We start from the raw sequence: 56,969 nt of genomic DNA, 5'->3' as shown, positions 1-56,969 counted from the left end.
CCGGGGGCGGTCGCGGATATTTCGAATCGCCGAACAAGCCAAGAAAGCGTGGCAACGACGGTTTTCCCGTCATTCCACCACAACCGGTACGAATCTCTTCAGGAGGACTCATGAGCAAACTGAGCGCGTCCGCGCTGGCACTGTTCGCCGCGGCCGGGCTGAGCCTGGCGGCCGTTCCGGCGGCGCAGGCCCAGTCCGCCGCCCAGCCGGCAGGCGTGACCGCGCAGGTGCTGGGCAACGCGCCCTCCTGCGTCACCGTCTGGCAGAAGACAGGCAGGATCACCAAGACCGGCTACGCCCGCAACGACTGCAGAGGCCGTACCCTCAACCTCAAGATCGTGTGGGCGCACGGCGCGGACGGCTCCTGCCAGACCGTGAGGCCGGGCGGGACCATCAGCAGCAAGGTCGCGCGGGGCGGCCGCACATTCGACGGCGCGAACATCTGCTGAACCGAAGGCGCGGGGCCCCTCCGGAACCACTCCGGAGAAAGGCGGTGAGATCCCGCTCCCGGTCGTCCCGGCCGGGCGGGATCTCCAGGGAGGCCGCCGGACGAGGGACGTGGTGACACGAGGACGGGGGCCGGTCATGGCCCGCCACGGTGGCGGGCCATGACCCACGGCGTCCTCCTCCGGCAGGAGGGTCAGTGGTCGATGACGTAGAAGGCCGGGGAGGTCGTGGTGAGGCGGGTGGCGCCCTGGGGGGCGCAGACCGCGATGTCGGCCACCCTCGCGCCGAACAGCTCCGGCAGGTAGATCGACGGCTCCAGGCACACCGTCATGCCGGAGGTCAGTACGGTCTCGTCGCCGGGGACGAGCCAGGGGGCCTCGTCGGGGCCGAGGCCGACGCCTCGTCCTGGGCGTGGCCCGGCGTAGTTGCCGTAGCCGCTGCCCTCGATCACCTCCCGCGCGATCCGCCCGACCTCCGCCGCCGTCACGCCGGGCCGCAGCGCGTCCAGGGCGGCGTGTTGCGCGGCGAGGACGACCGAGTACATCGCCTCGAAGTCCTCCGGCGGCTCGGCGACCGCGAACACGCGGGCCACCTCGGAGCAGTAGCCGCCCCACCTGCCGCAGACCGAGACCAGCAGCGCGTCGCCCGGGTTGATCACCCGGTCGCACGGCACGTGCCGGGGCAGGGCGGTGTGCTCACCGGCGGCGACGAGCACCGACAGCACCTCCTCGCACCCCGTCTCGACCATCATGGCCCACAGCCTGCGCGCCATCGCTCGCTCGGTGGTGCCGAACCACGCCAGCTCGCGGGCCATGAGCAGGACGGCGTCCGCCGCCGAGGCCGCGCGTTCCGTCGCCGCGACCTCGGCGGGACCTCTGCGCGACCTGAGCGGGGCCAGCACGGCCGAGGCCAGCACGACCTCGGCCTCGACGCGCAGGGAGAACAGCTCCCACGCGCGCATCTCCGGGTCCACGCCGACGCGGCGCGCCGAGGGCGGGATGAGCGCCGCGGCCTCCAGCGGCTCCGCCGCGGCGGTGGGCGGACGGTCATGGGTCAGGACGAGGTATCCGTCGCCCTGGCCGCCCAGATAGCGGAAGTCGGGGGAGGGGCGCAGCACCAGGGCGTCGATCCCCTCCTCGGCCATCCTGAGCCGCACCTCGTCGATCATGCGGCGGTCACGCGGGCTCGTGCAGCCAGCAGGCGACCGGTCCGAAGGCCGGTTCGCGCTCCCGGCACACGTCCATCGCCACCGGGCAGCGCGGATGGAAGCGGCACCCCGGCGGCGGGGCGGCCGGGTCGGGCACGTCACCGGGCAGCTCCGCGGGCAGCGTGCCCGCGCCGTCGGGGGCGGGGATGGCGCTCAGCAGGGCCCGGGTGTAGGGGTGGCGGGGGTCGTTCCACACCTCCTCGGTACGGCCCACCTCCACGATCTTCCCGAGGTACATCACCGCGATCCGGTCGGCGATCAGCCGTACCACCGACAGGTCGTGACTGATGAACAGCAGGCCCGCGCCCGAGGAGACCGCGAGATCGCGCATCAGCCTGGCCACCTGCGCCTGCGCCGAGGCGTCGAGGGCGGAGATGGGCTCGTCGCCGATCAGCAGGGACGGCCTGGCGGCCAGGGCCCTGGCGATCGCGATCCGCTGCCGCTGCCCGCCGGAGAACTCGTGCGGGTGCCGCCCGGCGAAGTCGCGGGGCAGCCCGACCCGTTCGAGCATGTCGGCGGGGGAGGAGGCGGTGTCGCGCCCGGTGCGCAGGCCGTCGGCGATCTGGGCGCCGACCCGGCGCCGGGGGTTCAGCGACGAGTAGGGGTCCTGGAAGACCATCTGGATGCCGGACAGCGCCGGGTTCCTGCGGCGCAGTCCCAGCGGGGTCACCCGGTGGCCGTCGAAGGTGATCGACCCCGAGGTCACGGGGTTGAGCCCGCACACCGCGCGGGCCAGTGTCGACTTGCCGCAGCCGGACTCCCCGACCAGGCCGACGACCTCGCCCGCCGCGACGCTCAGGCTCGCCCCGGCCACGGCACGGACCAGGGGACGGCCGGGGGTGCGGTGTTCGACGACCAGGTCGTCCACGGTCAGCAGCGTCGTGCTCTCCGTCATGCCTTCTCCCCGGGCAGCGAGTCCAGCAGGGCACGGGTGTAGGGGTGCTCGGGATCGCGAAGCACCCGCCCGCGCGGGCCCGTCTCGACGACCAGGCCCTCCTTCATCACGCTCACCTCGTCGGCGACCGCCGACATCACGCCGAGGTCGTGGGTGACGAGCAGTACGGCCAGCCCCAGGTCGTCGCAGAGGCCGCGCAGCAGCCGCAGCACCCCGGCCTGGACCGTCACGTCGAGGGCGGTCGTCGGTTCGTCGGCGATGAGCACCTTGGGCGAGCAGGCCAGCGCGATGGCGATCGCGATGCGCTGGCGCATGCCGCCGGAGAACTGGTGCGGGTAGCGGTCGATCGCCGACTCCGGGCCGGGGATGCGCACCTGCCCGAGCAGTTCGATCGCCCTGGCCCTGGCCTGCTTCCTGTCCAGGCGCAGGTGGTGACGCATGTGCTCGGTGAGCTGGCGGCCGATCGACAGCATCGGGTGCATGCTCGTCGCCGGGTCCTGGAAGACCATGGCGACCTCGCCGCCGCGTACCGTGTTGAGCTCCTTGGCCGACATGCCCAGCAGGTCGCGCTCGCCGAGGGCGATCCGGCCGGTGGCCCTGGCGCCGTGCGGGAGCAGGCCGAGCACGGCCAGGCCGGTCATCGTCTTGCCCGAGCCGCTCTCGCCCGCCAGGCCGTGCACACGCCCCGGCTGCAGGTCGAGGTCGACGCCCCGCAGGATCTCCCGGTCGCCGACGGCGACCTTCAGACCGGAGATGGTGAGGGTCATAGCGCACGCTCCTTGATGGCGCGGGCCGTACGGGGGTCCAGGGCGTCGCGCAGCGTGTCGCCGAGGAAGTTGAAGGCCAGGACGACGGTCAGGATGGCCAGGCCCGGGAAGGTCGCCACCCACCAGCTGTCGAAGACCTCCACGCCGGAGGCGACCATGGCGCCCCACTCGGGGGAGGGCGGCTTGGCGCCGAGCCCGAGGAAGGACAGGCCGCTCAGCAGCAGCAGCGCGGTGCCGATGTCGAGGGTCGCGAGGACCAGGATCGGGCCGGTGATGTTCGGCAGCACGTCGACGCGCAGGGAGCGCCAGGCGGAGAAGCCCAGCAGCCGCCCGCTGATCACGAACTCCCGCCCGCGCACGCCGAGCACCAGTCCGCGGGTCACCCTGGCGTAGGAGGGCCAGGCGACGACGAGTACGGCGAGCACGGCGTTGGCCAGGCTCGCGCCGAGCGCGGCGGCGACGACCATGGCCAGGATGACGGTGGGGAAGGCGAAGACGAGGTCGGCGAACCGCATGATCGTCTCATCAGCCCATTTACCGAAATATCCGGCGCAGGCGCCGAGCAGGCCACCGACCAGCACCGAGAGCGTGACCAGCAGCAGCGTCAGCGGGATCGACAGGCGCGCGCCGTACATGACCCTGCTCAGGATGTCGCGGCCGAGCTGGTCGGTGCCGAACCAGTGCCCGGGGCCGGGCGGGGCCAGCCTGGGCAGGTCCTGAGCGAGCGGGTCGTGCGGCGCCAGCAGCGGGGCGGCCACCGTGATCACGATCCAGGCGAGCGCCACAACCCCGCCGACGATCGCCAGCGGCTGCCGCCAGGCTTGGGGGAGTTTCACCGTGCTCCTACAGCGTGGATGCCCCGTGTTTCAGGGCGGGGAGGAAACGCGGCACGGTCGGGCACTTCGGTCTCCTGGTTTTGTCGGTGGCGTTCGGTAGGTTCGGGGGCGTGTCCCGCTATCGGCTCCGGCCCACGCCTGCTCAGGAGCAGGCGCTGCTGGAGCATTGCGGGCATGCCCGATACGTGTGGAATCTGGCCGTCGAGCAGCACGCCCACTGGAGGCCGGGACGCACGTCCGCGCCGGGTTTCGCCGAACAGTGCCGCCAGCTGACCGAGGCACGCGCCGAGCACGAGTGGCTGCGTGGCGGGTCGATCATCGTTCAGCAGCAGGCGCTGAAGGACTTCGCGCAGGCCATGGCGAAATTCTTCGGCATGACCCACCGTCGGCCGACGTGGCGCAGGCGCGGGCGGAGTGAAGGGTTCCGGATCGTCGCCGTCAAAGCGGGCCATGTGCGCCGCCTGTCGCGCAACGTGGGCGAGGTGAGGGTCCCGAAGGTTGGCTGGGTGCGGTTTGGCTGGTCGCGTGCCGTCCTGGACGGTGTGAAGTCCTACCGGATTACCCGGGACCGAGCGGGCCGCTGGCATGTGGCGTTCGCCGTGATCCCGGAGCCGATCCCTGCGCCGAGCACGGGGGAGGTCGTCGGCGTGGACCGGGGTGTCGCGGTCAGCGCGGCGCTGTCCACGGGCGAGCTGTTGAACGTGCCGACCCCGCGTGAGGCGGAGAAAACCCGGCTTCGGCGTCTCCAGCGGAAACTGGCCCGGGCGAAACGGGGCTCGAACCGGCGTGGCAAGGTTAAGGCTGCGATCGCGAAGCTGAAGGCCCGCGAGACGGACCGCCGCAGGGACTGGGTGGAGAAGACCTCCACCGACCTGGCTCGGCGCTTCGATGTGATCGCTGTCGAAGACCTGAAGATTGCCGGCATGACCCGATCCGCCAGGGGCACGGTTGAGGCGCCCGGCGGGAACGTCCGCCAGAAGGCGGCCCTGAACCGGGGCATTCTGGCGGCAGGTTGGGGCTGGCTGGTGCAACGCCTGGAGCACAAGGCGCCTGGGCGGGTTGTGAAGGTCAACCCCGCGTACACGAGTCAGCGGTGCTCGGTGTGCGGGATCGTGGATCGGACGTCGCGCGAGAGCCAAGCCGTCTTCCGGTGCCGGTCCTGCGGATACGCCGGCAACGCCGATGTGAACGCGGCCGGGAACATTCGCCACGCGGCAGGGCATGCCGTGTCCGCACGGGGAGGCCCACCGTTGGGTGGGCCGGTGAACCGTGAACCTCAACGCGACCTCCTCCTCGTGGGGTAGTTGCCGTTGGAATCCCCCGCCTTCAGGCGGGGGAGGATGTCAAGTGAGTCTCACTCTGGGGTCGATGACGCCGTACAGCACGTCGACGATCAGGTTGATGACGAGGTAGACCGCGCCGATGACCAGGCCGACGCCCATCACGGCGGGCAGGTCGAGGCCGGTCGCGCTCTTGTAGGCGTACTGCCCGACGCCGGGCCAGGCGAAGATCGCCTCGACCAGGACGGTGCCGGACAGCAGGCTGCCGAAGGCCAGGCCCGCGACCGTGATGATCGGCACCAGCGCCGAGCGCAGCACGTAGCGGAACAGGATCACCCGGCCGGGCAGGCCCTTGGCCCGCGCGGCGCGCACGTAGTCCTGACCCATCACCTCCAGCACCGCCGACCTGGTGAAGCGGGTGAGCAGGCCGATCGTGTAGAGGGCGAGCACCAGCGCGGGGGTGGCCAGGTGGCCGATCGCGGAGGAGAACACGTCCCACTGCCCGGCCAGCGCGGCGTCCACCGTGTACAGGCCGGTCACGTGGGGCGGCGCGGTCATGCCGGGGTCGATCCGGCCGCTGCCCGGGGTGATCTGCAGGCGGTAGAAGAAGATGTAGAAGGTCGTCAGCGCCAGCCAGAACGTCGGCACCGAGATGCCGACCAGGCTGAGGACGCGCAGCACGTGGTCGGAGAGCCGGTCACGGCGCAGCGCCGCGATCACGCCGAACGCCACGCCCGCCACGAGGGAGATCAGGATCGCGGTGCCCGCGAGCTCCAGGGTGGCGGGGACGGCCTCGGCCAGGTCGTCGAGCACCGGACGGTGGCTCTGCTGGCTGGTGCCCAGGTCGCCCTGCAGCACGCCCTGCAGGTGCAGCAGGTACTGCTGAGGGAGCGGCTTGTCCAGGCCGTGATCGGCCCGCCACTGCGCCACGATGGCCGGGTCCCCGAGGGCGCGCTGGCCCAGGTTGGCCGCCACCGGGTCGCCGGGGACGAGGTTGGTCAGGACGAAGGTGACCAGCGTGATGCCCACGGCCAGCAGCAGCGCGGTGAGCACCCTGCGGACCAGGAAGCGCACCAGCGGGTTGGGGCCGCCACCCCGGCCCGGGCGGCGCGCGGCCGTACCGGCGCCCCCCGGGCCGGAGGCCACCTTGGCGCCGTCGCGCTCCGGGGTGGCCTCCGGGTCCTTACTTGGCACCGAGGTCGGCGACATCGATGGTCCAGACCGGGTGGAACTCCATGCCGGTGACGGAGGCGGCCGTCACGATGTTCTGGCTCGGCTGGATGAGCGGGATGAACGGGCTTGAGGCGTTCAGCTTCGTCTGGACGTCGACGTAGGCCTGCTTGCGGGCGTCGTCGCCGATCGCGGCCGCGGCCTTGTCACCGGCCGCCTCGATCTCCTTGTCCGCGCCCGCCTTCCAACCGGCCCGCAGGCCGACGGTCTTGCCCGGCAGGAACACCAGGTAGTCGCTGGGGTCGGGGTAGTCCGGACCCCACCACCACAGGCCGAGCTCCTCCTTGCCGTTGCGGTAGTTGTCCAGCGCGGTGGTGACCGGCGAGGGGGCCAGGTCCACGGTGATGCCGACCTCCTTGAGGTTGGCCTGGATGCGCTCGGCGATGCCCTGCAGGGACAGGCCGTTGAGGGTCAGCTCGCTGGGGTACTCCAGCTTGACCTTGGGGTCGGTGACGCCGCTCTCCTTGAGGGCGGCCTTGGCTCCCTCGACGTCGCGCTTGGCGGCCTGGTCGGCGGGGAGCGCGCCCAGGAACATCGAGGGGATGACGCCCGGCGCCTGCACCGAGCCCTCACCGGCCAGTTCGAGCAGGCCCGTGTAGTCGATGCCCTTGCGGACGGCCTCGGCGAACTTGGGGTTGGAGGTGATCGCGCTGACCGAGGAGTTCCGGTTGGCCAGCAGGAAGACCACGTTCGCCGACGGCGTCTTGGTGACCTGCAGGGTGCCCGGCAGCCCGTTGACCTGGTCGCCGGACAGGTCGAGCGCGACCTGGCTGTCACCGCGCGCGACGTTGAGCTTCTGCGTCGCCGACTCGACGTTACGGATCACGACCTTGTCGTAGACCGGCTTCTTCGGGCCCCAGTACTTGGCGTTGGCCTTGAGCACGACCTGGCTGCTGATGTTCACCGACTCGATCGTGTACGGTCCCGAGCCCAGCGAGGTGGAGTTGAGGTACTGCTCGGCCTTGTCGCCGGGGTCCGCGGTGGCGCCGTGCTCCTTGGCGACCTTGGAGTTGATGACGCCCAGCGCGGGGTTGGGCAGGATGTACGGCAGCGCCGGGTTGGGGTTCTTCGAGGTCAGGGTGACCGTCGTCTCGTCGGTCTTGGCGACCTCCACCCCGTCGAGCAGGAAGGACGGGGTGCCCTTCATGTCGCGCACCCGGTTGAGGGAGAAGACGACGTCGTCCGCGGTGACGGGGGAGCCGTCGGCGAAGGTGGCGCCCTGGTGGAGCTTGAGGGTCAGCTTCTTGCCGTCCGCCGACAGCTCGTAGGAGTCGGCGAGGGAGGGCACCGGCTTGGTGACGTCGGAGCCGTCGAAGGTCAGCAGGGTGTCGTAGGCGGCCTTGCCGACGGTCAGACCGGTCGGCTCGTAGGTGCGCCCCGGGTCGGCCGTCTTGAGGTTGAAGGACGTGTCGACCACGAGCGTCTTGGCGGCGGTGCCGCCTCCCTGCGACGCGGGGGTGGACGAGCCGCCGCTGGAGCAGGCGGCAAGGGCGAGGGCGCCGGTGAGCAGCACCGGCAGCAGCGCCGCCTTCGCCGTGGGGCGCCGGGAACGGATCGCCATTTTTGTGTCCTCCGAAAAGGGGCCGTGGTGGACGTTTAGTGGTCGATCGTCCAGGATTGACAGGCAGAAAGTCCAGGTCATGGCAGTAAGCTGAGACAAATCCGACCCGAAGGGTAAGATCATGACCGAAACGTCAAGAAACGGGTCTCCAGATGGCGGTCAGGCTGGACGGATCGGTATCGGCCTTGACCTCGACGCGACGCACCTGAGAATTCTGGAGGTACTGCGGGAGAACGGCAGGATCTCCGTGGCCGCTCTGGCCGAGCGTGTCGGCATCTCCAGGGCGAACGCCTACACCCGTTTCGAGGCGCTGCGCGCCGACGGCGCGATCAGGCGTTTCACCGCGGAGATCGACCACGTCCGCGCCGGTCTCGGCATCACAGCGCTGATCTTCGTCACCGTCAGGCAGCAGATGTGGCGCCAGTTCCGCGCCCAGCTCGCCCACATGCCCGAGGTCGAGTACTGCGCGGTCACCACAGGCCAGCACGACGCGATGATCCAGGTCCGCATGACGGACGTGGCCGCCGTGCACACGATGGTGACCGAAAGGCTGGCCAGCATCCCCGCCGTCAAGGCGACCGAAACCGTCTTCATCCTCGACGAGGTCATCAGGCGGCCCTACGTCCTGCCGAGCGACCGGGGCCCGGCGTGGTCGACCCGCCGCCCGGCCCCCGATCCGGCGGGCGGCGAGGTCCCCCTCGGCAAGATGCGTTTCGTGGGCGCGGCGGAGGGCCGCGCCCAGCTGCAGCGCGACGTCTGACCCGGTTTTCGGTCGGCCAGAGGTCAGAAGGCGGTCAGGCGACCTCGGCGCACACGCTCACGTGCACCGTGTCGTCCCCGGCGAACTGGAACTCCTCGACCAGGCGCAGCCGCCCGTCGGTGAGCGGCTCGATCCGGCTTCCGCTTTTGCCGCTCGCGCGTTCGCCGTTCTTGAGCAGGTGCACGTAGGTCAGCTCGATCCGGTCGCCGTCCCGGACACCGACGAACCGCCCGGTGACCACGGTGTCGCCGGTGTAGTCGCCCCAGATGAGGCCGTCGGACTCCTGGTAGGTGAACGAGGTCGGCCCGTCCGGGTCGACGGCGCTCGCGGTCGAGCTGACCATGACGAACCTGCGGCCGTCGAGATTGAGAAGATTGTTGTCATCCACGGTCCGCATGGTGCCGTTCCGTCCGCCGTACGCAACCCGGGCTGGACGTTTCTCCCGGCGGAGGAGGAACAGGATGGTGATCCGTCCAGCGGGAGGGGTCTCCCACGCCCGGCGCCGAGATCCGGCGACCGGGTGCTTCGGGCGCCGGAGAGGCCGCCACGCCCTGCGCCGGGCTCCGGCGTGACGGCTCAGTCGGTGCTTGAGGCGCCCTCACGGGAGCTGACACCGACGACGTCGGGCATCTCCCCGAGGGCGGCGGTCAGCTCGGGGATCGACCCCTTGCCCTCCAGGACGAGCGTCACCGCGACGGTCCGCCGCGGGGGCCGTGGCTCACGGTCACGCCCGTGATCACGGCCGCGGTCGTGTCCCGGCTCCGCCGTCTCACCGGGCACCTCACGCTCGACGGAGACCTCGGCCACCACGAAGTCCCGCTGGGTGCACTCCACCAGCACCCGGCGCAGCGCCCCGGTCCCGTCGAGGTAGACGATGCGCAGCTGGATCGGCGCGCGCCGCGAGAGCGGCAACCTGCGGCCCAGCGCGTTGAGGCCGTAGACGGTGAGGAAGTGGCAGGCGGTCACGGCCACGGCGAGCACCGGCAGCCCGCCCCCGCAGGCCATCCCGACCGCCGCGGTGACCCACACGACCGCGGCGGTGGTCAGCCCCCGTACGGCGTCGCGCCGTACGAAGATCAGGCCGCCTCCGATGAACCCGATGCCCGAGACGATCTGCGCGGCCACCCGTGAGGGGTCGAGGGAGACGTGCGCTCCGGGCACGTCGCTGAAGCCGTACTTGCTGACCAGCATGAACAGCGCCGCGCCCAGGCCGACGAGCGTGTGGGTGCGCAGCCCGGCGCTCTTGTTACGGGCCTCGCGCTCCAGCCCGATGGCGAAGGAGAGCACCAGCGCCAGCACGAGCTCGGCGATCTGCGGCAACCCCTGACCGGGCGACAACGTGATCACCTGAGGGTTCTACCCACTTATCGGTGCCGGGGTCAGCCACCCTCGCCGTCACCGGGAGAGGCCCCGGTGACGGCCTGTATCTCCCGCTGGATGATCTCCTGGAACGGCGCTCCGTCGTGGTTGCCGAGGACGACGCCGACCCAGCCGGTGTACGGATAGATGTTCCAGCTGGCGAAGCTGCCGGGATTGACACCGGCACGACCGAACACCCACTGACCGCCGACGATCGCGACCGGCATCGAGTAGGCCCCGAAGGCGTCCTTGCCGAGAGGGACCTTGGCCCCGGTGAGGATCTCGGCGTGGGGCCGGTCCAGCAGGGTGCCGTCGCCCAGCGCGTGCGCGAACCGGACAAGATCCGGCGCGGTGGCGAAACCGCCGTCCCCGGGGGCGTCGACGAAGAGGCGGCCCGGGTTCTTGCCCAGCTGGTACGGGTCAGGGCTGCCCTTGTCCAGATTGCGGACGGCGTCCACCACACCGCCGTCGGCCTGCCGCATGTACGAGTGCGCGATGTGCCCGTCGGTGAGCCACTGCGGCCTGGTGAAGAACGCCGTGCCGGTCATGCCGCAGCGCCGGAAGACGTGCTCCTCGACGTGGTCCCAGTACGTCCTGCCGGTCACGGCCTCCACGATCAGCGCGGGGATGGCGACCTCGGCCCCGGCGTGGTCGGTGGGAGTGCCGGGGGGAGCCACCTGCTTCGCGCGCCGGGCCCACTGCTCGTAGAACTCATGCACCTCCTCCCGGCTCTGGAAGACACGCTGCAGGTCCTCCTCCGGGCTGCTCAGCCCGGAGGTGCCGGAGAGCAGGTGGTGGACGGTCACCCGCTCGGCGATCTCCTTGGGGAAACCCGTCAGGTAGGTGCCCACCGTGTCCGACAGTTTCACCTTGCCCTGCTGTACCAGCTGCAGGACGGCCACTGCGCCGAACGGCTTGCCCGCCGAGCTGAGGTTGAAGGCGACGCCCTTGTGGTTGCGGACCCCCTTCTCCCTGTCGGCCATGCCGTAGCTGCGGGACAGCACGGTCCGGCCCCGGTGCGACAGCAGTACCACGCCGGAGAACCTGCCTTCGGCGGCCAGTTTCGCCACATACCGGTCGTAGGCCCCGCCGGGTCGGGTGTCCGGCGGGACCACGCCGCGGGTGGCCGGGGGAGCGTCACGGGTGGACGGGGAAGGGGAGGGGCGACTGAGGGGGGCGCCGACCAGCGGCGCGCCGGCCGCCAGGCCGCCCCACCTGAGCAGCCGCCGCCGGTCGACACCGCGTACGGAGTCCGAATCCATGATCATGATCCTTTCTTGGATGAGCCGTGGGTTCTCTGACACGCCGGGCCTCGGGCTCAGGAAGCCGGCGCGAGCCTGCGGGGGGAGGGCACCGCGGCGGAGATCGCGACAGCCCGGTCACCCCAGACGTCGAACGGCTCGTCCGTCCGGTATCCGGGGAACACGCCGGGATGGGGCAGCCGCCGGGGCGGCACGCCTTCGCGGTCCGGGCGGTACTCGAAGTGCCACCACTCGTTGTCGTAGACGCGGTAGAGGTCGTGGCGGGCGCCGTGTTCCTCAAGCCATCGCGCGCCCTCGTGCGGGCGCACGTCCAGCGCGAGGCCCTTGACGTGGCTGGACTCCGCCGGTGGCAGCACGAGCATCCGGGCCAGGGCCGGGGAGCCGGAGCGACGCACCTCCTCGTCGAACATCCGCTGCTGGACGGCGGGGTCGCGGTACCCCGAGGTGAGGCCGATGAGCTGGCCGTGCCGCCAGAACGCCTCGGTGCGCGCCGCGGTGAACGCCGCCAGGGCGCCGTCGGTGAGCCCGGTCAGATCCTCGGCGGGGAAGCGCATCCGCAGCGCCCAGCGGCAGGCCAGTTCGAGGGCGCGGCCAGGACGGCAGGCGAGCGCCACGGGCAACAGGAGTACGGCGAGCACCAGCGTGACCACGGCGAACAGCCGGTCTCGGGGCCGAGAGGGGATGGTGCGTGGTTCATTCATGGCGATTACGATTGGCGCCAAATGTGTGTGCTTTGTCTGCCGTATGTCACCGTTTCTCGACGGCGATCGTCGGCACGACCGTGACACAACCAAGACATCGCGCGGACGGGGCGGTGACAGGGCCGGTCGACAGTGGACGGAGTCGACCGGCGGACAAGGTACGGAGCGTGCGGTGAAACCCGGCAACGTGTCACGAGTGCTGTTGATCGAGGACGATCCGGCCGTGCGGGAGAGCCTTGAGCTGGCCCTGACCCGGCACGGACACCGGGTGCGCGGGGTGGAGTCCGGCGAGCAGGGGCTGGAGTGGCTGCGCGCGGACCTTCCCGACGTCGTCGTGCTCGACCTGATGTTGCCTGGAATGGATGGGTTCGAGGTCTGCCGCCGCATCCGGGCCGCCAGGGAGATACCGATCATCATGCTGACCGCGCGCGGCGACGACATCGACGTGGTGGCCGGGCTTGAGGCGGGCGCCGACGACTACGTGGTCAAGCCGGTGCAGCCCAGGGTGCTCGAAGCGCGCATCCGCGCGGTGCTCCGGCGGGTCGGCCGCGACCAGGCCGAACTTGAGCGGTACGGGGACCTGACCATCGACCGGGCCTCCCTGGTGGTCTCCAAACGAGGCACGCAGGTCGGCCTCACCCCGACCGAGATGCGCCTGCTGCTCGAACTCTCCGGCACACCGGGCCGGGTGCACAGCCGCCAGCAGCTGCTGGAGTCGGTGTGGGAACACGGGTACTTCGGCGACTCACGACTCGTGGACGCGTGCGTGCAGCGGTTGCGCGCGAAGATCGAGGACGACTCGGCGGCGCCCGTCTACGTGCAGACGGTCCGTGGGTTCGGGTACCGGTTCGGCCCGGTGTGACACTCCGGCTGAACCTGGGACTGCGCGCCCGGCTGCTGGCCGCGTTCGCGCTGCTGTGCGTGGTCACCGCGGCCTCGGTCGCCGGAGGGATGTACGTCGTGGCCCGCAACGAGATCCTGGAGCGGACCCAGAACGCCGCGGTCGAGGCGATGAGAGACCGCCTGCAGGCGCTCTTCCCGTTGCGGGACCCGACGCCGGGCCCGGACGAACTCAGCGAGATCGTCAGCGTCGTGGCGGAAAGGAACAGCGACGCGGTCGCCGTCTACCACGGGACACGCTCGCCCGCCGGCCCCGCCCGGCCCTGCCTGCCCTTCGGCCGCCCGTGCAGGCAGGGTCTGGCCCCCGGGACGATCCCCGGCGAGCTGCGGCGGGCGGTGGCCGACGGCGTCATCGCGTGGCAACGCGTGGTGTGGGAGGACGGACCCTATCTGATCATCGGCACGCCGTTGCTGATCGTCGAGGAAGATCGGTCGACCCGGGCGTCCGGCATCGAGGTCTACGTCGCGCGCAGCCTGGCCTCCGAACAGCGCGCCATCGACAACCTCGCCGTGCTCGCCTGGCTCATGGGCGGGGTGGCCTTGGCGTTCGCGGTCGTTCTGACGGCGCTGGCCACCCGTGGTGTGCTGCGCCCGGTGCGCGAACTCGGCCGGGCGGCGCGGCTGCTGGGCGAGGGCGAGCTGCGGACCAGGATCGCGGTGCGCGGCTCCGACGAACTGGCCGAGGTGGCACGCACGTTCAACGACACCGCCGCCGAGCTGGAACGACACGTCGAACAGCTCCGTGAGATGGAGGCCGACGCCCGCCGGTTCGTGGCCGACGTCTCCCACGAACTGCGCACCCCGCTGGCCGCGCTCACCGCGGTCGCCGAGGTCCTGGACGAGGAGGCGGCCGAACTGCCCGAACACGCGGGCAGAGCCGCCAGGCTGGTCAGCCAGGAGACGCTCAACCTCACCGCCCTGGTGAACGACCTCATCGAGATCAGCAGGTTCGACTCCGGCGTCGCGGCCCTCGCGCTGAACGAGGTCGACGTGGCCGAGCTGGTACGCGCGACCCTGCGCACCCGGGGCTGGTCGGAACAGGTGAGCACCGAGTTCCCACCCGGGGTGACGGCGCGGCTGGACCCGCGCAGGGCGGACGTCATCCTCGCGAACCTGGTCGGCAACGCCCTGCGGCACGGCGAACCCCCGGTGTCGGTACGGCTGCGCGCCGACCCGCACTGGATCACCGTCGAGGTCCGCGACCACGGGCCGGGGCTGGACGAGGCGGTGCTGCCGCACGTGTTCGACCGGTTCTACAAGGCCAGCGCCGCCAGGGCCAGATCCGAGGGCAGCGGCCTGGGCCTGGCCATCGCGAGGGAGAACGCGCGCCTGCACCAGGGCGACATCACCGTCACCAACGCTCCCGACGGCGGCGCCGTGTTCACCCTGCGCCTGCCACGTGGAGAACACAACCCGGAAGGAGGTCCCGAATGAGGGCTGCCACACCGGGCGCACGTCCGGGCCGAGGGTCCCGAACGGGGACCGTCACGCCGGGCACCCGCTCGGGACAGGGGTTCCGAGCGAGGGCCGGGATCGCCCGCCGCGCGCTCGCCGCGGGTCTCGTGTCGCTCGTCGCCGTGGCCGGTTGCGGTGTGCGCCCCAGCGACGGCGCCATCGACGCGGGCGAGTCGCCGCGCGGAGTCGTCGCGCCCGGCTGGAAGATCACCCTCTACCTGGTGAGGGACGGCAGGCTCAGCGCGGTGACACGGCCCAGCGACCGGCCGGTGTTCCGGAAGGACACGCTCGCGCTGCTGGCGGCCGGACCCACCGTGATGGAACGGTCGGACGGGCTCACCACCGACGTCCCACCCGGGGCCGCCCCGTTCTCGGTCACCACCAAGCGGGCGGGCCACCTGGTGGTGACCCTGTCCACCCCGGCCGGTGAGCTTTCCCGACTGGCCATCGAACAGATCGTGTGCACGACCGCCGCCACACTGCGGGAAAGCCCCGCCCAGATCACGGTCACCGGCGCCAGGAAGAGCATCGACCCCCACGACTGCCCGGCGTGACGCCTGCCTGCTCTGGTGTCCGAGGCCGCACCGGGGATTTTCTTCCCCAAAGTGGCTGCCCCTGAGTTTCGCCATACCGTGGAAAATGATGAATCGCTTTTCATGAGACTGTTGAGGATATCGCTGTGGTGTCCTGAGATGTCGACGGGCCTATTGTGGAAGCTGTCCTTCCTGGCTTCAGGGCCACGCCACGAGTTCGAACCAGACGGATTTGCCGTGGGGGTTGGGGAGCCAGCCCCAGGCGTGGGAGAGCTCCTTGACGACGGTGAGTCCCCTGCCGGAGGCCTCCATGGAGGCCGCGCTCCTGATCTGGGGGACCGCGCTTGAGAAGTCGCAGGCTTCCACCACCATCAGCCTGCCCTCTCTCATGACCGAGACCTGGACGGGACGCGCGGCGGCGTGGACGACGGCATTGGTGACGATCTCCGAGGTGAGGAGTTCGGCGATTTCCGGGATGCCTTCGGCCGCTTTCCAGTCGACGGCGATCTCTCGGACGAACCGGCGGGCGGACGCCACATATCTCGCCTCATGAGGAATCCACCTCTCGCCCAGCACGGAGAGGGCCAGATCCATTGAGTGGAGACGTTCGCTCGGTGCCACGCTCGTTTCGAGAATCTCTTCCATGGGGTTTCTCTTCCGCTCTCGGTTTTGTATGTTCAGGATGCCGAGCGGTGACTACGCTTGGTGATAGAATGATTACCAAGGTCGGGCTCTGGGATTCAAGGCGCCGTCATTGAATTCCGGCAAGGGGGGGCATCGTGGTCAACCTCTACACGCCTCAGGCGATATGGGGCAGGGAATTGCGTCACTACCGGAAGGCCGCGAGTCTCACCCAGGGGCAGCTCGCCGAGCGGATCCACTTCAGCGAGTCCCTGATCAGCGGGGTCGGGACAGGCCAGCTCCCGGCCAGCCCGGACTTCGCCGAGACATGCGACAGGGTCCTCGACACGGGCGGAGCCCTCCACCGCCTCCTCGACTGGCGGAAGGGCCAGGTCTTCCCCTCCTGGTTCGGAAAGTGGCGCGACAAGGAGCAGAACGCTGTAACTCTGCGGATATACGAGCCGATGGTCGTGCCGGGACTGCTGCAGACCGAGGCCTACGCGCGTGCTCTGTTGGATGACGCCATCGCGGCTGCGGCCCGACTTGAGCGGCAGGCCATCCTGACCCGCGAGGACCCTCCGCCGCCCACCCTCCGATGCGTGATCGACGAACTGGTTCTGCACCGTCTGGTGGGCAGCCCGGAAATCGTCTACGAACAGCTGAAGCATCTGGTGGAAATCGCCGGTCCTCAGATCAGCGTTCAGGTCGTTCCGCATGGCTGCGTGCGCACGGGCATTCTGGCGGGGTTCGCGATCGCCACCCTGCAGGGCGGTGTCGAGATAGCGTATTTGGAGACGGCCATTCACGGGTTGACGACCGGCGACCGGGACGAGGTGGCGGCGGCCGTCAAGCAGTTCGAGGCCATTCGGATAGAGGCGTTGCCTCTGAGCATGTCGTTGGATCTCATCAAGAGAACGGCAGAGGAAAAATGGACGTGAGCAAGGTGCGGTGGCGTAGGTCAAGCCTCAGCGGCAACAACGGCGGGAACTGTGTTGAGGTCGCTGAGTTGAAGGGCGCCGGGCACGCCGATCTGGTCGCTGTGCGTGACTCGAAGGACCCTGAGGGCCCGAAGTTGTTCTTCACTCCTGCTGAGTGGGACGTCTTCCTCAACGGTGTGAAGGCCGGGGAGTTCGGCTCGTCCCTCGGCGACTGAGAAACCCGAGGTCACTCTTCCGTCCCGGCTCCATGGAGAACCGCAGGAGCTGGGCGGAAGAAACGGTTCCGGTCTCCATCTGGACCAGCACCCCGGGCGGAGCCGCACCGTCATCGACGTCTCGTCGAAAGCCACGAAGCCTGGCCAGCGGGGTGAAACCGTACGCTCCGTTACGTCCGCCTGTACGGCGGTGCCGGACTAAGATCACTTTCCGTGCTTTCGGATGGTTTCTGGCGTATCACCAGGATTGGGTTAGTAAGCCTGTCCCTTGTGGCGGCGGTCGTGGGCCTGGTGCTCGGCGACGCCTGGCTCTGGGCGGCCGTCGAATGGACATCGCCGGTCTACGCGAGGTTCTACGTGGACGGCGAGTTCGACGCCGCGACAGTCGTGGCGCTGCTCGTGGCCGCCCTGGTGAAGGCCGCGCTCCTGTGGCTGATCCTGCGTACCCCCGCGCCGGGGCCACTGGACCGCCGGACGAGGGTGTTGCGCCGGCTGCTGTACCTGGCGGTGGCGTACTCCCTCGTGCTGTGGATTCCGATCGGGATGCTCCCCGACGCGGTCGATGTGGCATTCCAGCTCGTACTGTGGACCGCGATCGACGTTCTTTACCTGCTCGTCATCCGCTGGCGATCCCGCATGCTGCGCGTGGTGGCCGGAGCGATCTTCGCGGTCGAGCTGGTTGGAATCGCCGACGAACTCCTCGACGAACTCGACCTCCCGGAGATCGGGTCGGGCAACGTTTTCGGATTCGGCATGATGCTGGGCGGAGTGGCGGCGACCGTCATCACGATCGTCGGACAGCGGCGCGACGGCCGGTGGAGCCGTGGTACGCAGATCGCGGGGTGGTTGTCGGTCGGTGACTACGCGCTGATGATCGCGATCAGCGTTCTCTTCCGATGGGACTTCTACGCCAATCCGGTGGCACCGGTTGTAACGGACGTGCTGGAGCTCGTCAGCACCGTGTGGATCGCGGCGACCGCTCGTGAACTGTCCGTTGGGGGCCGGCCGGTGGGCCTTCCGCCCACGCGGCAGCGAGCGGTCCGCATCGTGGTGGCGGCCATGGTCGTACTGCCGATCATCCTGCTGATCCACCCGGAGCAGACCCCGCATCTCACCTACACCGGCGGGTCGATGGACTGTTATGACCGGCCCAGCTTCGGAGACCTGAAGCCCACCGAACGCGACGACGTGTTCCTGTGCCGGGCACGGATCACAGCGGACGGAATGCCATCCCTGTTCCCGGACAGCCTGTCGGACCAGGGAATCCTCGGGTACGGGCGGGCCCTGTGCCGTACGAAGGATCGCGATGAGCAGAAGGCGATCCTGACGCGGGCCGGGAGCGAGCGGCCCGCCTGGGGCGTGGACCCGTGGGACCTCGTCTACATCTGCCCGGAGATCATCGGCGCGACCAATCCCGAGCTGCTGCAGTCGACCAAGGAGACGGAGGACGCGGGTGCCGCCTACGTCGCCGAGGAGAACGCGAAGTGCCGCGACCCGTGGCCCCGGACGAAGGGCGTCGTCCAGGCCACGGCCAAATACTTCCTGTTCGCCGACGGCGACCACGGCTACCTGGTCCACGACCCGAAGGTCGAAGAGGTCGAGAAGGCGGCGGAACAGGCGACGGACAGGCTTTACGACGACAACACCCTCGTCGGGGCGTTCGACAGCGCGGTGCTTGTAGGACACCTCGAAGACGTCATCGATCTGTGCCTCACAGTGAAGGCCTTCCGTACCGCACCACCACAGCGGATAGCCGGGTGGGACCAGGTCACCGAGGTACCGGTCGTCAGTCGCAGCGGCTGGCTCAAGGTGCCGGAGGCGGACGGGGGAGACGTGGGCGCGGGCGCCCCGATGCCGAACCTGGCGATCGCGGGAAAGGGCCACTACCGGCTCCGGGCCTACATACGGATGGGCAAAACGGGAGAGGAACATCTGGTCACCGTGTTCCCGGGCACGTCAAGAAAGAAGCTCAAGCTGAAACCGTGAACGGTGATGGAGCACGCTCCCCTTTTGACCTGCGTGTCGAATACGGCCACGGCCATCCCGAAATCCAGGGAACCCGCCGACCTGGAACGTTAAGCCGGTTCACGTCGTCGCGGTGAGATCGTCGGCTGTCACTTCCGCACGAGATCGGCCCTTGCGGGCCCGGCCCCGGGATCTCTGTAGCCAAACGACTGGAAACTCCACCGAACAGTACGCCGGTGGAGCCTCCAGAGCTGATGGAACGGCCCGGCGCTACCCCAAATTGCCGAGGGTTTCCTGTGGGCCATCCGCCACGATCGCGCGGAAAGCCTCGACCATGGCCGGCACTCCACCCTTGGGAACGATCACGAGATCAGAGCACCGGAAGAAGACTCCACCGCCGTACTCACCGGTTTCCCTCCAACGGTTCATCACCGTTTCGACCGCACCGAGAGTCATGAAACTCGCACTCCACCGGGTGCCGTCAGGGAGTCGCAACTCGGCATCAACGTCCTCTACGGTCTCCACCAAATCGTCGGCACCGAGCAGGAAAAGCGCAGTGAACTCAGGTTCCCTGACGACGTGGTAGATGTCATATTCCACGGGTTCGACGTGACTACCGTCCATAAATCTGCCTCAGCCTCGCGATCGCCTTGGACTGGTTCTTCTTGTCTGATGTGTCGACAACCATGATCGGCCCCGCATCTTTCGCCGGTCCTCGATTGGCCTGATCTTGGTGTCGGTCTGTCACCCCGACCCGGAGCACCTCGCCGTTTGACACCGGTACGGCGACCTCATGAGAGGCGGCGGTGACAAGTCCGCCTCGGCGATGATCCCATTGCCGATGACGGTCGCCGCCACGCACCTCGTCGTCTCGCGGAAGTCGTCTCGGGGACTCGCGAAAACCCCCGGGGGAGTAAAATCCTCCATTGCTCGACGGATCGGCTGGAGAGCGCCGGAAAGACCTCCATGAGCACTCCGTCGATTTTATGCTGACCTCGGCGGCTGTCGCGTCCCCACCCCCTGCATCGGGCATTCTCGGCTGCGCCCCCACGTGAAAGACATAAGCAGCGGCACCGCGTTGGGAGACGACCACATAAACGACTCGCTCAGTGCTCCGTCCCCGGGTCGGGGACGGAGCACCGAGCAGTCTATGCCCGGCGGTGAATGACCCGCTGGGTTCTCGTTGGCCTTGTCCTCGGACGGCGCTGCTTCCCAGTCTTTACTGGAAAATCCTCCAGGACTCCCGCTCTATGATTTCCCTGTCCTCTTCAAAGGCTGCCATCTCAGCAGGGGAATCGTCGAAGTAAGCCTCCCAGAAACCCTCCTTGAGCCACCGGGAAGGGCCGATCGTGAGCCCTCCCCGGTCCTCGATCTGACTCACCCATATGGAAGGGACGCTGTCTGAACTCGTGGTGAACATTTCCGCTTCAAACAGACCTGGGGATCCGCCGTCGTCATCTACGATACGCAGCCTGCAGTAGCCGTTGGGGGTGACGCTGATGGAGAGGACGACATATTCTGCCCCGATGGTAAGGTAAGGGCTGTATTCTAGAGGCTCTCCGGTCGTTGAACTCATCAGTCTTTGGCATCTGACTATCATCTGACTTGCCTTCCTTGCATTAGCTCCAGGCGACTCGGGTCGATTACGATTTCTTCACCTTGTGGTCGTGATCGTAGTTCACCTACCTTTCTTCGGGTTGTAACAGAATTAGACCTCTGTGTGACCGGAGTGGGCGTCGAGTCTGATCGAATTTTCTTTTATTCGACGTTCGGGCGACTTCCAGGGCGAATCGGTCTGTTTATTTTAGGATTTTTCCGAACTTGACAGGTTCCGTGTTCATTGATTTGGAACCGCTAACCATCGAGAGGACCGCGGTTCCGGAAGCATCGTCGGTGACTTTTTCTCCGTCGCACCGGGCGAGGCAGGCCGAGGGTGACCAGGACGGCGGCGAAGGCCAGCAGGAGCGCGGCGGCGAGGACCGCGGGGCGCAGGCCGAGAGTGGAGCCGAGAACGCCGCCGAGCAGGCCGCCGAACGGCATGCCGCCCCAGGCGAGGACTCGGTACGCCGCCGTCACCCGGCCGACGAGCGCGTCGGGAATGCGGGCCTGCCGTTCCGACACCGTCACCACGTTCCAGACGACCACCATGAGCCCGTTGAGCGCCAGCAGCACGGCGCCGATGATCGCCGAACCGGTGGCCGCCAGTCCGGCGAAGGCGATGCCGGAGCCTGCGGCGGACCCGGTCAGCAGCAACCGGGTCGGAAGCCTTCGAGCCAGTGGCGCGGCCAGTAGGCTGCCGATCACACTGCCGACCGCGCTGCTCGTCAGGAGCAGTCCGTATCCCGTGCCGTCCAGGCTCAGGCGCTCCTCGGCGAGGAGAACCATCACGCCCCAGGCCGCTGCGCTGCCCACCCCCAGCAGAACCGTGGCGGCGGCCAGGACCCGGACCACCCGGTCACCGCGCAACCAGCGCAGACCTTCGGCCACGCTTCCGAGCAAGGACCGCACCGATGTCCGGTCCGCTGTGGAGGGTGCGGTGTCCGCAGAACGGAATGTTCCGGAGATGCCGGCCAGCAGCGCGACGCCGAGCGCGAAGCTGACCGCGTCGACCGTGAGGGGTAGCGCCGGTGCGGTGGCGAAGAGCGCGGCGCCCGCCGCCGGGCCGGCGAACTGAACGAGCACCGTCGCACTGCCCTGCAGAAGACCGTTGGCGCGGACGAGCGACTCCCGGCCCGCGACCCGAGGGATGACGGCCTGCGCGGCGCTGTCGAAGAAGGTCTGCGCCGTTCCGAGCAGGAACAGAACCGCCAGCATCACCCAGATGTCGCCCACGTCGAAGGCCACCAGCGCGGCCAGGCCACCGACGAGGACGGTCCGTACGATGTCGGCGCGCAGCATCGTCACCCGCCGGTCCCAGCGGTCCACAAGCCCTCCGGCCAACAGTCCGAACACCAGCCATGGCGCCTGCGCCGCCGCCGAGATCCCGGAGACCGTGAGCGGGTCACGGGTGTAGTGGACCGCGAGGAGAGGGAAGGCGCTGAGCATCAGCCCGTCGCCGAGTCCGGAGACCGAGGATGCGGCCCAGAACCGCCAGAAGTCCCAGGGAAGTTCGAGTGGCCCGCCGCGCTGTCTGACCCGTACGCCGTGCTGCGTGGCCGGGGCCGGCCTTCGACCCATGGGCGTTCACCAACCTCCCGTGCGGGAACCGGAGTCGGGAACCAAGTTATCTATTGATGGCGTACATTCAACCTATTTAGCTTCCGTGTGGACTCAATCCATCCACTGGCGGCGTACATTCAATCTGTTTACCCTCGCTGGGTCATTCCGTCTAGAGAACCCTGCCGGTCAGGAGGTGGTGCAACTGTCGGCCGCTTAACCCCGACGAACCTGGAAGGGAGGCGAAACCGGACGCCATCCACGGAGTGCTCCGCCCGCACTGGTGAACGGAGGTCCGACGAGATCGTTTATCTTCTTTCGAAGTGCGGCATTGTAGAACTTCAATTCTTCTCCTTGTCGGCCGAGTAGAGACTCGTTGGCCCTATTCTGGCGAGCCGACCTGAGGGAGGGGCGATCATGGTTGTCTTCCGCCCCTACGGGAATTCGGTCGCCGCCCCGCCGTACATGAGTTAAGGGGGCGCCTAAAAGATCTCTGGGGATGTCCGTACAAGTCGGGACAGTGGGGTGATGGCTCTATACACTCCGGGTACGGCTGGCCTCGGGGCGAGGAGGGCGCTTTGCGGGAGAAGTCCCCGAAAGAGGATGAATCCGGGGTAAAGGGGATCGCGGAGCGGCGGGATTTCGCCCGGGAACTGTCTCTCCTGCGGGAGAGGGCGGGGTACACGGTCAGGGAGGTGGCCCGCGCGACCGGGATTCCGGACAGTACCGTCGGCGGGTATTTCTCCGGGGCGCACCTGCCCTCAAGGAAAACACTCGTCGACGTTCTCGGCGCCTGCGGCGTCCGTGACCCGGACACGCTCGATGAATGGGTTCAGGCGCTGCTGCGGATACGCCGGAGCCCGGGGCGACGACCCTCAAGTGCTCCGGTGCCCTACCGGGGGCTGGCGAGCTTCCAGCCCGAGGACGCCGACTGGTTCCACGGCAGGGACGGGCTCGTCCGGCTGCTGCGGAAACGCGTGGCCATGCTCGCCGGGGACGGCGGTGGCGTACTCGCGGTGGTCGGGGCCTCGGGGTCGGGCAAGTCGTCACTCCTGAGAGCGGGACTGATCCCGGCACTGACCCGCGACGGGTACGGGCAGGTCACGGCGCTGCCCAACGACGGGCATGGAGTGGACGCGCTGCGGCCCGGTGACGCGGACGGGCCGGTCACGGCGTCGGTCCGCGAGGGGTACGGGCAGGTCGCGTCGCCGGCCCGCGACGGGAGCGGGCGGGCCACTCCGGTGACCCGTGACGGGTACGGGCACGTCACGTTGCTGACTCCCGGGGAACGGCCGATGGAGCGATTACCCGGGGAATGGGGGGAGGCCGGCGGCCACGTCCTGGTGGTGGACCAGTTCGAGGAGGTCTTCACCGAGTGCCGGGACGAGGAGGAGTGCCGGAGGTTCGTCGCCGCGCTCACCGGCGGCGCCAGGCCGGACGCCCGGCCGCCAGGGGGAGGCGTGGTGGTGTTCGCGCTACGCGCGGACTTCTACCCCCAGGCACTACGGCACCCGGCACTGGCCCGCGTCCTGCAGGACTCCCAGGTCCTGGTCGGGCCGATGAACCGCGACGAGGTGCGTGAGGCGATCGTCAAGCCCGCGCGGCAGGCCAAAGGCGACGTCGAGGACGGCCTGGTCGAGCTGGTCCTGCGCGACCTGTCGCCCGCTGACCCGGGAGCGACGGGCGCCACGGCGCACGACGCGGGGGCGCTCCCGCTGCTGTCGCACGTGCTGCTCACCGCCTGGCGTGACGGCGGACGGCGGAGGCTGACCGTCGCCGGATACCAGGCGAGTGGAGGCATTCACGGGGCCGTCGCGCAGTCGGCGGAGGAGGCCTACGAGGCGCTCGACGAGACCGGCCGCGCGCTGGCCGGACGGCTGTTCCTGCGGCTGGTACGCGTCCCGGGGGAGACGTCAGGGAACGTTCCGGGCACCCGCCGCCCGCTGCCCTGGCGTGACCTGCGGGAACACGAGCACGCCGAGCAGCTGGAGCGGATCGTGGGCGCGTTCGTCGCCCTCAGGCTGCTCACCGCGGGCGCGGAGACCGTCGAGATCACCCATGAGGCGCTGCTGTGGTGCTGGCCCAGGCTACGCGGCTGGATCGACGCCGACCGGGCCTGGCTGCTGACCGCGCAACAGCTGGAGGAGGCCGCCGACCTGTGGGAACGGGAGAACCGGGACCCGGCCGCCCTCTACCGGGGGACGCGTCTTTCCGCGGCCAGGTCTTGGCTGGAGAGTGCCTCCCACCACCCGGTCAGTCCGCGCGTGCGCGACTTCGTCTCCGCGAGCGGGCGGCGCGAGCGCGGACGCGTCCGCAGGCTCTACCGGCTCATCGCGTTGCTGAGCGTGCTCGTCCTGGTCACCGCGGGCACCTCCGTCGCGGCGGTGCGCGCCTCCGACACCGTCGGGCGCCAGCGTGACGAGGCGCTGTCGGGCAAGGTCGCCAACGAGGCCGACGCGCTGCGCGCCGCGAATCCGGCCCTGGCCGCCCAGCTCGCCCTGGCCGCCTACCGTCTCGCGCCGACCAGGGAGGCACGCGGCAGCCTGCTCAGTTCCTTCGCCAACCCTTACGCGGCCCTCGTGCCCGGCCACACCAACGCCGTCTACGCCGTACGGCTGAGCCCCGGCGGGCACACCCTGGCCAGCGCGAGCATGGACGGCACCGTCCGCCTGTGGGACCTGACCGATCCGCACCGGCCCACCCCGCTTGCCGTACTCACCGGGCACACCAAGGGCGTCACCAGCGCCGTCTTCAGCGCCGACGGCCACCTGTTGACCACCGGGAGCGACGACGGCACCGCCCGCCTGTGGGACGTGGCCGACCCGCGCCGTCCCCGTGCCCTCGCCACTCTGACCGGCCACACCGGCGTCGTCAGGGCCCTGGCCCTCAGTCCCGACGGTCGCACCCTGGCCACCGCGAGCTATGACCGTACGGCACGGCTGTGGGACGTCGCCGACCCGGCGCACCCCGCCTCGCTGGCCGTGCTGCGCGGTCCCCGCGATGGGCTGTCCTCGACGGCCTTCAGCCCGGACGGCCGTTTCCTCGTGGTCGCGGGAGCCGAGCCGGTCGTGCGCCTGTGGCGGGTCACGGATCCGCACCACCCCGTACGGTTGCCCGACCTGCGCGGCAACGGAGCCCGCGTGCTGTGCGTCGCCTTCTCTCCGGACGGGCGCCTGCTGATGACCGGGGGATTCGACAACACCGCCTACCTGTGGGACGCCACCGGCCTTGAGCACCCCAGGCGCCTTGCCGCCCTTGAGGGGCACACCGGCGGGATCGTCGGCGCTGTGTTCAGCGCGGACGGCCGCACCCTGGTCACCAGCGGCTACGACCGCACGATCCGGATGTGGGAGGTGGGCGATCCGCGCCGCGCCGGTGCCCCCGTCGTGCTGGAGGGCCACTCGGGCACCGTCTACTCGGTCGACCTCGCCGCGGACGGGGCGGTCCTGGTCAGCGGCGGCTTCGACGAGACGATCCGGGTGTGGGACCTGCGCAGGCCGGTCCTCGGCGGCCACGAGGGCGAGGTCAGCGCGGTGGCCTTCAGCCCGGACGGCCGCACCCTGGCCACCGGGACCTACCGGTCGGTCCGGCTGTGGGACGTCTCGGATCCGTACGGGGTCCGGCCGCTGGTCACCCTGACCGGCCACACCGACAACGTCGGGGCGCTCTCCTTCAGCCCGGACGGGCGTACCCTGGCCACCGGCGGCCTGGACGGCACGGTCCGGCTGTGGGACGTCGCCGTTCCGGCCACCTTCCGTGCCGCCTCGGCCGTTCCCCGCGCGACCCCGGTAGCCCCCCGGGCCGTCCTGACCCCAGGGCTGGGCAACGTCTTCACCGTCGCCTTCGATCCCGGCGGTGGGAGGCTGGCCGCGGCGGGGGAGAACGGCGCGGTCGTTCTCTGGGACACCGCCGACCTCGGCCGCGCGCCGGTCACGCTGACCGGTCACACCTCCGGCGTCTACGCGCTGGCCTTCGATCCGGCGGGCCGCCTCCTGGCGACCGGGGGCGCCGACCACACCGTGCGGCTGTGGGACCTCACCGGCACACGCCCCCCGGTCACGCTGACCGGCCACACCAACACCGTCAACGCGGTGGCCTTCAGTCCCGACGGGCGTACCCTGGCCACCGCCGGAGCCGACCGCGCCGTGCGCCTGTGGAACACGGGCACGCAGGCCGGGGGTCCGGCGACGGTCCTCGGCGGCCATGGCGACGCGGTGAACGCGGTGGACTTCAGCCCGGACGGGCGAACCCTGGCCACCGCAGGGGCCGATCGCGCCGTCCTGCTGTGGGACCTGACCACCCCCGGCGGCCCGGTGCCGGTCGCCACCCTGACCGGCCATCTCGGCGCGGTCTACGCCCTGGCCTTCGACCGGCGCACCGGCCTGCTGGCCACGGGCGGGCAGGACGCCACGGCCCGGCTGTGGACCGTCGACCCCGCGCCGGCCGCCCGGCGGCTGTGCGCGCTGTCACCCCCGCCGATCACCCGGACCGAGTGGGAACAACACCTGCCGGGCATCCCGCCGCGAGGGCCGTGCCCCTAACCAGGTGGCCGGGAGCCGTAGATCTCCGGGAACCCGCGCACGATCGCCGTCACCGTCTGGCCGGGTGTCATCGCCGTGCTGTCGACGGCGAGATAGCGGTAGCCGTCCTGGTCGGCGGCGATCGTCGTGTCGGCGGTGTCGGCTCGGTCCACCCTGTCGCGCCACTCCTGGGTGGTCCGTTTGGCGCGGGTGAGGCGTCGGCGCAGGCGTTCGTCCGGCTGCACGAGCAACTGGACCATGAACACCTCGTCCACCTCGGGGACGAGTTCGCGGAAGCGCAGGAAGTCGTCGCGCGTGGTGAGGAAACTTCCCGTGATGACGTTCTCGAAGCCGGCGGCCCAGTAGTTGCGGACGAGGGCGGCGACGTTGGCCCGGAGCAGCCGCCAGAACGCGTCGTCGAAGAGGCACGGATTGACCTGGCCCAGGTCTTCGGCGTCGACCCTCGCGCCGCTCGGCGTGTGGGGCAACAGCGCACGGATGATCGTGGTCTTGCCCGCGCCCTCCTGTCCCGAGACAAGGATCAGGCGGCGGACGATAGGGCGGTCTGGACGTGGGGTTCGACCGGGGCGGGTCACGGTCATCCACCCTGCCACAGACCGTGAGACCTGCGCCGACCCGGGAAGCCCGGATCCGCGGGTGTTCCACCGAGGACGCACGGGTGCCGTCCCGGCAGGCCGGTGAAGCGGTGGCCTCCGGTGCCGACCGTACCGGGCGGACTCCGGGGTGCGGGGTGACGGCCGGACGTCCCTGCGGGCCTACGGCGATCGCAGGTTGCCGAGCATGCGTTCCAGCAGTCCGGTGAGCGCCCGGAGTTCCTCGTCCGACACCCCGTCGAGCATCCGCCGGTTGACCTGGCCGAAGACGGGCGCGATCCGGGGCGCGAGCGCCCGGCCCGCCTCGGTCGCCTCGATCACCACGGCGCGCCGGTCGCTGGGATGCCTGCTCCGGCTGATCAGGCCCTTGGCCTCCATCCTGTCCAGGAGCCTGGTCGTCCCCGCGGTGTCGGTGCCGAGCACGACGGCCAGCTGGGCCGGACCGGTCTGCCCCCGCAGCACGTTGAGCAGGAGCGCCGCCTGCTGCGAGGTGATGTCGAAGGGCGCCAGCCGCGCCTCCACGGTGTTGCGCAGCTCCCGGCCGACCTGCTGGACGAGTCCTCCGGCGGCGAGCACGGCGATCAGGGAAGGATCCATGGCGGCAAGAATAGCTGCTCAAGCAGTTGCTGTCGCGGCAGTTAAATCGTAGGGTCGCCACCGTGAGAACCCATGTACTGATCATCGGTGCCGGCGTCGGCGGGCTCTGCCTGGCGCACGGCTTACGGCGGGCGGGCATCGAGGTCAGCGTCTTCGACCGCGACGCCTCGGCCGACTTCCGCGGCCAGGGCTGGCGGCTGACCGTCAAGGAGACCGGCAGCCGGGCACTGCGCGCCTGCCTGCCCCCTCATCTCTTCGACCGCTGCGTCGAGACGTCACTCGAACCCGCCACCCGGCTGGTGGTCGCCGACCACCGCCTCAACCCCAGGTTCGCCAACCCGGTCCCGCCGTACCCCCGGGACCAGGTGTTCGGCGTCAACCGCCTCACGCTCAGGGAGATCCTGCTCAACGATCTCGACGTGCGCTTCGGCAAGACCTTCACCGGTTACCGCACCACCGAGGACGGCGGGATCCGGGCCGTCTTCGCCGACGGGAGCCAGGCGGACGGGGACCTGCTCGTCGGCGCCGACGGTGTCGCCTCCGCCGTACGCGGACAGCTCGTCCCCGACGCGGAGATCGAGGATTTGGGCCGCATGATCTACGGCAGGACGCCGCTCACCGAACGCACCCTCGACTGGCTGCCCGGCGTCTTCACCGACGGCTTCAACATCACCTCCGACCCGGCGGGCACCTCGTTCGGCGCCGTCGCCTGCCGCGCCCGCGGCGGTCACCCCGGCCTCACCCCGGTGCCCGACTACCTCGCCTGGTCCCTGCGCGGCTGGCCGGGGGCGAGCACGATCGCCGCCGACGAGTTCAGGCGATGGGACGGCGAACGGCTGCGCGGCCTGGCCCTGGACACCCTGCGGCGGGCCGGCTGGCACCCCGGAGCCGTCCAGGTCGTCGCCGAGGCGGAGGCCGAGGCGACCTTCCCCGTCAACCTCCACTCGGCCCGGCCCGTACGGCCATGGCACGAACCGGGGGTGACGCTGCTGGGCGACGCGGTCCACGCCATGTCACCCGGGCAGGGCGAGGGCGCCAACACGGCGCTGCGCGACGCCGCCCTCCTCACCGAACTGCTCGCCACGCTTCCCCCGCCCGAGGCCAAGGCGCGCTACGAGAAGGAGATGCTGGAGTACGGCTTCGCCGCCGTCGCGGCCTCCCGCACCAGACCGCTCTTCACCCGGTGACCGGTCTTCGAGGAGTCCGGGCGCGGGCGGCGACGGCGTGACGACCTCCCACGGCCCCGGCCGTGAGAGAGGTCAGTTGGTGTGCGGGTTGGGCAGGTGGTCGCCCACGTGTCCGACCCAGACCTTGCCGGTGAGGCCGCCGGAGTCGTCGTGGAAGTGGATTCTGGGCGCCGGGCAGCCGCCCTTGCGGATCTTGATGTGCGCCTCCATCATCACCTTCCCCGACGGGTGCACCTCGGCGGGCACGGAGAAGGTCCGCCTTGTGCTGTATCTGCCGTTGGTGTTGACGGTCTTCGACTCGCTCATCGCGACCATCCCGGCCGGGATGGTCAGGACGGCCGAGCTCCTGCACCAGTCGAAGAACCCTCCGGAGAACTCGCCCGACGATCTGGCCTGGGCGAAGGCGTCGAGCGCGCGCAGCGCGTCCCAGGTCTTGGAGGCCCAGACCCTGGCGAGTGTGGGGTAGGTGAGGTCGAGTTTCGCGGCCTCGGTGTCGGTGTCGCCGATCTCCACGTGGACCAGCTTCTCCCGCGCCATGTTCAGGGCGTCCATGAGGCTGGTCGGTTCGAAGACGGCGTCGTCGGGGGAGAGCCCGAAGGCGGGACTGCCCGCCCTGGCCAGCCTGCCCTCAAGCCAGCGGACCCGTTCCTGGAGCTTGCGGGCGGACGCGACGGCCTCGGCGTACTCCTGCTGGAGGATCTCGTGCTCGGTGTGCAGGCGGTCCATCTCACCGGCCAGCCTGTCGCTCTCGTCCTCGGCCTCGGCCAGCAGCTGGTCGCCGCTCTGCCGTACGACGACCAGATCGCGCAGGCCCTCGACGTGCGCGCCGAGGGTGCGCATCTGACGCAGGATCTCCCCGTTGCCGGAACCACCGCCGGAACCGCCGCCGGAGGCCCCGGATGAGGAGGCCGCCAGGCCGAGGGCGGCGTCCAGCTCGCCCCGCAGCTCCCTGACCACCACGGCGGCGACCAGGCGGGCCAGCTCGTCCACGTCCAGGGAACGCCGCTCCTGCGCGGGCTCCGGCTCGGCGGCCGGGACGGCCGTCGCCGCGGGCTCGGGTTCGGCGGGGGGTTCCGCGCCGCGCGCGGGGACGGGTTCGGCGGGGGCGCTGCGGGGGCCCATCGCCATCATCCAGCGGCGCAGCCCGTCTCCCGGGGAGCCGGTGGGCGCGGGACGCGGGGTCATGGCCTCGGCCAGGTCACCGGCGGTCGCCTTGCCGACCAGGATTCTGGAGACGACCCGGTAGGCCCGTTGCACGTCGTCGGGGAGCGCGCGCCGCGCCGTCTCCCCGATGATGCCGTCCGCGGCCAGGTCGAGGGCCTGCCTGCCCTGCTTGCGGACCATCGCCCCGCCCATCGGGCGGTGCCGGTAGGGGTAGCTCTCCCCGCCCGGGTCGAACGGGGCCACGTAGGTGCGGATCCCCCCGCCGAACACCCCGAGGTCGGAGCCCATGGCCTCGTTGAAGCGCTGCTGGGCGTGCAGGTCGGCGAAGCGTGCGACCATCCCGGCCCCGGCGACCGCGCCCGCCAGGTATTCGGCCCGGGTCCTCGCCGCCCGCGGGTCCTGCGGATCGACCGAGACGACGGCCACCGGGACGCGGCGCCTGCGTTCGGAGAGCACCGAGACCAGCCGGTGGACGGCGTCCTCGTCGACCTCCTCTGCGGCGTCCGGCAGGTGCGTGCCGCCGTCGGTGATCCTGGCGGTGCGCAGGTAGGCCTGGACGAACCCCGGGGCGTGTCCCGCACCGCTCTCACCGTCCCCCTCGACCGTGACGACCACCCAGCCCGCCGGTCCGCCCGTCCGTTCGGCGTAGGCGACCCGGGTGCGCAGCAGGCCCTCCGCCCGGTTCTCCTCGACAAGGTAGCGCCCGCACTCGCCCGAGCGCTCGACGCGGACCCGGACTCCGTCCCGCTCGAACTCCTGCGCCTCCCTGCCCGTCTCCGGGGCCGGCAATCCCCTGGCGGCGAGCCACTCCCCGAAGGTGCGTCGCAGCCGGGGGGATATCGGTGCGGTCCTGTCCCGGAGGACCGCTTGGTACAGGCGACTTACGTTCGGCGACATGGCAGCGACTTCCATACTCACGAGGGGCGGCGCCCGCCGCGGGGGCGGGCACCGCCTGAACGGCCGGGCGGGCGTCCGCGGGCGCGCCGGGGCAGGCGTGCTCGCGGACGGTGTGCAGGGAGCGGGGAAGGTCATCAGATCACGAACGTGAGGGCGACGGCAGGCAATCAGGCGATTGCCCACCGTACGGGGATGTGTCCGCCGTCCGTCACCTCCGGTGCTTCCGGCCTGCCCGGATCGGGTTGGAGGCCGTCCGTAATTGCATTTATTTCCTATCTGTATAGTATGTTTTGCGCCGAATCCCCGGAAAGGAACATCGATGACCGTCCCGCCCGCCCAGCTCCTGTGGTACCTCACCGCCCCCGACGGGCCGTACCCCTGGGAGGAGCGCGGCCGATGGGCCACCGACTTCGACCACCTGCGCCACGTCGCGGAGACGATCGACCGGCTCGGCTACTACGGCGCGCTGCTGGGCACCGGCCGGGACGACGGGCTGACCGTCGCGGCGGCCATGGCCGGGGCCACCCGGAGGATGCGGTTCCTCACCGCCGTCTACCCCGGTCTGACCTCACCCGCCAAACTCGCCCAGATCGCGCACACCATCGACCGCTTCTCCGGCGGGCGGCTGCTGTTCAACGTGGTCAACGGCAACGACGCCACCCTCGCCCAGTACGGCCTGCACCTCGGCCACGACGAGCGCTACGACTTCAGCGCCGAGTACTGGGACGCCTTCCAGCGCGTCTACCTCGGAGAGCCGGAGCCGTACGAGGGCAGGCACGTCCGGCTGGCGGGCCGGGCGGGGCCCGGGGGACCGCTGTCTCCGTGGGGCACGGCCGTACGCCCGACACCGCTGTGGGGCGCGGGCACCTCACCCGCTGGCGTCGCCCACTCGGCGGGCCTGCTCGACGTCTACCTCAGCTTCGCCGACACCCCGCAGCGCCTTGGCGAGAAGTTCCGCCGCGTCGGTGCCGAGGCCGCCAAGCACGGCCGCACCCTGAGGTACGGCACCCGCCTGCAGATCATCGTGCGCGAGACCGAGGAGGAGGCCTGGGAGCACGCCGCCTCGCTGCTGCGCGCGACCTCGGTCGAGACCGCCCTCGAACTCGCCAAGTGGAACCTGCCCGAACCGATCGAGACCTACCGGAGCCAGGACCAGCGGGTCAACCGGCGTCTTGAGGCGCTTCGCTCCGGGCGCCTGCCCGACGTGCGCGACCTGGAGATCCACCCCAACGTCTGGACCGGGCCCAGCCTGTTCGGCTTCGACGTGGTCTCACCGAGCTCGGGCACCTACCTGGTCGGCAGCGCGGAGAACGTCGCCGCCCGCATCCGCGAGTACCAGGAGCACGGCGTCCAGTCCTTCATCCTGTCCGGCTTCCCGCTGATCGCCGAGGCGCACCGGGTCGCCGACCTGCTCTTCCCCCTGCTCGACCTCGACCACGGCTTCGAGATCCCCTCGCTGCGCGCGGACGCGTAACCCCTCAGGAGACACTTCGATGAACGGCCAGATCACCCGGCGTGGCTTCCTCGGCGGAGCCGTACTTCTCGGCGGGGCGGCGCTCGTCGGCTGCGCCCCGGGGCAGGAGGCCGCGCGCCCTGGAACGATCCAGCAGGCCACCCAGTCGACCGCCGTCGCCGACGGCGCCCCCAGGCGGGGCGGCAGGCTCAGGCTCGGCGTGGTCGACGGCGACAGGGCGGGCACGCTCGACGCGCACAAGCCGCTCACCATCGGCTCGATCATCAGGGGCTTCGCGGTCTACAGCAAGCTGTGGGAGTGGGACGCCGAGATGAACTGGTCCCCGGCCCTGGCCGAGGAGACCGAGGCGAACGCCGACGCGACGACCTGGACCGTACGGCTCAGGCAGGGGCTCGAGTTCCACAACGGCAAGACCATCACCGCCGACGACGTGATCTTCTCGGCCCGGCGGCTCACCGACCCCGCGCTCGGCTCCCCCTGGGCGGCGCTGCTGTTCACCCTCGACCGGGAGCGGATCGACAAGGTCGACGAACGGACCGTGCGCTTCCACTTCAAGGACGGCAAGGGCTTCGTGCCCTTCCCCGACACCTTCACCAACTTCGGCGCCGTCGTCCCCGTCGACTACGACCCGGCCAGGCCGGTCGGGGCGGGGCCGTACAAGCTCAAGGAGTTCACCCCGGGGCGGCGGTCGCTGTTCACCCGGTTCGAGAACTACTTCAAGGACGGCCGGCCGTACGCCGACGAACTGGAGATCATCGACTTCCAGGACGAGGCGTCCCGGATCGCCGCGCTGCAGGCCGGCCAGATCTCCCTCGCCAACGGCATCGGCGCCGACCAGGTCAGGCTGCTGCAGGGCGACCCGAGGGTCAGGGTGGTCGTCTCCGAGACCAGCAACTGGCAGTCCTTCGACCTCAACCTCAGCAAGGAGCCCTTCCGCGACGAGCGGGTGCGTGAGGCGTTCCGGCTGCTGACCGACCGGCAGGAGCTGGTCGATCGCGCCCTGTCCGGCCACGGGCGCCTCGCCAACGACCTCTACTCGCCGCAGGACCCCACCTTCGACCGGAGCATCCCGCAACGTCCCCACGACGTCGAACGGGCCAGGGCGCTGCTGAAGGAGGCGGGCCGGGAGAACCTGCAGATCGAGCTGGTCTCCGGCGAGGGCGGGGACGCCGCCGCGCTGGTCTTCGCCGCCCAGGCGAAGAAGGCCGGGATCACCGTCACGGTGAAGAAGGTCGACGCCGCGACCTTCAACGGCCCGCGGCGCCTCGACTGGACGATGAGCACCGGCGGCCTGCTGACCGAGTCGTTCCTGTCCAGCGCCCTGCACCTGGACGCGCCCGTCTCGGCCGCGAACAAGACCCACTTCTCCGACCCGCGCTTCACCGAGCTGTTCGAACAGGCCGTCACCCAGCCGGACACCGCCAGGCGCGCCGAACTGGTCCACGAGATGCAGCGCATCCAGCACGCGAAGGGCGGAATGGTCATCTGGGGCTTCAACAACGCCCTGGACGCGGTCTCGACCGGCGTCGGCGGCGTCACCCCGGAGCACACCCAGTTCGCGACCTGGCGTTTCGAGAAGCTCTGGGTCAAGGAGACGACCTGATATGACCGGACAGGAACCGGGGCGACCCCGGGCGGGCGGCCGGGGGAGGTGGCTGCTGCGCCGGGTCGCGTACGGCGCGGCGGCGGTCTGGGCCACCAGCGTCGTGGTGTTCGCCGCGACCCAGGCGCTGCCCTCCGACCCGGCCATGGCGATCCTCGGCGGGGACGCGACCCCGGAGAGCCTGGCCCGGCTACGGCTCGACCTCGGACTCGACCGGCCGCTGTGGCAGCGGTACCTCACCTGGCTCGGCGGCGTCATCACCGGTGACCTGGGCCGATCCCTCGACTCCGGCACCGACGTGGCGTCCCTGCTCGGCGGCAGGCTCGTCAACTCCCTGGCCCTGCTGGCCTCGGCGCTGACCGTCGCCGTCGCCCTCGCGCTGGTCCTCGGCCTGTTCGCCGCGCTGCGCAGGGGCGGCCTCGCCGACCGCGTCGTCACCTCGGCGGCGGTCTCCCTGCAGGCCGTACCGGGCTTCGTCGTCGCCGTCGCCCTGATCGTCCTGCTGGCCACGACCGTCTGGCCGGTCCTGCCGGCCGCATCGCTGCTCGAACCCGGGGTGTCGCCGTTCGCCCAGCCCCACTACCTCGTCCTGCCCGCCCTGACCCTGGTCGCCGCGGAGACGCCCTACCTGCTGCGCCAGGTCCGCTCCTCGGTGGCCGAGGCTTTGGAGTCCGACTACGCGACCGCCGCCCGGCTGCGGGGCGTCCCGGAACGCCGGGTGATCTGGCGCCACGCCCTGCCCAACGGGCTGGTGCCCGCCGTACAGGCGACGGCGCTGACCACCGGGGTGCTGCTCGGCGGCTCGCTGGTCGTCGAGGTCGCCTTCAGCTACCCGGGCCTCGGCGGCGCGCTGAACGCGGCGGTCGGCGCCCGCGACGTCCCGGTGATCCAGGCGGCGGCCCTGCTCGTCGCGGGCGGGGTGGTCGTCGTCAACCTCCTGGCCGACCTGGTCACCGTGCTGCTGACCCCCAGGCTCAGGACGGGGGAGCGGTGAGCGCGATCCGTCTCCCGCGCGACCGGCGGGCGGGAGCGGGCGCGGTCGTGAACGTCCTGGCGGGGGCCGTCCGCCCGCTGCGCGACCGGCAGGTCAGGTTCGGGGCGCTGCTGACCGTCCTCGTCGTGCTGGTCGCGGTGCTCGGACCGGTGGCGGCGCCGTACGCGGCCGACGAACTGGTCGGACCGGCCTACGGCGCGCCCGCCCCCGGGGCGCCGCTCGGCTACGACTACCTGGGCGCCGACGTGCTGTCACGGGTGCTGCTCGGCGGGCGCTCCCTCGTGCTGACGACCGTCTGCGCCGCCGTCCTCGCGCTGCTCGCGGGTGCGGCGATCGGCATGTCGGCCGCCTGGACCGGGCGTCTGGCCGACCGGGCCGTGCTGTGGTGCGCCGACGTGCTGCTGGCCTTCCCGCACCTGGTGCTCGTGCTGCTGGCCGTCTCGATGCTCGGCCGCTCCCGCCCGTTGGTCGTGGCGACCGTCGCCGTCACGCTGCTGCCCGGCACGGTACGGCTCGCCAGGAGCCTGACGCTCGGCGTGATGGGGCAGGAGTACGTGGAGGCGGCCAGGCTCCTGGGCTACCCCCGGCGCCGGATCCTGTTCCGCGAGATCCTGCCCAACGTCACCACGCCGCTGCTGGTCCACCTGGGCGCGATGCTCACCTGGTCGGCCGGGCTGATCGCCGCGATGAGCTTCCTCGGGTACGGCGTGGCGGCCCCGGCGGCCGACTGGGGGCTGATGGTCAACGAGAACCACGGCGGCCTGCGCCTGCAGCCCTGGGCGGTGCTCGCCCCCGTCGTCCTGATCGCCCTGTTCGCGCTGGGCGTCAACACCCTGGCCGAGGGGCTCGGCCGTACCGTCGCGCCGGTCGAGGAGGAACGGTGAGCACCCATCCGCTGCTGCGCGTCGAGGGACTGCGGGTCGCCCTGGACACCGGCCCCGAGGTCCTGTCCGGTGTCGGCCTGACCCTCGGCCCCGGCGAGATCGTCGGCCTGGTCGGGGAGTCGGGCTCAGGCAAGACCACGCTGGCCACCGCCCTGCTCGGACACGCCAGGCGGGGGGCCCGGATCACCGGGGGCTCGGTCACGGTCGGCGGCGTCGACGTCCTCGGGCTGTCGCCGCGTGGGCTGCGGCGGGCACGCGGCGGGCTGGTCGGCTACGTCGCCCAGGACCCGGCGACCGCCCTCAACCCGGCGCTGCGGATCGGCACGCAGCTGGCCGAGATGGTGGCCGTGCACCGGCCCGGCCTGCGCGGCCGGGCGGCGGCCGCCGAGGTCGGGGCCGCGCTCGACGCGGCGGGGCTGCCCTCGGAGGAGGCCTTCCTGCGGCGCTACCCGCACCAGCTCTCCGGAGGCCAGCAGCAGCGGGTGCTCATCGCGCTCGCCTTCCTGCCCGGCCCCCGGCTCGTCGTGCTCGACGAGCCGACGACCGCCCTCGACGTCACCACCCAGGCGCGTGTCCTGGCCTCGGTGCGTGAGATGTGCCGGGACCGGGGGGCCGCCGCGGTCTACGTCTCCCACGACCTGGGGGTCGTGCGGGGCCTGGCCGACCGGATCGCGGTCATGTACGCGGGCCGTGTCGTGGAGACCGCCCCCCTCGGCACGTTCTTCCCGACCGGGACGGCCGGGACGCCGGGGGCGTCCGCCGGAGCGCGGCACCCGTACACGCGTGGCCTGCTGGCCGCCTCCCCGGACGTCGCCGTCCGCCGGGCGCCGCGGTCCATCCCCGGGCACGCCCCGTCGCTGACGGCCAGGCCGTCCGGCTGCGCGTTCGCGCCGCGCTGCGCCGGGGCCGACGCGCTCTGCCGGGAGGAGACGCCTTCGCAGACGGGACAGGGGCCGGAGCACCTGGTGGCCTGCCACCACCCGGTCGCCGTCCCGGAGACCGCCGTCGCCGACGTCGTCGCGGACCTCCCCGAGGTACGGCCCGGCGCGGACGCGGAGCCGTTGCTGCGGGCCCGCGACGTCTCCTTCTCCTACGGTCGCGCCCACCGGGTGCTGCACGAGGTCTCCCTCGACCTGCGGGAGGGGGCCTTCCACGCGCTGGTCGGGGAGTCGGGGTCGGGCAAGACGACCCTCGCCCGGGTGCTGTCCGGATTCGGCGGCCATGTCACGGGCACCCTGTCCTACGCGGGGGCGCCGCTGGCGGTCGCCGGGACGGACAGGCCCGCCGAGCTGCGGCGCCGGATCCAGTACGTGTTCCAGAACCCCTACCGCGCGCTCAACCCCCGGCACACGGTCGCCGAGATCCTGCGGACCCCGATCAGGCACCTCTTCGGCGTCTCGCAGGACGAGGCGCGGCGGCGGGCACTGGACGTCCTCGACCGGGTTGCGCTCCGCCCGGAGATCGCCAGGAGCCGTCCCGGGGAGCTGTCCGGGGGCGAGCGCCAGCGCGTGGCCGTCGCGCGTTCCCTCGTCTGCGACCCCAGCGTGCTGATCTGCGACGAGATCACCTCCGCGCTCGACGTCTCGGTCCAGGCCGCGGTCCTGGAGCTGCTCACGACGCTGCGCCGTGACGGTCTGACCGTGCTGTTCGTCACCCACGACCTGGGGGTGGTCCGCGCGGTCGCCGACGAGGTCTCGGTCATGCACCGGGGGCGGATCGTCGAGCACGGCCGTACCGGCGACGTCCTGGACGACCCGGCGGACCCCTACACCCGGTCCCTGGTCACCGCCGCGCGGGGAGCCGTCACAGCCTGAGGACGACCGGGCCGGGGAGGTCTGCGGTCCCGGCAAACGTGGTAATCCGGTCCTATTTCCGGACTCATGGTGGAAGGTAGCGTCGATCCGGGGTCCGCGCCGACATGGCCCGTTCGGCCGTCCCACAGGCTCGGCCCCTGCCGGGGGCCCCGCCCGCACAGGAGGAACGATGACGGATGACCGGACGGCCGTCGTGCCGCAGGGGATCGACGAACGAAGCCTCGCCGCGCTGCTGACGCGGGAGCGCGCCGCCTGGATCGAGGGCAGGCCGAGGTCGGCGGCGCTGTACGAGCGCGCCCGCGCCTCGCAGTTGCATGGCACACCGCAGCACTGGATCAGGCAGTTCCCGCCGCCGGTGCCGCTGACGGTCGAGCGGGCCACCGGCGCCCGCCTGCACGACGTCGACGGACACGACTACGCCGACTTCGGCCTGGCGGGCACGGCGGCGCTGTGGGGGCACGACCACCCCGCGATCGTCGCGGCGCTGCGTGACCAGCTCGGCCGGGGCAGCGTGACCCTGTGGCCGAACGAGGACCACGTGTGGGTGGCCGAGGAACTGCGGAACCGTTTCGGCCTGCCGTGCTGGCAGTTCGCCGTCTCGGCCACCGACGCGAACCGGTTCGCGCTGCTGCTGGCCAGGGTGGCCACGGGGCGGGAGCGGATCCTGATGTTCAACCGGGCCTACCACGGCGCGGTCGAGCAGACCTACGCCGTGCTGACCGAGGAGGGCGTCACGCCGCTGCCCGGCGTCGACACGGGCGGCGTGGACGTGCGGCGGACCACGAAGGTGGTCGAGTTCAACGACCTCGACGCGCTGGAACGGGAGCTCGCGCCACGGGACGTCGCCGCGGTGATCGCCGAACCGGTGATGACCAACGGCGGCGCGGTGATCCACCCCGACCCCGGATTCCACGCGGGCCTGCGTGAGATCACCCGCCGTACGGGGACCCTGCTGCTCATCGACGAGACCCAGACGATCCCGGCCGGTCCGGGCGGCTGCGTCCGTGAGTTCGGCCTGGAACCGGACCTCGTCACCATGGGCAAGTGGATCGCCGGGGGCGTCCCCGCGGGCGTGTACGGCATGTCCGAGGAGGTCGCCGCGGCGGCGGCGCGCTACACCCAAGACGGCGACGGCGGTCTCGGCAGCACGCTGGCGAGCGGCCCGCTCGCGGTCAGGGCCATGCGGGCGGTGCTCGAAGAGGTCATGACGGAGCGTACGTACGCGCACATGAACCGTCTCGCCGACCGTTACGGCCGCGGGATCGAGGAGGTCGTCGCGGCGCATCGCCTGCCCTGGCACGTCGGCCGCCTCGGGGGCCGCGTCATGTACGCCTTCACCCCGCAGCCGCCGCGCAACGCCGGGCAGCCCTACCCCCGGAGTGCCTCGCTGCGTGAGGCGCTGTGGCTGTACCTGGCCAACCGGGGGATCGCGCTCGACGGGATGAGTGGCGCGGCGCTGTTCTCGCCGCTGTCGGAGGAGTCCGACGTCGACCGGCACAACGAGCTGTTCGCCAAGGTGATCGCCGAGCTCGTGGGGTAACGAGGGCGATGACGGAGCCCGGCGGGTTCACCGAGGCCACCGAGACCACCGAGACCACCGGGCCGTCGAGGCCGCTGTGGTCGTCAAGGCCGGGGTGGGCCCGCCGGCGCACGGCCGCCGTCCGGTGACGAACACCGCACGACGGGGACCCGGACGGCACGGGCCCGAAGCCGAAACATTTCCTTAATACGGGTTCTTCGGGGAAGTCGTGCCGGGAAAGGTCTTTGCCTGGTTCGCGGTCGTCGTGTCACATGACCGGGTGCCGGAAGCGCTTTTTGGAACCGTGCTCCCCCGCTTCCTTCCCGCCCCGTCCTGGCCGGTGGGAGAGACTTCTGTGTACCCTTCGGCGCGGTGCGGGACAGAGAAAGCAGAGGCCGGAAACGGCCCGAATTGATGGCTTGAGCGAGCTTTTCTGGCCTTTTGTCCGGCCCAAAAAGTGCTGTATGGAACTTTAACGACACCGCCGTGTCGCCTCGGGACGTTAATGTTTTCCACAAAAACATCCTTGTCGGGAAAACCATTCAGTGAGAGCTTGGGAAAACGGCTCGTCGTCCACTTCGAGAGGTGTTTCCCGGCCATGGTTGATGACGTCAACGACCTCGCGGACTCCGCGGACCTGCCCGCGCTCCCCTTCGCGCGGAGTAACCCTCTTGACCTGCCGCAGACCTACCACGCGTTGCTCAACGACGAACCGGTGGCCAGGGTGCGCACCCAGGCGGGCGACGTCGCCTGGCTGGTGACCGGCTACGAGGAGGCCAGGGAGGCCTTCGCCGAGCGACGCCTGGGCCGCTCGACCCCCACCCCGGAGCGGGTGTCCAGGATCTCCAACTCGGTGCTGCTGGGCGGCCCGCGCAGCGACACCATCGAGGTCGAGAAGGTCAAGCACGAGCGGATGCGCCGCCTGTTCGCCCCCGCCTTCTCCGCCCGCAGGATGAGCGCCCTCACGCCGCGTATCAGGGAGTTCGTCGACACGCTCCTCGACGACATGGCCGAGCACGGCCCCCCGGCCGACCTGCGGGAGCGCATCTCCCTCCCGCTTCCCGTGCTGGTGATCTGCGAACTGCTCGGCGTGCCGTACGCCGACCGCGGCTACTTCAGGAAGCTGGCCGAGACGGTGGGCAACCTGAGCGACCCGCGCCGGGCCCAGGACGCGATGGACGCGCTGAGCGAGTACACCAGGAAGATCGTCATCGACAAGCGGGAGAATCCCGGCGAGGACGTCTTCTCCGACCTGGCCAGGGCGGACGTGTCGGACGAGGAGGTCGCCATGCTGTCCGCCGGGCTGCTGTTCGCGGGCCACGAGACGACCATCAACCAGATCGACTACGGCGTGCTCCTGCTGCTGTCCAACCCGGAGCAGCGCGACGCCCTGGTCGCCACCCCGGAGATGATCGACAGGGCGGTCGAGGAGATCCTGCGGATCGCGGCCCCGAGCAACCACGGCCTGCCCCGCTACGCGCACGAGGACGTGACGATCGGCGGTGTGACGATCGAGCGCGGCGACGCGGTGATCATCGCCATGACGGCGGCCAACCGGGACGAGCGGGCCTTCACCGACCCCAACCGCTTCGACATCGGGCGCGCCCCCGGCAGCCAGCACCTCGGGTTCGGCTACGCGATCCACTACTGCATCGGGGCGAGCCTGGCCAGGATCGAGATGCGCGAGATGATCGGCGGCCTGTTCCGCCGCTTCCCCACGCTCGCCCTGACCGTGCCGCCTGAGGAGCTGACCGAGCAGAGCGACTCGCTCACCGGAGGGGTCGACCGCATCCCGGTCACCTGGTGATCCCGGCGCCGTCCCTCGCCGGAGGGCGGGAATGGCGGCGCAGCAGCAGCATCGCCGCGTCGTCCTGCAACGGCCCGCCGACGTGGTCGAGCAGGTCGGCGCGCAGTTCCTCAAGCGCGGCCTGGGGGTCGGAGCCGCCGAGCACCCACGCGCGGTCGAGGAGGGGGTAGAAGGCGCCGGAGGCGTCACGGGCCTCGATGACGCCGTCGGTGTACAGCAGGATCTGGTCGCCGGTCCCGAACGGCACCCGGTAGGGGGCGGGGACGGCGGGCCCGAGGGAGACGAGGCCGAGCGGGGGGATCTCCTCCTCCGGCTCGGCCAGCAGGATCCGGCCGTCGCTGCGCATGATCAGGGGCGGCGGGTGGCCGAAGTTCAGCAGGGAGATCTCCTCCTCGTGCACCTGGGCGAGGATGGCGGTGACGAACCTCTCGCCTCCCAGGTGACGGGCGAGGCTGTTTTCGAGCCGGTCGCCGATGCCCGGCAGGTCGGGTTCGTCGTAGGCCGCCTCGCGGAACGCGCCGAGCGTCCAGGCGGCGGTCTCGACCGCCTGCAGCCCCTTGCCCTGCACGTCGCCGATGAGCAGGCGCACCCCCTGCGGGGTGGTGACGACCTCGTAGAGGTCCCCGCCGATGCGGGCCTCGGCCGCGGCCGAGGTGTAGGACAGCGCGATGCGCAGGTCGCCCGCCCGGCGCGGCACCGGGCGCAACAGCACGTGCTGGGCCGTCTCGGCGACCATCCGCACGTTGGCCAGTTCGCGCTCGCGGCGGATGCGCAGGTGGGCGGCCAGCATGCTGGCGCCGGTCACCGCGGTGATCGTCGCGATCGTGAGGTTGTTCTGCCGGTTGAACAGCACGCCGCTGTAGGCCGAGAGCGGCAGGCAGATGGCCAGCGCCAGCGCGCCGACGAGTACGGTGCGCCGTACGCCGCCGGACACCGAGGCGAAGGTCGGCCCGAGGGTCAGCAGCGGCAGGAAGCCGAGCCTCGGACCGGCGAGCATGTCGGTCAGGCCGACGGCGCCCATCACCGCGAACGGAAGGATCTTGAGTACCGCCTGTGATCTGCGATGGATCTCCGGCGCCGGGGAGTGCAGGGCTGGCCTCCAGGAATCGTGGAACAGAACGCCTGCTGCTCATGGTGCCGAGAGAGCATCACGATCAGCTGGCAAGATTGCTCGATAGGGGTTCGTTCCTGTCCCGTGGGTGAGAACAGGGCACTGATAAAGTCGTCCCCGGTGAGCCGGGAAGCCTGGTCGGCGCTGTCATGCCGTATGGCCTGGAAGGTGCTCGCCGATGTCTCCGTCCCCGCCCGCCGGGCTCCTGACCCGCCCGGGGAACCACCGCCCGCCCGGCGGAGGACCCACGTCACCGGAACCAGTGCCGCGGGTCGCCGCGGCGAGGAGGACTCTCCGATGCGCGCACGCGACCTGCTGACCGCCTTTCCCACGGTCACCCTTGAGACCCCGGTCGCCGAGGCGGCCAGACTGCTGGCCGACCAGGGACTGCCCGGCCTGATCGTCGTCGACGGCGACGGCCTGCCCATCAGCATCCTGCCCGGCACGCAGGTGCTGCGCCTGGCCGTGCCCGGCTACTGCCAGGACGACCCGGCGCTGGCCCGGGTGGTCGACGAGGCGCACGCCGACGGCTTCCTGCGGGCGGTCGCCGGACGGACGGTACGTGAGGCGATGCCCCGCGAACGCAGGGAACTGCCGGTCACCGACCCGGACGCGACGGTGCTTGAGGTCGCCGCCCTCATGGCGCGCACCCACAGCCCGCTGGCCGCGGTCGTCGACGACGGCCGCCTGGTGGGCGCGGTCACCCTGCGGACGCTGCTCGACCGGGTCCTGGCCGCGTGAGCGCCCTCGCCTGGCTTTCGGTCGCGGTCTTCCTCGGCGCCTACGCGCTGATCGCCACCGAACGGGTGCACCGGGTCGCCGCCGCCCTCGGCGGTGCCGGGATCATGCTGCTGATCCACGCGACCGACGCCGAGGCCGCGTTCTTCTCCCAGCACACCGGCGTCGACTGGAACGTCGTCTTCCTGCTGCTGGGCATGATGGTCATCGTCGGCGTGCTCAAGCAGACCGGCGTCTTCGAGTACCTCGCGATCTGGGCCGCCAAACGGGCCAGGGGCAGGCCGTACCGGCTGATGGTGCTGCTGGTCGTCATCACCGCCCTGGCCTCCGCCCTGCTGGACAACGTCACCACCGTGCTGCTCATCGCCCCGGTGACGTTCCTGGTGTGCGAACGGCTGGCCGTACCGGTGGCGCCGTTCCTGATCGCCGAGGCGATGGCCTCGAACATCGGCGGCACCGCCACCCTGGTCGGCGACCCGCCCAACATCATCATCGCCAGCCGGGGCGGCCTGACCTTCAACGACTTCCTGGTCCACCTGGCGCCGCTGATCGTGCTGCTGATGGTGGTCTTCGTGGTGCTGTGCCGGTTCCTGTTCCGCGGGGCGTTCGCGCACGACCCGGCGCGGGCGGCCGACGTGATGGCACTCGACGAACGTGAGGCGATCACCGACCGCAGGCTGCTGTGGCAGAGCCTGGTCGTGCTGGCCCTGGTCCTGGTGGCCTTCGTGCTCCACCCCGTCCTGCACTACGAGCCGTCCGTCGTGGCGATCCTGGGGGCGGGTTTCCTGGTGGCCGCGACCAGGGTCACCGCGGAGGAGGCCATCTCCGAGGTGGAGTGGCCGACCCTGACCTTCTTCGCCGGGCTGTTCGTCATGGTCGGAGCGCTGGTCGAGACCGGCGTCATCGAACAGGTCTCCCGTGCCGCCGTCGAGGCGACCCAGGGGCGGCTCGGGGTGGCCGCCACGGGCCTGCTGTGGGGGTCGGCCGGGATCTCGGCGATCGTCGACAACATCCCGTACGTGGCCACGATGAGCCCCATCGTGGCCGACCTGGTGAACGCGGCCGGAGGCGGTGAGCACGCCAGGGTGCTGTGGTGGGCGCTCGCGCTCGGCGCCGACCTGGGGGGCAACGCCACCGCCGTCGGCGCCGCGGCCAACGTCGTCGTGCTCGGCATCGCCGCCCGCAACGGCACCCCGATCAGCTTCTGGGGTTTCACGAGGTACGGCCTCGTCGTCACGCTCGTCACCGTCGCCGTGGCCACGCCGTACCTGTGGGTGCGATACCTGCTCTAGCGGCGTCTGACCAGCAGCCACAGCAGGTACGGCGCGCCGACGACACCGGTCACGACACCCGCGGGCAGCGGCACGCCGGGCACCGCGAACTGGGCGACCAGGTCGGAGGCGAGCAGCAGCGCGGCCCCGGCCAACGCGGACGGCAGCAGGGCGACGGAGCCCGTCCGGACGACGCGGCGCGCCACCGGGGCGCTGACCAGCGCGACGAACGGCACCGGCCCCACGACGGCGACGGCCGTGGCGGCCAGGGCGGCGGCGAGCCCGAGCACCAGCGTCCGGACGCGCCCGACCCGCTCGCCGAGCGCCGTCGCCGGGTCGTCGCCCAGTTCGAGGACGGGCAGCCCGCGCCCCGCGGCCAGCGCGGCGGGCACCAGCACCACCCCGCAGGCCGCCAGCGTCAGCGAGGTGTCCCAGCCCGCCCTGCCCAGGCTGCCGTTGATCCACACCAGCGCCTCCTGGGTGTCGCGCACGTCGCCGCTGGTGAGCACGTACGAGACGACGGCCGTGCACAGGGCGGAGACGCCGATGCCGACGATGACGAGGCGGTGACCGGCGCGCCGCCAGGACAGCAGGTAGACGGCGGCGGTCGCGACCAGGGCGCCGCCGAGCACGACACCGGTCAACGACAGGCCGCTCAGCCCGAAGGCGATGAGCCCGAGAATCCCGGCCGCACCCGCGCTCTGCGTGACACCGATGACGTCCGGGCTGGCCAGGGGGTTGCGCAGGATCGACTGGAGCAGCGCGCCGGACAGGCCCAGGCACGCCCCGGCCAGCAGCGCGGTGAGCATGCGCGGCATGCGCAGTTCCACGATGACGAACCCGGTCATCGGGTCCGCGCGGCCGAGGACGGCGCCGAGGACCTCCTGCGGGCTGACCGACGCCTTGCCGAGCGCGAGCCCGCACACGGCCAGCGCGGCGATCCCGGCCGCGAGCACGGCGGTGACCCAGGCCTCGCGCAGCCGGGCCCGCCTGCGCAGCCTGCCGGTCGGTGATCCGGTGACGGTCATCGGCGTCCCCTCCCGCGCGGCCGTACCAGGGCGATGAGCAGCGGGGCGCCGACCGCCGCGACCACCACGCCCACCTGGAGCTCGCCGGGGCGCGCGACGATGCGGCCCAGCACGTCGCAGCCGATGAGCAGGATCGGGCCGGAGAGCGCCGCGTACGGGACCATCCAGCGGTGGTCGGGTCCCGCGAGCCCGCGTGAGATGTGCGCGACGATCAGCCCGGCGAAGGCGACGGGCCCGGCGGCGGCGGTGGCCGAGCCGCACAGCAGCACCACCGTCAGCGTGGCGAGCGCCCGGGTGAGCCCGACCCGCTGGCCCAGGCCACGGGCGGTGTCCTCGCCCAGGGCCAGGCCGTTGAGCGGCCTGCTGACCGCGACGGCGAGGACGAGCCCGGCGGCGACGCCGGGCAGTGTCTGCCACAACACCGGGAACCCCCGGGCGGCCAGCGCGCCGACCTGCCAGAAGCGCATCTGGTCGAGGGCGGAGCGGTCGGTGAGCAGCACCGCGGTGACCAGCGAGGTGAGCGCCGCGGTGACCGCGGCCCCGGCGAGCACCAGGGTGACCGGGCCGGCACCGCCGCGTCTCCCCGCCCCGGCGACGCCGTATACGAAGGCGGTCACCACGGCGGCCCCGGCGAAGGCGAACCAGATCCTGCCGCCGTCCTGGACGCCGAGGACGCTGACGGCGACGACGACGGCCAGGGAGGCGCCGGAACTGACGCCGAGCAGGCCGGGGTCGGCCATCGGGTTGCGGGTCAGCCCCTGGACGACCACCCCGGCCACGGCCAGGCCCAGCCCGGCCACCACCCCGACGAGGGTCCGGGGCAGCCGCTTCTCGACGATCACCAGGTGGTGCGGGTCCGCCGGGTCGTAGTGGGTGAGCGCCTGCCACACCGTGCGCGGCGGCAGGGCGTTGGCGCCGACGGCGAGGCTGAACGCGCACACCGCGACCAGCGCGACGGCGAGCAGGAGCAGACCGGCGACCAGGGGGCCGGTCCGGCGCCGGGACGCGGGACCGGCAGAGACCGAGGGCCCCCGGGCGTCCCGGGGCGCGGACAGGACGGGCACGTACGGATCTCCAGAGGGCTACGCGCCGGCCTTCGCGGCGGCGGCGGCGAGCTGCGGGACGTACCGGTCGAGCATCCACGGGATGGACAGCACCGTCGGTGCGCTGCTGGCCATCACGAACGACTCACCCACGATGGGCGCGAAGCGCTTGTCCCTGACGTTGGGCATGGCCGAGATGACCGGGTCGGCGACGAACCTGTCGGCCTCCTTCTGGGAGCCGAAGTACATCACCAGGACGTCGGCCTCGATCTTGCCGACGTTCTCGTAGCTGACGTTGTAGAAGTAGGAGCCCGCCTTGGGGTCGGCGTCGAGCGCGGCGACGCTGGGGCTCACGGTCATGCCGAGGTCGCCGAGCAGCGCCACCCGGGGGTCGCTGGCCCGGTAGACGTTGAGCTGGTCGGCCTCGTTGGCGGCGCCGTACAGGAAGGACCTGCCCTTCAGGACCGGGTTGGCCGCGGCGAGGGAGGCGACGTAGGCGGCGGTCCTCTCCTTCAGGGCCGTGGCCTCGGCACTGCGGCCGAGGGCCTTGCCGATGATCTCGACCTGGTCCTGCCAGGGCAGCGCCCAGGGCTTCTCCGGGTAGGCGACGACCGGGGCGATCCTGCTGAGCTTGGCGAACTCCTCCTTGGTGATGCCCGAGTAGGGGGCGAGGATGACGTCGGGGCGGACTTCGACGATCTCCTCGAACGGCACCTCACCGCTGTCGGAGCTGAGCAGGACCGGGGTGGCACCGCCCAGCTCCTTGATCTTGTCCGCGTCCCAGGGGAACACGCCGTCGGCGTCCCCGCCGTAGGTGTTCCTGGGCATCGCGACCGGGACCACGCCGAGGGCGAGCACGGCGTCCTGGCTCGACCAGCCCCAGGTGACCACGCGCTCCGGCCTCTTGGTGATCACGGCGTCGCCGAGCGCGCTGGGGATGGTGACGGGGAAGGCGTCGCCGGAGGGCACGGCGGGGGAGGTGGCCTGGCCCGGAGAGGACTGCGCCCCGGGTTCGGCGGGGGAGGCGGAGCACCCGGCGAGCGCGAGGGCGGTCAGGGTGACCAGCGCGGCCAGTGCGGTCCTGGATCGCGACCGTACGGCGGTGAGCATGCGATCTCCAAGTGACGGAGGGAGATTTAGGTAAGCCTTACCTTACAAGCACCTTCCGTCACTCTGTCACCGGGGGTGGGGGAACGGTGACAGGTGATCACTCCGCCGTGGCCCGGGTGTCCGACCAGGCCTCCCACAGGGCGGCGTAGCGCCCTCCCACGGCCAGCAGCTCCTCGTGCGTGCCGCTCTCCGCCACGCGTCCGTCCTCCATGACGACGATCCGGTCCGCCGTCGCGGCCTGGGTCAGCCGGTGCGCGACCACCAGGGCGGTACGGCCCTCGGCGGCGCGGGCGGCGGCCCGTTCGAGCGCGCGGGCGCCCGCGCTGCCCGCCTCGGCCGTCGCCTCGTCGAGCACCGCGACCTCCGGGTCGGCCAGTACCAGCCGGGCCAGCGCGAGCTGCTGCACCTGGGCGGCGGTGAGCCGGTGCCCGGCCTCGCCGACGACCGTGTCAAGCCCGGCGGGCAGTGCGCGCGCCCACTCCAGCGCGCCGACCAGGGCGAGCGCGGAGCACAGCTCCTCCTCGTCCGCCTCCGGCCTGGCCAGCCGCAGGTCCTCGGCCAGCGGCCCGGCGAACACGTGCGACTCCTGCGTGACCAGCACCACCGCGCGCCGCGCGCCCGGCCGGGCGGCGGGCAGCCGTACGGTCCCGGACGAGGGGCGCTGGACGCCCGCGACGATCCTGGCGAGCGTCGACTTGCCCGCCCCGCTCGCGCCGACCAGCGCGACCTGCTCACCGGGGCGCAGGACGAGGTCCACCCCGCGCAGCACCGGTCGTCCCACCTCGTAGGCGTGCCCGGCGTCGGTCACGGTGACCGTCCGCGGCTCCGGGCCCGGTTCCCGTCCGGCCTCCGGCTCCGTCCCGGGTTCCGGGGGAAGCGTGGCGACCCCCGCCAGACGCGCCAGCCCGGCCAGGGCCGACTGCGCGTCGTCGAGCAGCACGAGCGCGTTGTTGATCGGGCCGAACAGACTGTGGAAGTACAGCGCGGCGGCGGTCGCGGTGCCGATGGACGCCGAGCCATCCTGAACCAGGAGGAACCCGGCGAACAGTACCGCGGCCAGCCCGATGTACTCGGCGATGTGCAGCCGGCTGTAGAAGCCCACCACGAGCCTGACCCCGCGCATCGTCAGCTCGATCGCCGCCCGCGAGGCGTTCGCGACCCGCCCGGCGTGCTCCTCCTCCATCCGGAAGGCCCGTACGGTCTCCGCGCCGCCGATCGTGTCGAGCAGACGCTGCTGTATCGCCCCGGCCGCGACGCGCTGGCGGGCGTAGAGCGGCACCGCGTTGCGCACGTACCAGCGGGCGGTGTGCGCCTGGACCGGCACCGCGAGCAGCGCGGCGACCAGGAAGCGCCAGTCGAGCAGCGCCATGGCGCCGAGCGTCAGCACGATGGCCAGCAGGGAGCGGGCCAGTTCGGGCAGGGCGTTGCGCACCGACTCGGCCACCCGGGACACGTCACCGGTGACCCGGGCCGTCAGGTCGCCGGAGCCCGCCCGTTCGACCCGCTCCTGCGGCAGCAGCAGCGCGCGCTCGACGAACCGCTCCCGCAGCGCGGCCAGCATGGTCTCGCCGAGCCGCGAGACCAGCGTCAGCCCCAGCGCCGTCGCGCCGCCCTGCAGGAGCGCGACGAGCACCAGCAGCACGGCGGGACCGGTCAGCTCCGTGGCGGGACGGCCCTCGGCGACCAGGTCGACGATGTGCCCGAGGAGCGGCTGGGGGAGCAGCCCGAACGCGGTCGCGCCGACCATCACGGAGAACCCGGCGGTGGCGAGCCCGCGGCGCGGCCGCAGCAGCTCCCACACGAGGGCGCGGGTCCGCGCCGGGGAGGCCGTCGGCAGCGCTCCCTCGGGCGGCGCCGTCTCCGGCTCCCTCCCGCGGTCCCGGGTCACGTCAGCACCGCCGAGCGGTAGGTCTCGTTGCGGCGGGCGAGCTCGGTGTGCGGCCCGGTCTCCACGATCCGGCCGCCGTCCAGCAGCACCACCCGGTCGGCGACCGTGAGCAGCGCCGGGCTGGTGGTGACCATGATCGTGGTACGGCCCCGGCGCAGCTCGCGTATCCCGGCGGCGATCCTGGCCTCGGTGACCGTGTCGACCGCCGTCGTCGGGTCGTGGACCACCAGCACCGGCCGGTCGGCGGCCAGCGCCCTGGCCAGGGCGACCCGCTGCCGCTGCCCGCCGGAGAGTGACCGGCCGCGCTCGGCGACCGCCGTCTCCTGCCCGTACGGCAGGGCGCGGGCGACCTCGTCGGCTCCGGCCGCGGCCATCACCCGCCCCAGGTCGGCGTCCTGTTCGGCGACGGCTCCGACGTTGCCGAGCAGTGTGCCCTCGAACAGGTCGGCGTCGTGCGCGGCGACCAGGACGGTGGAGCGCAGGTCACCGGGGTCGAGGTCGCGCAGGCTGACCCCGTCGAGCTCGACCGTCCCGGTCTCCGGGTCGGCCCGCCGGTCCAGGCAGCGCAGCAACGCGAGAGCGTCCGCCGGGTCGGTCGCGGCGACACCGAGCAGTTCGCCGGGCGCGACCTCCAGGTCGATCCCGCGCAGCCCGGCGTGCCCGACCGCGCGCAGGCTGAGGCCGCCCCGGAGGTCACGCGGCAGCCGTGCGGCGCCGGGGGTGACGGCGGGCGGCGCGGCCAGCACCTCGGCGATCCTGGTGGCAGAGGCCCTGGCCTGTGCGAAGGCGGTGTTGACCCGGGCCAGCGACTGCAACGGCCCGATCAGGAACAGCGCGAGCCCGACCGCGGAGATCAGGTCGCCCAGGCTGATCCGCCCGCCGGCGGCCAGTCGTCCGCCGGACAGCCCGACGACCGCGATGAGGCAGCCGGTCAACGCCAGGACCACGCCGTTCTGCAGCGCCTCCGCCCTGGCCGCGCGCATCGTCGCCGCCAGGGAGTCGCGGCTGGTCGCGCGGTACCTGTCCAGGGCGGCCCGTTCCGCGCCGATGCCCTTGAGCACCCGCAGCCCGGCGACCAGGTCGGCGGCCACGCCGGAGGCGCGCGCGGCCCGGTCCTGCTCGGTGGCGCTGCGCCGTTCGAGCGGCCTGCTCAGCAGGTGACCGAGCCACAGCAGCGCCGGGGCGCCTGCCAGCACGACCAGGCCGAGCGGGACCGAGATCCACAGCAGCACGGCGGCCCCGGCCAGCAGCCCGGTGAACGTGGCGGCGGCGCCGGGGATCGCGTTGGCCAGCGCGCCGACCCGCCTGGCGTCCTCGGTGGCGATTCCGGCGAGCGCGCCGGGAAGCCGCCCGGACTCGGCGCCGCCGCCGGGATGCAGGACCCGGCCGACGACCTCGGCGCGCAGGGTGTGCGCGATCTCCTCCATGGCGCGGTCGGAGGCGCGGGCGCCGAACCGGTAGCTGAAGGACAGCACGAGATAGACGACCGCCAGGACCGCGAGCCAGCGCAGCAGGGCGCCGAGGTCACCCGCGACGACACCCTGGTCCACGGCCAGGCCGATCAGCACCGGAACCGCGGCCTCTCCCGCCTGGTGCCCGGCGCGCAGCACGGACCCGGCCAGGACCAGGCGTCGCCGCCCGCCGAGCGCCCGGCGTAGAACCACCTGTCCCGGCGACCTCGACCGGCTCACCCGCGCCTCCCGACGTCATGATTAGGGAAGGCTAGCCTATTGTGCGGGTAATGTCCGTTTTGAGTCAGCGATGTCGGTCAGGTGTGTCATTCAGCGCCTTCACCATCCGGTCGAGGGCGGCCTCCCACTGAGCCTCGTCCCTGGCGTAGCAGACCCGGAACCGCCCGACCCCCGACGGCCCGAACTGGTAGCCGGGACTCACCACGACCCCCGCCTCCCGCTGCAGGAGACGGGCCACCGCCACGTCGCTGAGGCCGAGCGCCGAGACGTCGGGCCACAGGTAGGCCGTGCCCGCGCCGGGCCGTACGACCAGGCCGTCGACCTGACGCAGCCGCTCGACGGTCAGGTCGCGGATCACGCGCAGCTCCTCGACCCGGCGCCGCACGAACTCCCGGTCGTCGACCAGCCAGCGGGTGAGCAGCTGCTGGGCGTAGGCGGGGGCGCGCAGGCAGGTCATCGCCATCACCTGCTCGATCGCGTCCACGATCTCCGGGGGCGCGACGACGACCCCGATCCGGTAACCGCTGAGCGACTCGGTCTTCGACCCGCCGAGCATGGTCACCGTCCGCTCCGCCATCCCCGGCTGGGCCGCGAGATGGAAGAACGGGACGTCCGGATAGACCAGCCTGCAGTACAGCTCGTCGACGACCACCAGGAAGTCGTGCCGTACGGCCAGGCGCGCCAAGCCGCGGACCGTCTCCTCGGTGTAGACCGAGCCGGTCGGGTTGTTGGGGTTGGACGTCAGCAGCAGCCTGATCCCGTTCCCGGCCACCTCGTCGAGCGCGTCCAGGTCGAGCTGCGGCCCGTCGGGACCGTCCACCATGCCGACCCGCACCACCCTGGCGCCGAGGAAACGCAGCATCCGCTCGACGAACAGGTACTCCGGGTCGGCGAGCGCCACGGTGTCGCCGTCGTCGACCAGCGCGCTGAGCGTCGTGAACAGGCCGCTCTGAGTCCCGGCGGTCAGCACGAGGTGACGGTCGGGATCGACGTCCACGCCCAGCAGTTCCGCGACGGGACGGGCGCAGGCCCGCCGTACCCCGTCGCCGCCCCGGTAGGCGGTGTAGGCCAGTTCACCGTCCCCGGCGGCCAGGGCGAAGGTCTCCAGCGCCCAGTCCGGCGGCGGGAAGCGCACGGTGTCGAAATGGGTCGTGTCGAGCAGTCCGTGCCCGGCGCCGTCCAGCCGCAGGCTGAGATCGGCCTCACGCACGGACGAGCCGATGAGCCGCGCCCGTTCCGGCAGGTGGGTCGCCCGCAGGCGCCGTGACTCCAGCCGTGACTCCAGCCGTGACCCCGGCTGTGATCGCGGCTGCGGTTCCGGGTTCTGTTCCATGGAATGCCCCGTCGCTCTCATGTGGTTCGCTCCGTTGAAGTCGCCGACGCGTCCCGTCGTGTCGAGGCGGTGGCCGGTGGGTCGTCTCGGAACCGCCGCGGTCAATCAAGTGAACGGGAACCCCCGGGAAACGGGCAAGCGCGGGAATCTGCACCGTCTCTTTTAGCTTTGCTAACGGGCCCCGGCGCGGTCGCCGCCCGGCCCGCTTTTTTAGCGGACGTTAAAACACCGATTTCGAAAACGTTTCTTGTCCGGTCTCCGGGCTTTTTGGCAGACTCTGCGGTCGGCGACGGGACCTCTTCCCGTGGCCGCCGTCCGCCCCGGCAGGGTTCGGGACGGGGCCGGGGCACGTCGTCCACAGTGAGGAGCCGCCATGGAGCCGAGCGACCAGACGTCCAAGGACGCGATCACCCGGGAGGAACACCGGACCGCCTCGCCGCCGGCGCACGGCACCGTACCCGTCCACACCGGACGGGCGCCCTCCCCGGCCGGGCACTACGCCCAGGCCGTACGGGCGGGCGACTTCGTGTACGTCTCCGGCCAGGTACCACGCGCGCCGGACGGCGGTTACACGCCCGCCGACGTGCGCGCCGAGACACTGCTGACCCTGCGCAACCTGGCCGAGATCTCCCACGCGGCGGGCGGCGGCCTCGGGGACGTGGTGAAGGTCACCGCCTACCTGGCGCGGTCCGAGTACTTCGGCGAGTTCAACGCGGCCTACGCCGAGTGTTTCGGCGGCCACCGTCCGGCCCGCACCACGGTGGTCGCGGGGCTGCGCGAGGTGAAGGTCGAGGTGGACGCGGTCCTCCACCTGCCCGCCCCGCCCGCGGAGGGCGACGCTCGACCCCCCGGAGGCCATCGCTGTAAGCTGCCGGACGAGCACGAGCCGTAGGCCGACGGCGTGTCCTGCCGGTCGCGTCCCGCGGACCACGGCGGGAACCACGGCGGGAACCATGGCGGGAACCACGGCGGGAACGAGGTGACATCCGTGACCAACCTGAGCCTCGCCGGCCTTCGCGCCATCGACGCCCTGGCGACCCACGGGTCGGTGACCGCCGCCGCGGGCGCCCTCGGCTACACCCCCTCGGCCATCTCCCAGCAGATCGCCCGGCTCGAACGCGACGTGCGCCAGGTCCTCATCGACCGCCAGGGACGGCGGATGACCCTGACGGTCGCCGGTCGCATCCTCGCCGAGGCCGCCGGTCGCATCGTGATCGAGCTGGAGAGCATGAACGCCGAGCTGCAGGCGCAGACGGAGACGGTCACCGGCCCGCTGCGCGTCGCGGCCTTCCCCACCGCGGCGCGGGGGGTGATCCCGGCGGCGATGCGGGAGCTCGGGCAGACCTGGCCGTCGCTGGAACCGCAGCTCGTCGAGGTCGACTCCCACCGGGCGGTGGAACTCGTGGCCAAGGGCACCGTCGATCTCGCCGTGGCCCACGACTGGGCCGCGATGCCACTCGAACTGCCCGAGGGGCTGCACTCCCGCCACCTGGGCGACGACGTCTCCGACGTGCTCGTCTCCCACACCCACCCGCTGGCCCGCCGGGCCTCGGTCGAGTTCGACGACCTGCGGGAGGAGAGCTGGCTCTACGAGCCGGGGTCCGTGGCCCACGACTTCCTGCTCAACGCCTACCGCGACGCGCCGGGTACGGTCCGCTTCACCCACATGGTCAGCGAGTACGCCAGCCAGATCGAGATGGTCGGCGCGGGTCTCGGCGTGGCCCTGGTCCCCAGGATGGGCCGGGGGCCGCTGCCCGCGACCGTCCGCGCGCTGCCCGTCGGCTCGGCCCCGCTGCGCCGCGTCTACGGCGTGTGGCGGACCGCGACCGGGCGGCGGCCGGCCCTCACCGCCGCGCTCGGTGTGCTGGAGGCGGTCTGCGCACGGCTCGGGCGGCACTGACCGGCCCGGTTCTCACCGGGCGGGCAGCGGGGAGTCCGGGCCGGTCAGCCATCGCTCGACCGCCTCGCTCATCCGCCCGCCCACGTCGAGCGCCGCGGCCTTGGCGGCCACCGGGTTGGTGCCCGCGGCCTGGGAGAGGATCACCCCGAGCACCAGGCGTCCCCGCACCCGGGAGGCCCAGACCAGGTTGCCTCCTGCGGCGGTGCCAGAGCCGGTCTTGACGCCGATGACGCCGTGCCTGTTCAGCAGCGTGTTCGTGTTGGCCAGCCTGAGCGCGTCCCCGGGGACGACGGTCTCGGCCCGGGAGACCACCTCACGGAAGACCGGGTCGCGCATCGCCTGCCTGGCCAGCCTGAGCTGGTCGGAGGCGGTGCTGACGGTGCTGTCCTCGTTGCCGCTGGCGCCGGTGTACGTGGTGGCCTTCATGCCCAGGCGGCGGGCCTCGGCGTTCATCCGCGCGACGAAGCGCTCCTGGGAGCCGGAGTCCCAGCGGGCCAGGAGACGGGCCACGTTGTTGCCCGAGGGCACCAGCATCAGCTCAAGCATGCGGCGCAGCCGTACCCTGCGGCCCTCCCGCAGCGGGACGGTCGACTCCTGCGGCAGATAGGACTCGTTGGCGGCGGTGTGGTCGACCGTGACCAGCGGGCCGTTCTCGCCGGGCCGCAGCGGGTGGCGGCGCAGGATCACGTAGGCGGTCATCACCTTCGTCACGCTGGCGATGGGCACCGGCCGCCGCCCGCCGCTGAGACCCAGGTTGCCCACCCCCTCGACCTCGACCGTGGCCTGCCCCTCGGCGGGCCACGGCAGCGGCACGCCGGGCACCGTGGCTCCGGAGACGGCCGGTACGGCGCCGCAGCCGCTCAGCAGGACGAACGCCAGGAGATAAGCCAGGACATATCGCATACGTGAAACGGTGCGCCGCTGATATCTCCGGCCCGTCGCCGTCGTGTCTTCGCCGTGGCTTAATCGTGTATCAGCCGTGTATCAGGCAGGGAGCCTGAGGGTGGCGACGGCGCCGCCCTCGGGGGCGTTGGCCAGGGTCAGACCGGCGCCGATGACGTGTGCCTGGCCGAGCGCGATCGTGAGCCCCAGACCATGGCCCCGGCCGCGTTCTGCGGCACCGGTGCGAAAGCGCTTCGGCCCGTCGGCCAGGAGCTCGGGCGGGAAACCCGGCCCGTGGTCGCGGACCTCGACCACGTTGTCCCCGACGGTGATCTCGACCGGCGGGCCGCCGTGACGGTGGGCGTTGAGGACGAGGTTGGCCAGGATGCGGTCCAGGCGGCGCGGGTCGGTCTCGGCCACCGGATCCCCCAAGACGGTCACCGCCACCTCGACCCCGACGCGGGCCGCCGACCGTCGCGCCAGCTCGGCCAGCGGCACCCGGACCCGCTCGGCCACCTCGGCGCCCGCGTCCAGCCTGGAGACCTCCAGCAGGTCCTCGACCAGCGAGCGCAGCACCCCGACCCGGTCACGCACCAGGTCGGCCGCCTCCCCCTCGTCGAGCAGCCCGGCCACGGTGACCAGACCCATCAGCGGGGTGCGCAGGTCGTGGGCGACGTCGGCGGTGAAGCGCTGCTCGGCCAGCAGCCGGTACTGCAGACTCGCCGCCATGGAGTCGACGGCCACGGAGATGTCGGCGATCTCGTCACGCCCGAGCCCGCGCCCCGGGGCGGAGACACGGGCGTCCAGGTCGCCGTCGGCGATCCTGCGGGCGGTGGCGGCGACCCGTCTCAGCCGCCGGTTGGTCAGCTCGGCCAGGCCGACCGAGACCGGGACCACGACCGCGAGCGCGATCAGCGCGGCCTGGACCATGGCACGGTCCAGGGCGTGCAACCTCACCCTCTCCGAGCCCATCTCCAGCCGGGAGAAGGCCACCAGATCCCCGTCGATCCGCTGCGCGGCCCACATCCACGGCCGCGTCGGCCTGCCGTCGTCATACCAGGCGACGGCCTCGTCGCCGGTCAGCAGAGCCCGCAGGGAGTCGGGCAGCTCGCCGAGCCGCCCGATCCGCCCGATCCAGGCGGCGGGATCCTCGGCGGGAGCGTTCGCACGGTAACCCTCGACGGCCTTGTGGACCGACTCCACCGCCCGCTCCTTGGCCTGCCCCATCGTGCGGTCGAGGGTCGTCCGGTGGACCAGCACCCCGACCACGGCGGTCACCGCGCAGCAGGCCAGCGTGATCAGCGCCGCCACCTTCCAGCGCAGCGAGGGCTTCATGCCTTGCGCAGCTTGTAACCGAACCCGCGCACGGTCTCGATCCGGTCAGCGCCGATCTTCTTGCGCAGCCGCTGCACGCACAGGTCGACGACCCGGCTGTCGCCGTCCCAGCCGTAGTCCCACACGTCGCGCAGCAGGGTGGCGCGTTCGAGCACGATCCCCGGGTTGGCCGCGAACTCCAGCAGCAGCCGCAACTCGGTCGGCGCCAGCGCCACCGGACGCCCGCCGAGCCGTACCTCAAGGGCGGCCGGATCGACGGTCAGCTCGCCGAACCTCAGCACGCCGGGCTGGGAGACCGGGGCGGTGGTACGGCGCAGCAGCGATCTGATCCTGGCCACCAGCACCGGGATGTCGACCGGTTTGACCACGTAGTCGTCGGCCCCGGCCTCCAGCCCGGAGACCACGTCGGGGGAGTCGCCGCGCGCCGACATCATCAGGATCGGCACCTGGCTGGTCTCCCTGACCCTGCGGCACAGG

49 protein-coding genes (1 of these 49 running past the window's edge) are annotated in these 56,969 nt (G+C 71.5%); 22 read left to right on the top strand and 27 right to left on the bottom strand.

Features of this window, described 5'->3' with window-relative positions:
- Window positions 1–110 precede the first annotated feature (110 nt).
- Window positions 111–449: a hypothetical protein gene (locus ABZ463_RS14960; RefSeq protein ID WP_352011763.1), complete on the top strand. Its 339-nt coding sequence runs from the start codon at window positions 111–113 to the stop codon at window positions 447–449.
- A 191-nt stretch (window positions 450–640) separates the two neighbouring features.
- Here the strand turns inward: ABZ463_RS14960 and ABZ463_RS14955 are convergent, their stop codons facing one another.
- From ABZ463_RS14955 to ABZ463_RS14940, 4 genes are read right to left on the bottom strand one after another with little or no spacing between them, the layout of a single operon-like run.
- Entirely contained in the window at window positions 641–1,615 is a 975-nt protein-coding gene (locus tag ABZ463_RS14955; RefSeq protein ID WP_362776348.1) for a M24 family metallopeptidase, read from the bottom strand.
- Window positions 1,616–1,622: 7 nt separating this feature from the next.
- Window positions 1,623–2,549, bottom strand: a complete 927-nt coding sequence (locus ABZ463_RS14950) for an ABC transporter ATP-binding protein (RefSeq protein WP_352011765.1) — start codon at window positions 2,547–2,549, stop codon at window positions 1,623–1,625.
- On the bottom strand, window positions 2,546–3,316 hold the full coding sequence (locus ABZ463_RS14945; protein ID WP_352011766.1) for an ABC transporter ATP-binding protein: 771 nt from the start codon (window positions 3,314–3,316) through the stop codon (window positions 2,546–2,548). Before ABZ463_RS14945 ends, ABZ463_RS14950 begins: the two co-directional genes overlap by 4 nt.
- Window positions 3,313–4,152: an ABC transporter permease gene (locus tag ABZ463_RS14940; RefSeq protein WP_352011767.1), complete on the bottom strand. Its 840-nt coding sequence runs from the start codon at window positions 4,150–4,152 to the stop codon at window positions 3,313–3,315. The genes ABZ463_RS14945 and ABZ463_RS14940 overlap by 4 nt, the downstream gene beginning before the upstream one ends.
- A gap of 110 nt (window positions 4,153–4,262) precedes the next feature.
- On the opposite strand from ABZ463_RS14940, the gene ABZ463_RS14935 reads away from it, so the two are divergent.
- On the top strand, window positions 4,263–5,456 hold the full coding sequence (locus tag ABZ463_RS14935) for a transposase (protein ID WP_362776345.1): 1,194 nt from the start codon (window positions 4,263–4,265) through the stop codon (window positions 5,454–5,456).
- 39 nt (window positions 5,457–5,495) lie between these two features.
- Here the strand turns inward: ABZ463_RS14935 and ABZ463_RS14930 are convergent, their stop codons facing one another.
- Window positions 5,496–6,641: an ABC transporter permease gene (locus ABZ463_RS14930; RefSeq protein WP_352011768.1), complete on the bottom strand. Its 1,146-nt coding sequence runs from the start codon at window positions 6,639–6,641 to the stop codon at window positions 5,496–5,498.
- Entirely contained in the window at window positions 6,616–8,223 is a 1,608-nt protein-coding gene (locus ABZ463_RS14925) for an ABC transporter substrate-binding protein (RefSeq protein ID WP_362776342.1), read from the bottom strand. The genes ABZ463_RS14930 and ABZ463_RS14925 overlap by 26 nt, the downstream gene beginning before the upstream one ends.
- Window positions 8,224–8,344: 121 nt before the next feature.
- Between ABZ463_RS14925 and ABZ463_RS14920 the strand changes: the two genes are divergently transcribed.
- Window positions 8,345–8,983, top strand: a complete 639-nt coding sequence (locus ABZ463_RS14920) for an Lrp/AsnC family transcriptional regulator (RefSeq protein ID WP_362776340.1) — start codon at window positions 8,345–8,347, stop codon at window positions 8,981–8,983.
- 34 nt (window positions 8,984–9,017) lie between these two features.
- Here the strand turns inward: ABZ463_RS14920 and ABZ463_RS14915 are convergent, their stop codons facing one another.
- The 4 genes from ABZ463_RS14915 to vanY-N form a co-directional block, all read right to left on the bottom strand.
- A complete protein-coding gene (locus ABZ463_RS14915; RefSeq protein WP_362776338.1) occupies window positions 9,018–9,371 on the bottom strand; it encodes a hypothetical protein in 354 nt (117 codons plus the stop codon).
- Window positions 9,372–9,559: 188 nt separating this feature from the next.
- Window positions 9,560–10,330: an MgtC/SapB family protein gene (locus tag ABZ463_RS14910; RefSeq protein WP_362776336.1), complete on the bottom strand. Its 771-nt coding sequence runs from the start codon at window positions 10,328–10,330 to the stop codon at window positions 9,560–9,562.
- Window positions 10,331–10,362: 32 nt separating this feature from the next.
- Window positions 10,363–11,604 (bottom strand): serine hydrolase domain-containing protein, encoded by a 1,242-nt coding sequence (locus ABZ463_RS14905; RefSeq protein ID WP_362776334.1) that lies wholly within the window; start codon window positions 11,602–11,604, stop codon window positions 10,363–10,365.
- 56 nt (window positions 11,605–11,660) lie between these two features.
- Window positions 11,661–12,305: a D,D-peptidase/D,D-carboxypeptidase VanY-N gene (gene vanY-N / locus ABZ463_RS14900; RefSeq protein ID WP_362776332.1), complete on the bottom strand. Its 645-nt coding sequence runs from the start codon at window positions 12,303–12,305 to the stop codon at window positions 11,661–11,663.
- Window positions 12,306–12,492: 187 nt separating this feature from the next.
- Between vanY-N and ABZ463_RS14895 the strand changes: the two genes are divergently transcribed.
- The 3 genes from ABZ463_RS14895 to ABZ463_RS14885 are packed head-to-tail and all read left to right on the top strand — an operon-like array spanning window position 12,493 to window position 15,214.
- Window positions 12,493–13,167, top strand: coding sequence for a response regulator transcription factor (locus tag ABZ463_RS14895; protein WP_352012080.1), 675 nt, complete (start codon window positions 12,493–12,495; stop codon window positions 13,165–13,167).
- A complete protein-coding gene (locus ABZ463_RS14890; protein ID WP_362776330.1) occupies window positions 13,164–14,639 on the top strand; it encodes a HAMP domain-containing sensor histidine kinase in 1,476 nt (491 codons plus the stop codon). The genes ABZ463_RS14895 and ABZ463_RS14890 overlap by 4 nt, the downstream gene beginning before the upstream one ends.
- Window positions 14,636–15,214 carry a GerMN domain-containing protein gene (locus tag ABZ463_RS14885; RefSeq protein ID WP_362776328.1) on the top strand — a complete coding sequence of 193 codons (579 nt, stop codon included), beginning with the start codon at window positions 14,636–14,638 and terminating at the stop codon, window positions 15,212–15,214. The genes ABZ463_RS14890 and ABZ463_RS14885 overlap by 4 nt, the downstream gene beginning before the upstream one ends.
- A 177-nt stretch (window positions 15,215–15,391) precedes the next feature.
- On the opposite strand, the gene ABZ463_RS14880 is transcribed toward ABZ463_RS14885, so the two are convergent.
- Window positions 15,392–15,838 carry an ATP-binding protein gene (locus ABZ463_RS14880; RefSeq protein WP_362776326.1) on the bottom strand — a complete coding sequence of 149 codons (447 nt, stop codon included), beginning with the start codon at window positions 15,836–15,838 and terminating at the stop codon, window positions 15,392–15,394.
- Between the two features lie 134 nt (window positions 15,839–15,972).
- Between ABZ463_RS14880 and ABZ463_RS14875 the strand changes: the two genes are divergently transcribed.
- The 3 genes from ABZ463_RS14875 (at window position 15,973) to ABZ463_RS14865 (ending at window position 18,953) form a co-directional block, all read left to right on the top strand.
- Window positions 15,973–16,752: a helix-turn-helix transcriptional regulator gene (locus tag ABZ463_RS14875; protein ID WP_362776324.1), complete on the top strand. Its 780-nt coding sequence runs from the start codon at window positions 15,973–15,975 to the stop codon at window positions 16,750–16,752.
- Entirely contained in the window at window positions 16,743–16,967 is a 225-nt protein-coding gene (locus tag ABZ463_RS14870) for a DUF397 domain-containing protein (RefSeq protein ID WP_362776322.1), read from the top strand. The genes ABZ463_RS14875 and ABZ463_RS14870 overlap by 10 nt, the downstream gene beginning before the upstream one ends.
- Before the next feature lie 270 nt (window positions 16,968–17,237).
- On the top strand, window positions 17,238–18,953 hold the full coding sequence (locus tag ABZ463_RS14865) for a hypothetical protein (RefSeq protein ID WP_362776320.1): 1,716 nt from the start codon (window positions 17,238–17,240) through the stop codon (window positions 18,951–18,953).
- 249 nt (window positions 18,954–19,202) lie between these two features.
- On the opposite strand, the gene ABZ463_RS14860 is transcribed toward ABZ463_RS14865, so the two are convergent.
- The 3 genes from ABZ463_RS14860 to ABZ463_RS14850 all read right to left on the bottom strand — a co-directional run bounded on the left by ABZ463_RS14860 (window position 19,203) and on the right by ABZ463_RS14850 (window position 22,109).
- Window positions 19,203–19,532: a hypothetical protein gene (locus ABZ463_RS14860; RefSeq protein WP_362776318.1), complete on the bottom strand. Its 330-nt coding sequence runs from the start codon at window positions 19,530–19,532 to the stop codon at window positions 19,203–19,205.
- A 619-nt stretch (window positions 19,533–20,151) separates the two neighbouring features.
- Window positions 20,152–20,508: a hypothetical protein gene (locus ABZ463_RS14855; protein ID WP_362776316.1), complete on the bottom strand. Its 357-nt coding sequence runs from the start codon at window positions 20,506–20,508 to the stop codon at window positions 20,152–20,154.
- 278 nt (window positions 20,509–20,786) lie between these two features.
- Entirely contained in the window at window positions 20,787–22,109 is a 1,323-nt protein-coding gene (locus tag ABZ463_RS14850; protein ID WP_362776314.1) for an MFS transporter, read from the bottom strand.
- A 557-nt stretch (window positions 22,110–22,666) separates the two neighbouring features.
- Between ABZ463_RS14850 and ABZ463_RS14845 the strand changes: the two genes are divergently transcribed.
- Window positions 22,667–26,629 carry a helix-turn-helix domain-containing protein gene (locus ABZ463_RS14845; protein ID WP_362776312.1) on the top strand — a complete coding sequence of 1,321 codons (3,963 nt, stop codon included), beginning with the start codon at window positions 22,667–22,669 and terminating at the stop codon, window positions 26,627–26,629.
- Here ABZ463_RS14845 and ABZ463_RS14840 read toward each other — a convergent pair.
- Window positions 26,626–27,204, bottom strand: a complete 579-nt coding sequence (locus ABZ463_RS14840) for a hypothetical protein (RefSeq protein WP_362776310.1) — start codon at window positions 27,202–27,204, stop codon at window positions 26,626–26,628. The genes ABZ463_RS14845 and ABZ463_RS14840 overlap by 4 nt on opposite strands.
- A gap of 180 nt (window positions 27,205–27,384) precedes the next feature.
- Window positions 27,385–27,819: a MarR family transcriptional regulator gene (locus ABZ463_RS14835; protein WP_362776308.1), complete on the bottom strand. Its 435-nt coding sequence runs from the start codon at window positions 27,817–27,819 to the stop codon at window positions 27,385–27,387.
- Between the two features lie 62 nt (window positions 27,820–27,881).
- Between ABZ463_RS14835 and ABZ463_RS14830 the strand changes: the two genes are divergently transcribed.
- Window positions 27,882–29,006, top strand: a complete 1,125-nt coding sequence (locus ABZ463_RS14830; RefSeq protein ID WP_362776306.1) for an NAD(P)/FAD-dependent oxidoreductase — start codon at window positions 27,882–27,884, stop codon at window positions 29,004–29,006.
- 72 nt (window positions 29,007–29,078) lie between these two features.
- Here the strand turns inward: ABZ463_RS14830 and ABZ463_RS14825 are convergent, their stop codons facing one another.
- The gene (locus ABZ463_RS14825) at window positions 29,079–31,067 is read right to left on the bottom strand and encodes a hypothetical protein (protein ID WP_362776304.1); all 1,989 of its coding nucleotides are present in this window, start codon (window positions 31,065–31,067) and stop codon (window positions 29,079–29,081) included.
- A 319-nt stretch (window positions 31,068–31,386) separates the two neighbouring features.
- On the opposite strand from ABZ463_RS14825, the gene ABZ463_RS14820 reads away from it, so the two are divergent.
- The 7 genes from ABZ463_RS14820 to ABZ463_RS14790 all read left to right on the top strand — a co-directional run bounded on the left by ABZ463_RS14820 (window position 31,387) and on the right by ABZ463_RS14790 (window position 41,162).
- The gene (locus tag ABZ463_RS14820) at window positions 31,387–32,541 is read left to right on the top strand and encodes an LLM class flavin-dependent oxidoreductase (protein WP_352011798.1); all 1,155 of its coding nucleotides are present in this window, start codon (window positions 31,387–31,389) and stop codon (window positions 32,539–32,541) included.
- Between the two features lie 19 nt (window positions 32,542–32,560).
- Complete coding sequence (locus tag ABZ463_RS14815) at window positions 32,561–34,144, top strand: ABC transporter substrate-binding protein (protein WP_362776301.1); 1,584 nt, start codon at window positions 32,561–32,563, stop codon at window positions 34,142–34,144.
- A gap of 1 nt (window position 34,145) precedes the next feature.
- On the top strand, window positions 34,146–35,138 hold the full coding sequence (locus ABZ463_RS14810) for an ABC transporter permease (RefSeq protein ID WP_362776299.1): 993 nt from the start codon (window positions 34,146–34,148) through the stop codon (window positions 35,136–35,138).
- Complete coding sequence (locus ABZ463_RS14805; protein WP_362776297.1) at window positions 35,135–36,022, top strand: ABC transporter permease; 888 nt, start codon at window positions 35,135–35,137, stop codon at window positions 36,020–36,022. The genes ABZ463_RS14810 and ABZ463_RS14805 overlap by 4 nt, the downstream gene beginning before the upstream one ends.
- Entirely contained in the window at window positions 36,019–37,836 is a 1,818-nt protein-coding gene (locus tag ABZ463_RS14800) for an ABC transporter ATP-binding protein (protein WP_362776295.1), read from the top strand. Before ABZ463_RS14805 ends, ABZ463_RS14800 begins: the two co-directional genes overlap by 4 nt.
- Window positions 37,837–38,005: 169 nt before the next feature.
- A complete protein-coding gene (locus ABZ463_RS14795; protein WP_362776293.1) occupies window positions 38,006–39,376 on the top strand; it encodes a transaminase in 1,371 nt (456 codons plus the stop codon).
- 577 nt (window positions 39,377–39,953) lie between these two features.
- Window positions 39,954–41,162 (top strand): cytochrome P450, encoded by a 1,209-nt coding sequence (locus tag ABZ463_RS14790; protein WP_362776291.1) that lies wholly within the window; start codon window positions 39,954–39,956, stop codon window positions 41,160–41,162.
- On the opposite strand, the gene ABZ463_RS14785 is transcribed toward ABZ463_RS14790, so the two are convergent.
- Window positions 41,152–42,183 carry a PP2C family protein-serine/threonine phosphatase gene (locus ABZ463_RS14785; protein WP_352011805.1) on the bottom strand — a complete coding sequence of 344 codons (1,032 nt, stop codon included), beginning with the start codon at window positions 42,181–42,183 and terminating at the stop codon, window positions 41,152–41,154. The genes ABZ463_RS14790 and ABZ463_RS14785 overlap by 11 nt on opposite strands.
- Window positions 42,184–42,570: 387 nt before the next feature.
- Here ABZ463_RS14785 and ABZ463_RS14780 point away from each other — a divergent pair, with 387 nt between their 5' ends.
- Both ABZ463_RS14780 and ABZ463_RS14775 read left to right on the top strand, forming a co-directional pair.
- The gene (locus ABZ463_RS14780) at window positions 42,571–43,014 is read left to right on the top strand and encodes a CBS domain-containing protein (RefSeq protein ID WP_352011806.1); all 444 of its coding nucleotides are present in this window, start codon (window positions 42,571–42,573) and stop codon (window positions 43,012–43,014) included.
- Entirely contained in the window at window positions 43,011–44,303 is a 1,293-nt protein-coding gene (locus ABZ463_RS14775) for an ArsB/NhaD family transporter (RefSeq protein WP_352011807.1), read from the top strand. The genes ABZ463_RS14780 and ABZ463_RS14775 overlap by 4 nt, the downstream gene beginning before the upstream one ends.
- Here ABZ463_RS14775 and ABZ463_RS14770 read toward each other — a convergent pair.
- The 6 genes from ABZ463_RS14770 to ABZ463_RS14745 form a co-directional block, all read right to left on the bottom strand.
- Window positions 44,300–45,310, bottom strand: a complete 1,011-nt coding sequence (locus ABZ463_RS14770) for an iron chelate uptake ABC transporter family permease subunit (protein WP_362776288.1) — start codon at window positions 45,308–45,310, stop codon at window positions 44,300–44,302. The two genes, ABZ463_RS14775 and ABZ463_RS14770, sit on opposite strands and share 4 nt — an antisense overlap.
- Window positions 45,307–46,374, bottom strand: coding sequence for an iron ABC transporter permease (locus tag ABZ463_RS14765; RefSeq protein ID WP_362776286.1), 1,068 nt, complete (start codon window positions 46,372–46,374; stop codon window positions 45,307–45,309). The genes ABZ463_RS14770 and ABZ463_RS14765 overlap by 4 nt, the downstream gene beginning before the upstream one ends.
- 18 nt (window positions 46,375–46,392) lie before the next feature.
- A complete protein-coding gene (locus ABZ463_RS14760; RefSeq protein WP_362776284.1) occupies window positions 46,393–47,463 on the bottom strand; it encodes an ABC transporter substrate-binding protein in 1,071 nt (356 codons plus the stop codon).
- 97 nt (window positions 47,464–47,560) lie between these two features.
- Window positions 47,561–49,351 (bottom strand): ABC transporter ATP-binding protein, encoded by a 1,791-nt coding sequence (locus tag ABZ463_RS14755; RefSeq protein WP_362776282.1) that lies wholly within the window; start codon window positions 49,349–49,351, stop codon window positions 47,561–47,563.
- Complete coding sequence (locus tag ABZ463_RS14750; protein ID WP_362776280.1) at window positions 49,348–51,042, bottom strand: ABC transporter ATP-binding protein; 1,695 nt, start codon at window positions 51,040–51,042, stop codon at window positions 49,348–49,350. Before ABZ463_RS14750 ends, ABZ463_RS14755 begins: the two co-directional genes overlap by 4 nt.
- A 64-nt stretch (window positions 51,043–51,106) precedes the next feature.
- Window positions 51,107–52,375, bottom strand: a complete 1,269-nt coding sequence (locus ABZ463_RS14745) for an aminotransferase class I/II-fold pyridoxal phosphate-dependent enzyme (protein WP_352011813.1) — start codon at window positions 52,373–52,375, stop codon at window positions 51,107–51,109.
- Between the two features lie 373 nt (window positions 52,376–52,748).
- Between ABZ463_RS14745 and ABZ463_RS14740 the strand changes: the two genes are divergently transcribed.
- Together ABZ463_RS14740 and ABZ463_RS14735 are read left to right on the top strand one after the other, a co-directional pair.
- Window positions 52,749–53,267, top strand: a complete 519-nt coding sequence (locus ABZ463_RS14740; RefSeq protein WP_362776277.1) for a Rid family hydrolase — start codon at window positions 52,749–52,751, stop codon at window positions 53,265–53,267.
- 96 nt (window positions 53,268–53,363) lie between these two features.
- On the top strand, window positions 53,364–54,275 hold the full coding sequence (locus ABZ463_RS14735) for a LysR family transcriptional regulator (RefSeq protein ID WP_362776275.1): 912 nt from the start codon (window positions 53,364–53,366) through the stop codon (window positions 54,273–54,275).
- Window positions 54,276–54,287: 12 nt separating this feature from the next.
- Here the strand turns inward: ABZ463_RS14735 and ABZ463_RS14730 are convergent, their stop codons facing one another.
- The 3 genes from ABZ463_RS14730 to cseB form a co-directional block, all read right to left on the bottom strand.
- A complete protein-coding gene (locus tag ABZ463_RS14730) occupies window positions 54,288–55,178 on the bottom strand; it encodes a hypothetical protein (protein ID WP_352011816.1) in 891 nt (296 codons plus the stop codon).
- A gap of 81 nt (window positions 55,179–55,259) precedes the next feature.
- Entirely contained in the window at window positions 55,260–56,492 is a 1,233-nt protein-coding gene (locus ABZ463_RS14725) for a HAMP domain-containing sensor histidine kinase (RefSeq protein ID WP_352011817.1), read from the bottom strand.
- Window positions 56,489–56,969, bottom strand: the 3' portion of a protein-coding gene (gene cseB, locus ABZ463_RS14720) for a two-component system response regulator CseB (RefSeq protein WP_362776271.1). 185 nt of this gene lie beyond the right edge of the window; the window shows 481 of its 666 coding nt (coding positions 186–666); its start codon lies beyond the right edge, outside the window — the gene reads right to left on this strand; it ends in the stop codon at window positions 56,489–56,491. The genes ABZ463_RS14725 and cseB overlap by 4 nt, the downstream gene beginning before the upstream one ends.

Source organism: Streptosporangium sp. NPDC020145 (genome assembly GCF_040631275.1).
In the GTDB taxonomy this organism is placed as follows: domain Bacteria; phylum Actinomycetota; class Actinomycetes; order Streptosporangiales; family Streptosporangiaceae; genus Streptosporangium.
The sequence above is the reverse complement of the archived record's forward strand: the minus strand, read 5'-3'. Positions and strand labels throughout refer to the sequence as shown.

Bases quoted from the DNA above. Each gene is read 5' to 3' on its own strand.
- ABZ463_RS14960 (WP_352011763.1), top strand. From the start codon at position 111: ATGAGCAAACTGAGCGCGTCCGCGCTGGCACTGTTCGCCGCGGCCGGG.
- ABZ463_RS14955 (WP_362776348.1), bottom strand. From the start codon at position 1,615: ATGATCGACGAGGTGCGGCTCAGGATGGCCGAGGAGGGGATCGACGCC.
- ABZ463_RS14950 (WP_352011765.1), bottom strand. From the start codon at position 2,549: ATGACGGAGAGCACGACGCTGCTGACCGTGGACGACCTGGTCGTCGAA.
- ABZ463_RS14945 (WP_352011766.1), bottom strand. From the start codon at position 3,316: ATGACCCTCACCATCTCCGGTCTGAAGGTCGCCGTCGGCGACCGGGAG.
- ABZ463_RS14930 (WP_352011768.1), bottom strand. From the start codon at position 6,641: ATGTCGCCGACCTCGGTGCCAAGTAAGGACCCGGAGGCCACCCCGGAG.
- ABZ463_RS14925 (WP_362776342.1), bottom strand. From the start codon at position 8,223: ATGGCGATCCGTTCCCGGCGCCCCACGGCGAAGGCGGCGCTGCTGCCG.
- ABZ463_RS14920 (WP_362776340.1), top strand. From the start codon at position 8,345: ATGACCGAAACGTCAAGAAACGGGTCTCCAGATGGCGGTCAGGCTGGA.
- ABZ463_RS14905 (WP_362776334.1), bottom strand. From the start codon at position 11,604: ATGGATTCGGACTCCGTACGCGGTGTCGACCGGCGGCGGCTGCTCAGG.
- vanY-N (WP_362776332.1), bottom strand. From the start codon at position 12,305: ATGAATGAACCACGCACCATCCCCTCTCGGCCCCGAGACCGGCTGTTC.
- ABZ463_RS14885 (WP_362776328.1), top strand. From the start codon at position 14,636: ATGAGGGCTGCCACACCGGGCGCACGTCCGGGCCGAGGGTCCCGAACG.
- ABZ463_RS14880 (WP_362776326.1), bottom strand. From the start codon at position 15,838: ATGGAAGAGATTCTCGAAACGAGCGTGGCACCGAGCGAACGTCTCCAC.
- ABZ463_RS14870 (WP_362776322.1), top strand. From the start codon at position 16,743: ATGGACGTGAGCAAGGTGCGGTGGCGTAGGTCAAGCCTCAGCGGCAAC.
- ABZ463_RS14855 (WP_362776316.1), bottom strand. From the start codon at position 20,508: ATGAGTTCAACGACCGGAGAGCCTCTAGAATACAGCCCTTACCTTACC.
- ABZ463_RS14850 (WP_362776314.1), bottom strand. From the start codon at position 22,109: ATGGGTCGAAGGCCGGCCCCGGCCACGCAGCACGGCGTACGGGTCAGA.
- ABZ463_RS14835 (WP_362776308.1), bottom strand. From the start codon at position 27,819: ATGGATCCTTCCCTGATCGCCGTGCTCGCCGCCGGAGGACTCGTCCAG.
- ABZ463_RS14825 (WP_362776304.1), bottom strand. From the start codon at position 31,067: ATGTCGCCGAACGTAAGTCGCCTGTACCAAGCGGTCCTCCGGGACAGG.
- ABZ463_RS14820 (WP_352011798.1), top strand. From the start codon at position 31,387: ATGACCGTCCCGCCCGCCCAGCTCCTGTGGTACCTCACCGCCCCCGAC.
- ABZ463_RS14815 (WP_362776301.1), top strand. From the start codon at position 32,561: ATGAACGGCCAGATCACCCGGCGTGGCTTCCTCGGCGGAGCCGTACTT.
- ABZ463_RS14810 (WP_362776299.1), top strand. From the start codon at position 34,146: ATGACCGGACAGGAACCGGGGCGACCCCGGGCGGGCGGCCGGGGGAGG.
- ABZ463_RS14795 (WP_362776293.1), top strand. From the start codon at position 38,006: ATGACGGATGACCGGACGGCCGTCGTGCCGCAGGGGATCGACGAACGA.
- ABZ463_RS14790 (WP_362776291.1), top strand. From the start codon at position 39,954: ATGGTTGATGACGTCAACGACCTCGCGGACTCCGCGGACCTGCCCGCG.
- ABZ463_RS14785 (WP_352011805.1), bottom strand. From the start codon at position 42,183: ATGGGCGCCGTCGGCCTGACCGACATGCTCGCCGGTCCGAGGCTCGGC.
- ABZ463_RS14780 (WP_352011806.1), top strand. From the start codon at position 42,571: ATGCGCGCACGCGACCTGCTGACCGCCTTTCCCACGGTCACCCTTGAG.
- ABZ463_RS14770 (WP_362776288.1), bottom strand. From the start codon at position 45,310: ATGACCGTCACCGGATCACCGACCGGCAGGCTGCGCAGGCGGGCCCGG.
- ABZ463_RS14760 (WP_362776284.1), bottom strand. From the start codon at position 47,463: ATGCTCACCGCCGTACGGTCGCGATCCAGGACCGCACTGGCCGCGCTG.
- ABZ463_RS14745 (WP_352011813.1), bottom strand. From the start codon at position 52,375: ATGGAACAGAACCCGGAACCGCAGCCGCGATCACAGCCGGGGTCACGG.
- ABZ463_RS14740 (WP_362776277.1), top strand. From the start codon at position 52,749: ATGGAGCCGAGCGACCAGACGTCCAAGGACGCGATCACCCGGGAGGAA.
- ABZ463_RS14730 (WP_352011816.1), bottom strand. From the start codon at position 55,178: ATGCGATATGTCCTGGCTTATCTCCTGGCGTTCGTCCTGCTGAGCGGC.
- ABZ463_RS14725 (WP_352011817.1), bottom strand. From the start codon at position 56,492: ATGAAGCCCTCGCTGCGCTGGAAGGTGGCGGCGCTGATCACGCTGGCC.